Annotated in this window: 51 protein-coding genes and 1 other annotated feature (1 of these 52 running past the window's edge); of the genes, 3 read left to right on the top strand and 48 right to left on the bottom strand. The window is 60.0% G+C overall.

Features of this window, described 5'->3' with window-relative positions:
• The 5 genes from rplC to H7C19_RS30750 all read right to left on the bottom strand — a co-directional run.
• A protein-coding gene (gene rplC / locus H7C19_RS30770) for a 50S ribosomal protein L3 (RefSeq protein WP_185672915.1) crosses the window boundary here: on the bottom strand, positions 1 to 376 show its 5' portion. The gene continues 245 nt to the left of window position 1, outside the view; only the first 376 of its 621 coding nucleotides appear in the window; its start codon is at positions 374 to 376; its stop codon lies off the left edge, out of view.
• Between the two features lie 45 nt (positions 377 to 421).
• Positions 422 to 730, bottom strand: coding sequence for a 30S ribosomal protein S10 (gene rpsJ, locus H7C19_RS30765; RefSeq protein ID WP_027092000.1), 309 nt, complete (start codon positions 728 to 730; stop codon positions 422 to 424).
• Positions 731 to 1,082: 352 nt separating this feature from the next.
• Positions 1,083 to 2,849, bottom strand: coding sequence for an extracellular solute-binding protein (locus H7C19_RS30760; RefSeq protein WP_185672914.1), 1,767 nt, complete (start codon positions 2,847 to 2,849; stop codon positions 1,083 to 1,085).
• 148 nt (positions 2,850 to 2,997) lie between these two features.
• A complete protein-coding gene (locus tag H7C19_RS30755; RefSeq protein WP_185672913.1) occupies positions 2,998 to 3,876 on the bottom strand; it encodes a carbohydrate ABC transporter permease in 879 nt (292 codons plus the stop codon).
• Positions 3,877 to 3,892: 16 nt separating this feature from the next.
• On the bottom strand, positions 3,893 to 4,861 hold the full coding sequence (locus tag H7C19_RS30750; RefSeq protein ID WP_185672912.1) for an ABC transporter permease: 969 nt from the start codon (positions 4,859 to 4,861) through the stop codon (positions 3,893 to 3,895).
• A gap of 184 nt (positions 4,862 to 5,045) precedes the next feature.
• Here H7C19_RS30750 and H7C19_RS30745 point away from each other — a divergent pair, with 184 nt between their 5' ends.
• Positions 5,046 to 6,779: a sensor histidine kinase gene (locus H7C19_RS30745; protein ID WP_185672911.1), complete on the top strand. Its 1,734-nt coding sequence runs from the start codon at positions 5,046 to 5,048 to the stop codon at positions 6,777 to 6,779.
• Between the two features lie 13 nt (positions 6,780 to 6,792).
• The gene (locus H7C19_RS30740) at positions 6,793 to 8,421 is read left to right on the top strand and encodes a response regulator (protein WP_185672910.1); all 1,629 of its coding nucleotides are present in this window, start codon (positions 6,793 to 6,795) and stop codon (positions 8,419 to 8,421) included.
• Positions 8,422 to 8,501: 80 nt separating this feature from the next.
• On the opposite strand, the gene tuf is transcribed toward H7C19_RS30740, so the two are convergent.
• The 27 genes from tuf to H7C19_RS30605 form a co-directional block, all read right to left on the bottom strand.
• Positions 8,502 to 9,692 carry an elongation factor Tu gene (gene tuf, locus H7C19_RS30735; RefSeq protein ID WP_185672909.1) on the bottom strand — a complete coding sequence of 397 codons (1,191 nt, stop codon included), beginning with the start codon at positions 9,690 to 9,692 and terminating at the stop codon, positions 8,502 to 8,504.
• Between the two features lie 107 nt (positions 9,693 to 9,799).
• A complete protein-coding gene (gene fusA, locus H7C19_RS30730) occupies positions 9,800 to 11,875 on the bottom strand; it encodes an elongation factor G (protein ID WP_185672908.1) in 2,076 nt (691 codons plus the stop codon).
• Between the two features lie 36 nt (positions 11,876 to 11,911).
• A complete protein-coding gene (gene rpsG, locus H7C19_RS30725; RefSeq protein WP_185672907.1) occupies positions 11,912 to 12,382 on the bottom strand; it encodes a 30S ribosomal protein S7 in 471 nt (156 codons plus the stop codon).
• Positions 12,383 to 12,450: 68 nt separating this feature from the next.
• Entirely contained in the window at positions 12,451 to 12,870 is a 420-nt protein-coding gene (gene rpsL / locus H7C19_RS30720; protein WP_185672906.1) for a 30S ribosomal protein S12, read from the bottom strand.
• Between the two features lie 157 nt (positions 12,871 to 13,027).
• Positions 13,028 to 13,279 carry a ribosomal L7Ae/L30e/S12e/Gadd45 family protein gene (locus H7C19_RS30715; protein WP_376775463.1) on the bottom strand — a complete coding sequence of 84 codons (252 nt, stop codon included), beginning with the start codon at positions 13,277 to 13,279 and terminating at the stop codon, positions 13,028 to 13,030.
• A gap of 94 nt (positions 13,280 to 13,373) precedes the next feature.
• Entirely contained in the window at positions 13,374 to 14,081 is a 708-nt protein-coding gene (locus tag H7C19_RS30710) for a hypothetical protein (RefSeq protein WP_185672904.1), read from the bottom strand.
• On the bottom strand, positions 14,078 to 14,962 hold the full coding sequence (locus tag H7C19_RS30705) for an ATP-binding cassette domain-containing protein (protein ID WP_185672903.1): 885 nt from the start codon (positions 14,960 to 14,962) through the stop codon (positions 14,078 to 14,080). The genes H7C19_RS30710 and H7C19_RS30705 overlap by 4 nt, the downstream gene beginning before the upstream one ends.
• 581 nt (positions 14,963 to 15,543) lie before the next feature.
• Positions 15,544 to 19,161 carry a DNA-directed RNA polymerase subunit beta' gene (rpoC, locus tag H7C19_RS30700; protein WP_185672902.1) on the bottom strand — a complete coding sequence of 1,206 codons (3,618 nt, stop codon included), beginning with the start codon at positions 19,159 to 19,161 and terminating at the stop codon, positions 15,544 to 15,546.
• A gap of 130 nt (positions 19,162 to 19,291) precedes the next feature.
• The gene (gene rpoB, locus H7C19_RS30695; RefSeq protein WP_185672901.1) at positions 19,292 to 22,840 is read right to left on the bottom strand and encodes a DNA-directed RNA polymerase subunit beta; all 3,549 of its coding nucleotides are present in this window, start codon (positions 22,838 to 22,840) and stop codon (positions 19,292 to 19,294) included.
• A gap of 347 nt (positions 22,841 to 23,187) precedes the next feature.
• Positions 23,188 to 23,793 (bottom strand): class I SAM-dependent methyltransferase, encoded by a 606-nt coding sequence (locus tag H7C19_RS30690; protein ID WP_185672900.1) that lies wholly within the window; start codon positions 23,791 to 23,793, stop codon positions 23,188 to 23,190.
• A gap of 102 nt (positions 23,794 to 23,895) precedes the next feature.
• Positions 23,896 to 24,258: a 50S ribosomal protein L7/L12 gene (rplL, locus tag H7C19_RS30685; RefSeq protein WP_185672899.1), complete on the bottom strand. Its 363-nt coding sequence runs from the start codon at positions 24,256 to 24,258 to the stop codon at positions 23,896 to 23,898.
• A 74-nt stretch (positions 24,259 to 24,332) separates the two neighbouring features.
• Positions 24,333 to 24,836, bottom strand: a complete 504-nt coding sequence (rplJ, locus tag H7C19_RS30680; RefSeq protein ID WP_185672898.1) for a 50S ribosomal protein L10 — start codon at positions 24,834 to 24,836, stop codon at positions 24,333 to 24,335.
• Positions 24,837 to 24,889: 53 nt separating this feature from the next.
• Positions 24,890 to 25,054 (bottom strand) — a sequence feature (ribosomal protein L10 leader region).
• Positions 25,055 to 25,105: 51 nt separating this feature from the next.
• Positions 25,106 to 25,801, bottom strand: a complete 696-nt coding sequence (gene rplA, locus H7C19_RS30675) for a 50S ribosomal protein L1 (protein ID WP_185672897.1) — start codon at positions 25,799 to 25,801, stop codon at positions 25,106 to 25,108.
• A gap of 103 nt (positions 25,802 to 25,904) precedes the next feature.
• Positions 25,905 to 26,330, bottom strand: coding sequence for a 50S ribosomal protein L11 (gene rplK / locus H7C19_RS30670; RefSeq protein WP_185672896.1), 426 nt, complete (start codon positions 26,328 to 26,330; stop codon positions 25,905 to 25,907).
• A gap of 151 nt (positions 26,331 to 26,481) precedes the next feature.
• Positions 26,482 to 27,015 carry a transcription termination/antitermination protein NusG gene (gene nusG, locus H7C19_RS30665; protein ID WP_185672895.1) on the bottom strand — a complete coding sequence of 178 codons (534 nt, stop codon included), beginning with the start codon at positions 27,013 to 27,015 and terminating at the stop codon, positions 26,482 to 26,484.
• Between the two features lie 26 nt (positions 27,016 to 27,041).
• Positions 27,042 to 27,251, bottom strand: coding sequence for a preprotein translocase subunit SecE (gene secE, locus H7C19_RS30660; RefSeq protein ID WP_185672894.1), 210 nt, complete (start codon positions 27,249 to 27,251; stop codon positions 27,042 to 27,044).
• Between the two features lie 20 nt (positions 27,252 to 27,271).
• Positions 27,272 to 27,421 carry a 50S ribosomal protein L33 gene (gene rpmG, locus H7C19_RS30655; RefSeq protein ID WP_185672893.1) on the bottom strand — a complete coding sequence of 50 codons (150 nt, stop codon included), beginning with the start codon at positions 27,419 to 27,421 and terminating at the stop codon, positions 27,272 to 27,274.
• 447 nt (positions 27,422 to 27,868) lie between these two features.
• Positions 27,869 to 28,519: an RNA polymerase sporulation sigma factor SigH gene (sigH, locus tag H7C19_RS30650; RefSeq protein ID WP_185672892.1), complete on the bottom strand. Its 651-nt coding sequence runs from the start codon at positions 28,517 to 28,519 to the stop codon at positions 27,869 to 27,871.
• Between the two features lie 145 nt (positions 28,520 to 28,664).
• On the bottom strand, positions 28,665 to 29,216 hold the full coding sequence (locus H7C19_RS30645; RefSeq protein ID WP_185672891.1) for an NYN domain-containing protein: 552 nt from the start codon (positions 29,214 to 29,216) through the stop codon (positions 28,665 to 28,667).
• Entirely contained in the window at positions 29,203 to 29,976 is a 774-nt protein-coding gene (gene rlmB / locus H7C19_RS30640; protein ID WP_185672953.1) for a 23S rRNA (guanosine(2251)-2'-O)-methyltransferase RlmB, read from the bottom strand. The genes H7C19_RS30645 and rlmB overlap by 14 nt, the downstream gene beginning before the upstream one ends.
• A gap of 429 nt (positions 29,977 to 30,405) precedes the next feature.
• Entirely contained in the window at positions 30,406 to 30,858 is a 453-nt protein-coding gene (locus H7C19_RS30635) for a Mini-ribonuclease 3 (protein ID WP_185672890.1), read from the bottom strand.
• Positions 30,855 to 32,258 carry a cysteine--tRNA ligase gene (cysS, locus tag H7C19_RS30630; protein WP_185672889.1) on the bottom strand — a complete coding sequence of 468 codons (1,404 nt, stop codon included), beginning with the start codon at positions 32,256 to 32,258 and terminating at the stop codon, positions 30,855 to 30,857. The genes H7C19_RS30635 and cysS overlap by 4 nt, the downstream gene beginning before the upstream one ends.
• Positions 32,259 to 32,278: 20 nt before the next feature.
• Positions 32,279 to 32,983, bottom strand: a complete 705-nt coding sequence (cysE, locus tag H7C19_RS30625) for a serine O-acetyltransferase (RefSeq protein WP_185672888.1) — start codon at positions 32,981 to 32,983, stop codon at positions 32,279 to 32,281.
• Between the two features lie 1,164 nt (positions 32,984 to 34,147).
• On the bottom strand, positions 34,148 to 35,632 hold the full coding sequence (gltX, locus tag H7C19_RS30620) for a glutamate--tRNA ligase (protein WP_185672887.1): 1,485 nt from the start codon (positions 35,630 to 35,632) through the stop codon (positions 34,148 to 34,150).
• Between the two features lie 36 nt (positions 35,633 to 35,668).
• A complete protein-coding gene (ispF, locus tag H7C19_RS30615; protein ID WP_185672886.1) occupies positions 35,669 to 36,151 on the bottom strand; it encodes a 2-C-methyl-D-erythritol 2,4-cyclodiphosphate synthase in 483 nt (160 codons plus the stop codon).
• Positions 36,144 to 36,848: a 2-C-methyl-D-erythritol 4-phosphate cytidylyltransferase gene (ispD, locus tag H7C19_RS30610; protein ID WP_185672885.1), complete on the bottom strand. Its 705-nt coding sequence runs from the start codon at positions 36,846 to 36,848 to the stop codon at positions 36,144 to 36,146. The genes ispF and ispD overlap by 8 nt, the downstream gene beginning before the upstream one ends.
• A gap of 85 nt (positions 36,849 to 36,933) precedes the next feature.
• Entirely contained in the window at positions 36,934 to 38,040 is a 1,107-nt protein-coding gene (locus H7C19_RS30605; protein WP_185672884.1) for a PIN/TRAM domain-containing protein, read from the bottom strand.
• 182 nt (positions 38,041 to 38,222) lie between these two features.
• Here H7C19_RS30605 and H7C19_RS30600 point away from each other — a divergent pair, with 182 nt between their 5' ends.
• Positions 38,223 to 38,618 carry a DUF1573 domain-containing protein gene (locus H7C19_RS30600; RefSeq protein WP_185672883.1) on the top strand — a complete coding sequence of 132 codons (396 nt, stop codon included), beginning with the start codon at positions 38,223 to 38,225 and terminating at the stop codon, positions 38,616 to 38,618.
• A 249-nt stretch (positions 38,619 to 38,867) separates the two neighbouring features.
• Here H7C19_RS30600 and pssA read toward each other — a convergent pair whose 3' ends face one another.
• From pssA to H7C19_RS30520, 16 genes are all read right to left on the bottom strand, one after another.
• Positions 38,868 to 39,620, bottom strand: a complete 753-nt coding sequence (gene pssA / locus H7C19_RS30595; protein ID WP_185672882.1) for a CDP-diacylglycerol--serine O-phosphatidyltransferase — start codon at positions 39,618 to 39,620, stop codon at positions 38,868 to 38,870.
• Positions 39,621 to 39,768: 148 nt separating this feature from the next.
• Positions 39,769 to 40,860, bottom strand: coding sequence for a DNA integrity scanning diadenylate cyclase DisA (gene disA / locus H7C19_RS30590; protein WP_185672881.1), 1,092 nt, complete (start codon positions 40,858 to 40,860; stop codon positions 39,769 to 39,771).
• Between the two features lie 17 nt (positions 40,861 to 40,877).
• On the bottom strand, positions 40,878 to 42,245 hold the full coding sequence (radA, locus tag H7C19_RS30585) for a DNA repair protein RadA (protein WP_185672880.1): 1,368 nt from the start codon (positions 42,243 to 42,245) through the stop codon (positions 40,878 to 40,880).
• Between the two features lie 217 nt (positions 42,246 to 42,462).
• Positions 42,463 to 42,699 (bottom strand): hypothetical protein, encoded by a 237-nt coding sequence (locus H7C19_RS30580; RefSeq protein ID WP_185672879.1) that lies wholly within the window; start codon positions 42,697 to 42,699, stop codon positions 42,463 to 42,465.
• A gap of 214 nt (positions 42,700 to 42,913) precedes the next feature.
• Positions 42,914 to 44,062 carry an ABC transporter permease gene (locus tag H7C19_RS30575; RefSeq protein WP_185672878.1) on the bottom strand — a complete coding sequence of 383 codons (1,149 nt, stop codon included), beginning with the start codon at positions 44,060 to 44,062 and terminating at the stop codon, positions 42,914 to 42,916.
• A 1-nt stretch (position 44,063) separates the two neighbouring features.
• Positions 44,064 to 45,188 carry an ABC transporter permease gene (locus tag H7C19_RS30570; protein WP_185672877.1) on the bottom strand — a complete coding sequence of 375 codons (1,125 nt, stop codon included), beginning with the start codon at positions 45,186 to 45,188 and terminating at the stop codon, positions 44,064 to 44,066.
• A gap of 14 nt (positions 45,189 to 45,202) precedes the next feature.
• The gene (locus H7C19_RS30565) at positions 45,203 to 46,141 is read right to left on the bottom strand and encodes an ABC transporter ATP-binding protein (protein ID WP_185672876.1); all 939 of its coding nucleotides are present in this window, start codon (positions 46,139 to 46,141) and stop codon (positions 45,203 to 45,205) included.
• Positions 46,142 to 46,264: 123 nt separating this feature from the next.
• Positions 46,265 to 47,377, bottom strand: coding sequence for a sensor histidine kinase (locus H7C19_RS30560; protein ID WP_185672875.1), 1,113 nt, complete (start codon positions 47,375 to 47,377; stop codon positions 46,265 to 46,267).
• A gap of 12 nt (positions 47,378 to 47,389) precedes the next feature.
• A complete protein-coding gene (locus H7C19_RS30555) occupies positions 47,390 to 48,085 on the bottom strand; it encodes a response regulator transcription factor (RefSeq protein ID WP_185672874.1) in 696 nt (231 codons plus the stop codon).
• A 182-nt stretch (positions 48,086 to 48,267) separates the two neighbouring features.
• Positions 48,268 to 50,715, bottom strand: coding sequence for an ATP-dependent protease ATP-binding subunit ClpC (clpC, locus tag H7C19_RS30550; RefSeq protein ID WP_185672873.1), 2,448 nt, complete (start codon positions 50,713 to 50,715; stop codon positions 48,268 to 48,270).
• Between the two features lie 38 nt (positions 50,716 to 50,753).
• A complete protein-coding gene (locus H7C19_RS30545) occupies positions 50,754 to 51,818 on the bottom strand; it encodes a protein arginine kinase (protein WP_185672872.1) in 1,065 nt (354 codons plus the stop codon).
• Positions 51,819 to 51,836: 18 nt separating this feature from the next.
• Positions 51,837 to 52,349 carry a protein-arginine kinase activator protein McsA gene (mcsA, locus tag H7C19_RS30540; RefSeq protein ID WP_185672871.1) on the bottom strand — a complete coding sequence of 171 codons (513 nt, stop codon included), beginning with the start codon at positions 52,347 to 52,349 and terminating at the stop codon, positions 51,837 to 51,839.
• A gap of 37 nt (positions 52,350 to 52,386) precedes the next feature.
• Entirely contained in the window at positions 52,387 to 52,848 is a 462-nt protein-coding gene (locus H7C19_RS30535) for a CtsR family transcriptional regulator (RefSeq protein ID WP_185672870.1), read from the bottom strand.
• A gap of 211 nt (positions 52,849 to 53,059) precedes the next feature.
• Entirely contained in the window at positions 53,060 to 54,244 is a 1,185-nt protein-coding gene (locus tag H7C19_RS30530) for a GNAT family N-acetyltransferase (protein WP_185672869.1), read from the bottom strand.
• A gap of 132 nt (positions 54,245 to 54,376) precedes the next feature.
• Positions 54,377 to 55,420, bottom strand: a complete 1,044-nt coding sequence (locus H7C19_RS30525; protein WP_185672868.1) for a mannose-1-phosphate guanylyltransferase — start codon at positions 55,418 to 55,420, stop codon at positions 54,377 to 54,379.
• Between the two features lie 282 nt (positions 55,421 to 55,702).
• Complete coding sequence (locus tag H7C19_RS30520; protein WP_185672867.1) at positions 55,703 to 56,926, bottom strand: glycosyltransferase family 4 protein; 1,224 nt, start codon at positions 56,924 to 56,926, stop codon at positions 55,703 to 55,705.
• Positions 56,927 to 57,671 lie beyond the last annotated feature (745 nt).

Genomic DNA, 57,671 nt, shown 5'->3' with positions numbered 1-57,671 from the left:
GGAAGCCCCAACGCTTGATCGCGCCAGCCGTACCCTTACCTTTGGAGATTCCCGTCACGTCAACAAACGTTCCTTCAGCGAATACGTCAACTTTGACTTCCGCGCCGACTTCGAGGTCGGATGCGCCGCTGATTTCGCGAATGAAGCGCTTGGGCGCCGTGTTGGCCTTTTTGGCATGGCCGACTTCCGGCTTGTTCGCGAGTTTCTCGCGTTTATCGGCAAAGCCGAGTTGGATTGCTTCGTATCCGTCGTTGTCTACGTCTTTCTTCTGCAGTACGACGTTCGGAGTAGCCTCGATTACGGTTACCGGCACGACGCTTCCGTCCGCGGCGAACACCTGAGTCATTCCGAGCTTACGTCCCAAGATTCCTGGCATGTTGACACCTCTCTTCTATTCCTTATTCACAGGGGTACTTGCTTATTAAAGCTTGATTTCGATGTCCACGCCGGACGGCAGGTCCAAACGCATCAGCGCATCGACCGTTTGCGGCGTCGGATTGACGATGTCAATCAAGCGCTTGTGCGTGCGCATTTCGAATTGTTCGCGCGAGTCTTTGTACTTGTGAACCGCGCGCAGGATCGTGATGACCTGCTTTTCGGTCGGCAGCGGGATCGGACCCGATACGCCGGCGCCCGTACGCTTAGCCGTTTCTACGATTTTCTCCGCGGATTGATCCAGGATACGGTGATCGTAGGCTTTCAAACGGATACGGATTTTTTGCTTTGCCATAGTGATTCCCTCCTTCATTCGTCCAATTTTGGAATCGGACATACTCCGCGAGAATACCCCGACGGACATCCCTTCTGCCACCCTATGGCAAAGGGGCCGGGTGTGTCGGCAACCTCTCGCATCATCGCACAGTCACAGACCAACATTCACTATTATAGCGATTCGTCTAGGCCAATGCAACAAATTTTTATGATACGGAGCAGGAACTTCGGGAACGCTATTTCCGCGTGGCGAAAAGGCCATTCGAGACAACGTGTTTCTTCCTATTATATAGCGTGCATCCACCGCAACTGCGAGGAAACGCCCGCTTCCGAAGAAGCGGACGTTCCCTTCGCGCTTATAGATACCAAGCCTACTTGCTTGCGTTGGCCTTGTACCAGTCGTTGACTTCCTTCGTGATCTGATCGCCGCCGGACTTCTTCCAGTTGGCCACCATCTTGTCGAATTCGTCCAGGTTCGATTGGCCGTAGATGATCTTGTTGTAGGTCTCGTTCACCAACTTGTTGAGCAGCTCGTTCTTCTGCTTCATCGTATCGGTCAGCGGGCCTTGGAAGTAGTTCTTCATCCGGATGTCCTTCTGATCCAAGACGATCTTCATGGCGTCGATGTTCTCCTTTTTCCGCACGCCCGCCGTCTGCTTCTCATAAGGCGTCTCCGGCGTACCGCCGTTCGCCAGCTTGATCATCGTGTCGGCGTACAGGGCCGGAATGCGGGCGCCCTCGAACGTCAGCGTATAGTAGATCGGTTCGACCAAGTGCGTGCGGTCCGCGTAGTTCGGGAACAGGTCCGGATACTTCTGCGGATCCTTCGTGATCGTCCCGTCCGGCAGCTTCGCCCAGTCGTAGCCTTCGGCGAAGCCGTTCTCGAAGGCGCTGCCCGGCTGCGGGTTCGCCCAGTTCTCGAAGAAGTAGTTGTAATAGCGCAGGATCGCTTCGGGGTTCTTGCTGTCCTTGTTCACCAGGATCCAGCCGTTGACCGAAGGGTTGCCGCTCGGCGCGCCGATCTTGCCGTCCGGACCGGACGGGATCGGGTACGCCTTGTACTTGGCCGTGGGGACGTTGTTCAGCAGATCGCCGAACGGCCAATCCGGCAGCCAGTTCCGGCCGACGATGGCGCCCGCCTGGCCCTTGGTGAACATCTCGGCGCCCGCCACTTCATCCTTCAGCGCGGAATCCTTCGAGATGTAGCCTTTGTCCATCCAGCTCTTCAAGGTAGCGAGCGCTTGCTTAGCGGCCGGGTCGACGGAGCCGTTCGAGAGCGTGCCGTCCGCCCCGCTGTTCCATTGGTTCGGCAGCCCGCCGTACGCGCCGAACACCCAGCTGACGTCGGACATCCAGACGTTGAACCCGTTCTTGAAGCCCATCGCCATCCCGATCGTGTCCTTCTTGTTGTTGCCGTCCGGATCTTTGTTGACGAAGGCATCCATGATCGTCTCCAGATCGGCCAGCGTCTTCGGCGCCTGAAGGCCGAGCTTATCCATCCAGTCCTGCCGCAGCCAGAGCACCATATCGTCGTTGTAGGCGTAGTCGAGGATCGGCAGCGCCATCTTCTTGCTGTTCCGCAGCACCGGCAGCCAGGTATCCGGATTCAGCGCTACGCCTTGTTTGTACGTATCCCCTGCGTACTTGTCGAACAGATCTCCGACTTCCATGAACTGCCCCGAGTCGATCAGCATGTTCAGCGTCTCCGTATCGCCGCGGAAGCTGATGATGTCCGGCATCTTGTCCCCCGAGGAGAGCATGAGGCGCAGCTTTGTCTTATAGGCGTCGTTCGTGTCCGTTACGACCCAATTATACTTCACGTCGATCCCCAGATTGTCATGGACGAACTTGGTCATGACGTTGTTCTCGATCGTCTCGCCCGTCTTGAAGAAGTAGTTCGTTCCGATCCCCTTCACCGTCGTCAGCGTGATCGGCGTCGCATATTTCTGCCCGTCCCAGCCCGTGCCGTCGCCCTTCTCCTCGGACTTGCTGGCCGAGGCGGTAGCCGAAGCGGTGGCCGAAGGACTGCTGGCGCCATCTTTGCCGCCATTCCCCGAATTGCTTCCCGAGCAAGCCGTCAAGCTAACGGCAAGCAGCGTCGTCAACGTTAAGAGCAGACTCTTCTTCCTGTTGCCCATTGTTGTCCCCCCAGATCTGAAATATGAGAACGCTTCACGTTCTGATTTTCACTATAGAATTGTAAATAATTTATTTAAATGCCAATTATTTGTGGTCCGTACCAATTTGTTATCCTCTTAGCCGAACCGGCTTTCGGCCCCATGCCGGCTACTCCTTGATTGCGCCCAGCACGATGCCTTTGACGAAATACTTCTGCAGATAGGGGTAAACGACCAGAACCGGGAGCATCCCGATGAAGATCTGGGCGGCTTTGACCGTCCGCTGGGAGATGTTCTTCAGCTCGTTAATGTCCGGATTGATCTTGTTGAAATCCTGCTGGACGATGATCGTCTGCAGGAATGTAGCGAGCGGATAGTTCCGGTAATTGTTAATATACAACAAGCCGTCGAACCACGCATTCCAATTGCCCACGATCGAGAACAGCGAGAGCGTCGCGATCGCAGGCGTCGCTAGCGGCAGGTACACGAGGGCCAGAATTCGGAAGTGGCCGGCGCCGTCGATGAAGGCGGCCTCCTCCAGCTCTTTGGGCGTATTGCGGAAGAAATTCATGAGCAGGATCATATTGAACACTTGCACCGCCCCGGGCAGGATCAACGCCCAGAGCGTGTCCATCAGGTGAAGGTTGCGGATGAGAATGTAGCTGGGGATGATCCCGCCGTTGAACAGCATCGTGAAGACGAAGAACCACGAATACGCGGTCCGGCTCCGGAAGAACCGGTTGTCCTTGGATAGCGCATAGCCGCCCAGCGTGATGACGAACATCGTGACGAACGTCCCCGCGAACGTGCGGATGATCGCGATGACGAACGCGCGCAGGAAGTTCGCGTTGTTCATCGTCTTGGTGTACGAATCCCAATTGAATCCCTTCGGCCACAGCCCGACCAGATGGGAGTTGGCCGGCGCGCTGGCGCTCAGGCTGACTGCGAGAATGTGGATCATCGGCAGGATGCAGAGCAGCCCGGCGATGGCCAATATCGTATAGTTCGCGACGGTAAAAGCCCGGTATCCCGGCGATCGGAAACCCATTAGCGCTCGCCCCTCCTTAGAAGATCTTATAATCCGCCAGTTTGTAGGCGATTCTGTAGCTTAAGACGATAAGAGCGAAGCCGACGAACGACTTGAACACCCCGACCGCCGTCCCGAAGCTGAATTGCCCGTTCAAGATGCCGGTCCGGTAGACGAACGTATCGATGATATCGCCCTTGTCGTAGACGAGCGCATTGTACAAGTTGAAAATCTGATCGAAGCCGGCGTTCAGAATGTTGCCCAAGGCAAGCGTGCCGACGACGATGACGATCGGCGCGAGCGACGGGATCGTCACGTGGAGCGTCTGCTTCCAGCGGCTGGCGCCATCCACCTCTGCCGCTTCATACAAGGCGGGGTTGACTCCCGCTAGCGCGGCCAGATAGACGATGGTCCCGAAGCCGAACTGCTGCCAGATGTCGCTGACGATGACGGTGAAGCGGAACCAGTTGCCGTCCCCGAGGAACAGGATCGGTTCGATATGGAACCAGCTGACGAGCAGGTTGTTGACGATGCCGTCCGACGCCAGCACGTCGTTCAGGATGCCGCCTAGGAAGACCCAAGAGATGAAGAAAGGCAGGTAGACCAGCGTCTGCACCGTGCGCTTGAAGAGCTGCTTGCGCACTTCGTTCAGAAGCAGCGCGAACGTGAACGGCACGACGATATTGGAGACGATCTTCAGTCCCGCGATGATGACGGTGTTGAAGATGACTTGCTTGCTGTCCGGATATTCGAACATGAACCGGAAGTGCGCCCAGCCGACCCAAGGCGAATGGAAGATCCCTTGGTACGGTTTGAAATCCTGGAACGCGATGACGAGTCCGCCGAGCGGCAAATAACCGAATACGAGCTGCAGCAATACCGCGGGCAGCAGCATCACGTGCAGCGGCCAGGTCCTGCGCAGAAATCCGGACCAGGCGCTTCCTTTCTGCGTTCCCGTACCGCTGGCGACAGCCGGCTCCCCGACCGTTTCTACTTTTGCGCGCATGGCCCCACTTCCCTCTCCGCTTCTCTTTTTGAACCAAGCCGTTTTCGCTTGTTGACAGCGCTTACGCATCATGTATAGTAATTATAGCAATCGGGGATTCGGAGCGTCTGCGCCAATCCCTTTGGAACGATACCCATTTCTTTGTCTCCTTCGAATCCGTCGGACGAAAGGATGTGTTCGGGTCATGAGTCTTCGCGTGAATACGTTCGCCAAGATCTTGTCGCTCATCGTCATCCTGCTCATCCCCATCATTCTCCTCTACTGGTACTCCAACCGGACGAGCATCAACGTCGTGCGGCACGAGGTCGAGAAGTCGATGTACAAGGACCTCAGTTTTTTCGCGGCCAAGCTCGACGAGATGGTCACCCAGTTCTCCAAGTACGGATTGCTCGTCAGCGAGGACATGAACGTACGGACGCTGGAGTTCATCGATACGGCCAACCTCTATGAACAGACCGACGAGAAGCGCCGCGTCGAGGAGAAGCTGCGCCTGCTGAACGTCTCCTCGAACTGGGACACCACCATCAGCGTCTACGCGCCGGAGACCGGCACCTTCGTCTCGACCAATCCGACCCTCGAATACGACGCCGCGAGCGTGACGCGGAACTTCTCGCGGTCGTGGCGCTATACGGAGAACCAATCCGCCTTCTTCAAGAATCAGCCCCGGTTTCTTCGGGCGGTGACGCATCCCTTCGATGCCGAGCTCGGGAACGCCGGTCTGATCGTGGAGATCAGCTTCGGGGCGACGGAGCTGGTGAAGGCGCTCGACAGCTTCAAGGCCGGCGGCAAAGGCGACCCCTTCCTCGTCTCGGCGGATGCGCACAAGATCGAAGCCAGCGACGGCAACGACAAGCTGCAGGAGGAGCTCCTGCCTTCGCTCGATCTGAAGGAGCTCGCCAAGAAGCGGTATATCCGCGTCAAGCTGTCGGAAGGCGAGTACACGGTGAGCTGCGCCTTGATGCCTTCCCTCGGCCTTTACCTCATCGACTACGTGCCGATTCACGAAGTGACCCATCCCATTACGGCGAACAGCTTTCTTTTCTACCTGTCGATCCTGATTCTGCTCTTCGTCAGCATCCCGGCGGCCTACTATCTGTACATTAACGTCCAGCGTCCGATCAAGGAGCTGATCCGGGGCGTACGCAAACTGAAGAAAGGCGAATATCCGAAGCTGAAGGTATTCCATCCGAACAACGAGTTCCACTTCCTGCTCGTGAGCTTCAACGAGATGGCCAGCCAGATCGAGCAGCTGATCCAAAATGTCTACCTCGAGACGATCCGTTCCCGCGACGCGAATCTGAAGCAGCTGCAATCGCAGATCAATCCGCATTTCCTGTACAATTGCTTCACGTTGATCCGCAGCCTGACGCGGCTCGGAGAGAAGGAGTCGGTCATGCAGCTTGCGCTGCATCTGAGCAAGTACTACCGCTACACGACCCGCACCGAACGGCAGACGGCCCCGCTGAGGGACGAATTGGATCTCGTGAACAGCTACTTGACGATTCAGACGATGAACGTGCAGGATCTTCAGTATTCGATCGAGATTCCGCAGGCCATGCTCGAACAAGAGATTCCGCGGCTGATCATTCAGCCCTTGGTGGAGAATGCCGTCGTCCACGGCATCGAACCGCTCGGGATGGGGACGATCCGCGTGGAAGGCGCGCAGGACGACCGCTACAATCGCATTACGGTGACGGACAACGGCGTCGGCATCAGCGAAGAACGACTGGCCGGACTGCTGCAAGAGCTGTCGATGCCATTGACGGAGGATAAAGGATGCGCGTTGTGGAATACCCATCAGCGGATGTACTTGCAATACGGTTCGGAGGCGGGACTGCGGATCGTGCCGCGGCCGGAAGGCGGCGTGACCGCGGAGATCTATTGGCCGAACCGGATCGACAACACGCTGACCGCGTAAAGGAGGGAGTCTAATGCGTCAATTGCTCATCATCGACGACCAATCGATCCTGGCGGACGATCTGGCGGAGATGCTGCCTTGGGGAGAGATCGGGATCGACGTCGTACATAAAGCGTATTCCGGTTCGGAAGCGCTGGACATCCTGAAGGAGCAAGCCGTCGACGTCGTCGTGACGGATATCCGCATGCCCGGCATGTCCGGACTGGAGTTGATCGCGAGGATCCGCAGCAATTGGAAGCATACGAAGTGCATCCTGCTGTCGGGTTATTCGGACTTCGAATATGCAAAGCAGGCGCTGCAGCTCCAGTCCAGCGACTATCTGCTGAAGCCGGCGGCGGACGAGGAATTGATGGGCGCCGTTCGCAAGGCGCTGCAGGAACTCGATCGCGAATGGCTGGAGGTGAGCTCCTTGCAGCGGGCGATGTATACGCTGCGGGAGCAGCAGCCCAAGCTTCGGGAGTATCTGCTGCTGGATCTGATCAACGGCAAGCAGTCGCCCCGGTCCAAGTCGCTTCAGCGACGCATGGAGACGTACGATGTACCGCTTCGCGAGGCGGATGCGTTCCATCTCTTGCTGGTTCGCCTGGATGACGCCGAATCCGGCGAGGACTCGGGCCAAGGCGAGTTGATCGACTATGCGCTCGCGAATATGGCGGAGGAGGTCTTCTCGGACCGGTTTGCCTTCTGGCACGGCAAAGACCAGCACGGCTTCCTCGTCTGTCTGATCGCCGCGCAGAATGGCGAGGCCGGCCTCGACGATGACGGCGGTCCGGACGCATGGATCGAGAGCCGCGCCCTCCGCCTTCAGCATGCGGCCCGCACTTATCTGCGCGTGAGCCTCTCGATTCTCTCGACCCGGTCCGGCGCGTTCCCCGAGGATGCCGCCACGCTATACCCGGCCGCCGTAGCAGGCTTCCGCCGGCTCATCGGCCGTCACCGCGAGCTGTACGTCTCTCTGTCCCGGACGCCGATCCAGCATCCGCCCATTTTGCTCTACGAGCTGTATCGCCCGCCCACCTTGTCCACCCTGCTCGAGATCGGACAGTGGGAGCAGGTGGAGGACAAGCTGCGCCGGATCTTCGAAGAGCTCGAGACGGACGGCCAGGCCTCTTCCGCTCGCATTCAGGAAGCTTACTACGTCATGGCAGCCGCCTGGGCATCCCTCAGCCACAAGAACAAGCAGTCCCTGTTCGATCCGGCCGGCGACGGGGCCATCGCGTTGACGGACGGGCAAGCAGCCGCCTCGATGGAGGAGCTGCGCGCCTGGACGTGGCGCATCCTTCATTACTTTCGGCAGTTGGAGAGCGCGGAAGACAAGGACTCTCGGGCGAATATCATCAAGCAGGTACAATCGTTCATCCAGCGGAACCTGGAGGAGGCGTCCCTGCAGGCGATCGCGGCAAGCGTTTTCCTGAATCCCTCCTATCTGTCGAAGATCTACAAGATGGAGACCGGGGAAGGCATCAGCGATTATGTCTTCCGGGCGCGGATGGAGCGGGCGGCCGCCCTGCTCGCGCAGAGCGCGGAGAAGATCTATGACATCTCCCAATCGCTCGGGTACCAGAAGCCGAGCTACTTCATCCAACTCTTCAAAAAGCATTACGGCCTGACGCCGCAGGAGTACCGGAACAAGCTTGGATAGGGTGCTCTCGGAATCTGATAAAACAATAAAAAGACCGTGCCGGAGAACCGGTACGGTCTTTCGTTTGGCCGAAGGCCGAATTACTTTTGGATGGAAGCAACAGCGCCGGCGCCAACCGTACGGCCGCCTTCACGGATGGAGAAGCGAGTGCCTTCTTCAACCGCGATCGGAGCGATCAGTTGAACGGTAACGGTGATGTTGTCGCCAGGCATAACCATTTCCGTGCCTTCCGGCAGGTTGATGATGCCCGTAACGTCCGTCGTGCGGAAGTAGAACTGCGGACGGTAGCCCGTGAAGAAAGGCTTATGACGGCCGCCTTCTTCTTTGGTCAGGACGTAGATTTGAGCCGTGAATTCCGTGTGCGGCTTAACCGAACCCGGCTTCGCCAGAACTTGTCCACGCTCGATGTCTTTACGGTCGACGCCGCGAAGCAGCGCGCCGATGTTGTCGCCCGCTTGAGCGGAGTCAAGCAGTTTACGGAACATTTCAACGCCCGTAACGACGGATTTGCGCGTTTCTTCATGCAGACCGATGATCTCGATTTCGTCGGAGATCTTGATCGTACCACGCTCTACGCGGCCCGTAGCAACCGTACCGCGGCCCGTGATCGTGAACACGTCTTCGACCGGCATCAGGAACGGCTTGGAGACGTCGCGCTCAGGCGTAGGGATGTAGGTATCCACTTGCTCGAACAGTTCAACGATCTTGTCAGCCCAAGGGCCGTCCGGATTTTGCAGAGCTTCGCGAGCAGCGCCGCGGATGATCGGCGTGTCGTCGCCCGGGAACTCATACTCGTTCAGCAGGTCGCGAACTTCCATCTCAACCAGCTCGAGCAGCTCTTCGTCTTCAACCATGTCGCATTTGTTCAGGAATACGACGATGTAAGGAACGCCTACTTGGCGGGACAGCAGGATGTGCTCGCGCGTTTGCGGCATAGGGCCGTCAGCAGCGGATACAACCAGGATCGCGCCGTCCATTTGAGCAGCGCCGGTGATCATGTTTTTAACATAGTCGGCGTGTCCAGGGCAGTCAACGTGCGCATAGTGACGGTTAGGCGTTTCGTATTCAACGTGAGCCGTGGAGATCGTGATCCCGCGCTCGCGCTCTTCCGGAGCCTTGTCGATTTGGTCGAATGCGACGGCGGCGCCGCCGTATTTTTTGGACAGAACAGTCGTGATGGCAGCCGTCAGCGTCGTTTTGCCGTGGTCGACGTGGCCGATCGTACCGATGTTAACGTGCGGTTTGTTACGTTCGAATTTAGCCTTTGCCATGGATCTTTTCTCCTCCTTGTAAGTAGAACGAGTTTTAATTTATAGGGGGGAAGGGCGGAACGCGGCCGATGAAGACCGGTTCCTAGCCCGTCCGATTGCATAACGGATTAAGCGCCTTTGCTCTTGGAGACGATCTCTTCGGAGATCGACTTCGGCACTTCTTCGTAGTGGGAGAGCTCCATCGAGAAGACCCCACGGCCTTGCGTACCGGAGCGGAGAACGGTCGAGTAGCCGAACATTTCAGCCAGCGGCACTTTGGCACGTACGATCAGCGCCCCGTGACGGGTGTCGCTGCCTTCGATGCGTCCGCGACGGGAGCTGAGCATGCCCATGACATCGCCCATGTACTCTTCCGGAACGGTAACTTCGACTTTCATGATCGGCTCGAGCAGGACCGGAGCGCATTTGTCCTTCGCTGCTTTGAGCGCCATGGAGCCGGCGATCTTAAACGCCATTTCGTTGGAGTCGACGTCATGGTACGAACCGTCGAAGATGGTGGCTTTGATGTCCACGAGCGGGAAGCCCGCGAGGACGCCGTTCTTCATCGACTCTTCGATACCGGCTTGAACCGGCGCGATGTATTCGCGCGGTACGACGCCGCCGACAACCTTGTTCTCGAAGACGAAGCCGGAGCCCGCTTCGAGCGGTTCGAACTCGATCCAGCAGTGGCCGTATTGGCCGCGGCCGCCGGATTGGCGAACGAACTTGCCTTCGACCTTCGCCGCCTGTTTGAACGTCTCGCGGTAAGCGACTTGCGGCTTGCCGACGTTCGTCTCGACTTTGAATTCGCGAAGCATACGGTCGACGAGGATCTCCAGATGAAGCTCGCCCATGCCGGCGATGATCGTCTGGCCCGTCTCTTCGTCCGTGTGCGCGCGGAAGGTAGGATCCTCTTCGGAGAGCTTCTGCAGCGCGATACCCATCTTGTCTTGGTCGGCCTTGGTTTTCGGTTCGACCGCAAGCTGGATAACCGGCTCCGGGAAGTTCATCGATTCGAGGATAACCGGGTTCTTCTCGTCGCACAGCGTGTCGCCCGTCGTCGTGTCTTTGAGACCGACGGCAGCGGCGATGTCGCCGGAGTAGACGACGCTGATCTCTTGACGGCTGTTCGCGTGCATCTGCAGAATCCGGCCGATGCGCTCGCGCTTGTTCTTCGTCGCGTTGACGACGTACGAACCGGAGTTCAGTACGCCGGAGTAAACGCGGAAGAACGTCAGCTTGCCGACGAACGGGTCCGTCGCGATCTTGAACGCAAGCGCCGCGAACGGTTGATCGTCAGCGGATTTGCGCGTCGTTTCCGTGCCGTCTTCGAGCGTTCCCTTGATGTCCGGAACGTCGACCGGGGACGGCAGGTAGTCGACAACCGCGTCCAGCATCGGCTGTACGCCTTTGTTGCGGTACGAGGAACCGCAGACGACCGGGAAGATTTTCACTTCGCAGACGCCTTTGCGGAGAGCTTTCTTGATCTCGGGGATCGTCAGCTCTTCACCCTCAAGATACTTCGCCATCAGGTCGTCGTCAAGCTCGGCAACCTTCTCGACCAGTTCCATGCGCAGCTCTTCCGCTTGGGCGGCGAGATCCGCAGGAATCTCAACCTTCTTCGGCTCTTTGCCCAGATCGTCTTCGTACACATAAGCGACCCGCTCAACCAGGTCGATCATGCCCAGGAAGCCGTTCTCGGCGCCGATCGGCAGTTGGATCGCGACGGCATTGGCTTGCAGACGCAAACGCATGTCGTTGACAACGTTCAGGAAGTCTGCGCCGATGATGTCCATTTTGTTGACGTAAGCGATACGCGGAACGCCGTAACGGTCGGCTTGACGCCATACCGTCTCGGATTGTGGTTCCACGCCTTCTTTGGCGCTGAATACGCCGACAGCCCCGTCCAATACGCGCAGGGAGCGCTCGACCTCAACCGTAAAGTCAACGTGACCCGGAGTGTCGATAATATTGATGCGGTGACCTTTCCATTGCGCGGTCGTCGCGGCAGACGTGATCGTGATGCCGCGCTCTTGTTCTTGTTCCATCCAGTCCATCGTAGCGGCGCCTTCGTGCACTTCGCCGATCTTATGAACACGGCCGGTGTAGAACAGAATCCGTTCAGTGGTCGTCGTCTTGCCTGCATCAATATGCGCCATGATGCCGATGTTGCGCGTATTTTGCAAGGAGAACTCCCTAGCCATGCATTTGTCTCCTTTCGTTTCCGTAACTCCGCGGGATTACCAGCGGTAGTGGGCGAACGCTTTGTTGGCTTCCGCCATTTTGTGCGTGTCTTCGCGTTTCTTGACGGCAGCTCCCGTGTTGTTGGAAGCGTCCAGGATCTCGGCTGCAAGGCGCTCTTCCATCGTCTTCTCGCCGCGGTTGCGGGAGTAGTTGACGAGCCAACGCAGGCCAAGGGACGTACGACGCTCCGGCTTCACTTCGATCGGAACTTGGTAGTTGGCACCACCTACACGACGCGCTTTAACTTCGAGCACCGGCATGATGTTCTTGATCGCCGCTTCGAATACTTCCATCGGGTCCTTGCCGGAACGCTCTTGAATCAGGTTGAACGCATTGTACAACAGTTGTTGCGCAACGCCTTTCTTCCCGTCGATCATGATGCGGTTCACGAGGCGAGTAACCAGCTTGCTATTGTATACCGGATCCGGGAGAACGTCCCGTTTCGCGACTGGTCCTTTACGAGGCATCGAAATTCCTCCTTTCTCATTCTTGTTGAGCTAGGCCGCGCCTATACCTAGGCGGACGCATAAATCTCTTATTTTTTCACCTTCGCGCGCTTCGTGCCGTACTTGGAACGAGCTTGCTTCCGGTTGTTCACGCCTGCAGTATCGAGCGCGCCGCGCACGATGTGGTAACGGACACCCGGAAGGTCCTTTACCCGTCCGCCGCGGATCAATACGACGCTGTGCTCTTGCAGGTTGTGACCGATACCCGGAATGTACGCCGTTACCTCGACTTTGTTCGTCAGACGCACACGGGCGTACTTACGAAGTGCAGAGTTCGGTTTTTTCGGCGTCATCGTGCCTACACGAGTGCAAACACCGCGTTTTTGCGGGGCGCTCAGATCGGTCTCGACGCGTTTCAAAGCGTTGAAGCCCTTCTGCAGAGCAGGGGATTTCGATTTGACCACTTTGGGTTCGCGACCTTTACGTACGAGTTGGTTAATTGTTGGCATGTTGCCACCCCCTTCCCATGAGTTCGAAATGCATGAAATAACGGCAACCGGTCCCCGCGGCGCGAAGCCCACAGATCCAGGCGGTTCATTTTGAGAAATGCGAAAGGGTCTGACCGTTCCTCTCCTCAAAGAAAAGGGAACAGCTAGAACCCGGATTCTATTCCTCTACAACCACGGCCATCGCCGTACCTACATCAATGCCGCATGCCTTGCCCAATTCGCGCATCGTCTCGACGGGCGTTACCGCCACGCCGTGCTGCTGGCACAATTGAGTGATGCGGCCGATCAGGCGCGAATCTGCATCTTGCGCGACATAGACGACAGCGGCTTTGCCTTGCTCCACCATCTTGGTCGTCTGCTTGGTGCCTACTCTAACGCCGCCCTCTTGCAAACGTCCTATGAAGTCCACGGACATCCACCTCCGGCAGCATAAAATCCAGCACGTCGGGCACACACTAGGATATATTATCACCTGGGCGAAGGACTGTCAAGAATCCCGGCGGCTAGAATTGCTTGCGCGACATGAGCCTGACGAACAGCGCCATCAAGAGGATCGCATAGAGCGCGGCGACCGCCAGGGACAAGGCGATGCCCCAGCCGCCGACCGTCTCGCTGCGGATGAGCGCGTCCATCACGCGGAAGGCCGGCGGCAGCAGCCAGGCCGCCGGAGCGACGGCGTCCGGCAGCGCATTCGCCAGCCCCTTGCCGGCGACCGAGAGTATCACGACAATCGCAAGTCCGGCTAGCGCGAACGGCCTGCCCGGCACGCTCTTCTCCGTGAAAAAGGCGGCGCAGCCGATGCCCAGCAGCACAAGAACTCCATGGGCGAGCAAGGCGGCCCCGAGCTCTAGCAGCGAGGGCGACCGGTCGAACTTGCGCAGCAGCGCGGGATAGAGCGTCGCGAACAGCCCGAGCGCGCTCCCGAAGCCGCTCAGCAGCAGCAGCTTGGCGACATAGTAGGCTGTCAAGCTTCGCGCGTGCAGCACCGTCACGCGCTGCTGGGCGATCGGTTCGGCGTCCATGAAGCCGAAAGTCAGCCAGGCGGAGACGATGAACAGCAGCGTCGAAGAGAAGGCATAACTCTCCATAATCGGGTTGGGCACATTGCTGTAGACGAACCCGATCGCGACGACGAAGGCTAGCAGCGGAGGCAGGTAGCGATAGGATCGGCTGTAAGAGACCAGCATATAGCGGATCAGCGGCAAGATCATCCGTCCGTCTCCCCTTCCCCGGCCTGGACGGACAGAATCGCGGCACCTGCCGCCAGCAGCGCGGTAAGGAGCGCATCGCTGCGGTCGCTCCGCACCCAATAAGACATCCTTCCGCCTTCTTCCGGCCGGGTCCGCAAGACGCCGTCCCACTCGGCGAACGCCGTCGGCCCCGCGCCTTCGGGCAGCTCGCATTGCACCAGCCGCCATCGCGGCCGTTCGTCGGACGCCGGGCGTCCTCCCCGCTCGTCCCGCACGATCCTGCCTTCCGCGATCGCAAGGCGCCGGTCCGCGATGTCGTCGCGCCACACCGGCTCGTGGCTGGCCAGCACGATCGTCGTCCCCTGCGACTTCAGCTCCGCCAGCACCCGTTCGCATTCTTGCTTGGCTTCCCGGTCCAATCCGCCGAGCGGCTCGTCCAGCAGCAGGAGGTCCGGCCCGTGCAGCATCGCCTGCAGCAGATTGATCTTCTGCAGCATTCCCTTGGAATAATCGTGCATGCGAAGCCGATCGATCCCGCCGGGCAGCCGCATGCGGGCCAAGAGCCGCTCGATCCGCTCCTGCCGGCCGGCCGCCTCCATCCCGCCGATGGCGGCCATATGCCCGAGGTATTCCCTGGCCGTCAGCTTCAGTTTGGGCAGATGATCCGGCGCATAGCCGACGGCGAACCGCCGCTCGCCGGGCTGCCGGACGCGGCGGCTGCCCGACGTCAGCGCCGTCAGTCCGCCGAGCGCGCGCAGCAAGGTGCTCTTGCCTGAACCGTTCGCGCCGGTCAGCACGACCGTCTCGCCCGGCAGCAGCGCCAGCGACACCTCGCGCAATACTTTTCTCCCGCTATAGGTCTTGGTTGCATCCGTTAAGGTCACTAATGGTTCAGCCGTCATCGATTAAGCTCCCTAATGAGATATCCAGCCATTACCTATTTAATTACGGCACGCGTGTAGAAAAGTTGCTGCTTCCCCGGTTCTCCACAGCCGCATTCCGCCTCCGGCCGCAACTCGGCCCCGGCTATGCGAACTCTCCACAGCCGCACCGCTCGCGCATCCATATGAACTTCTCCACGCACAAGCTTATCAACCGTTTTGTCCCCGGTTATCCCCTTGTTGTGCGCATCTTGTGCATGAGACGGCCGATTGCGCACGCGCTGGCGAGTTGTCAACAATCCCTCGCGGCAGATTCGGCGAATCCCGTTGTGGATACCGTCCGTTCCGCCTCCTATCCACATGTGCATAGCTGTCTCCATCCGGCTGCGCCTTATCCCCTTGTGGAGAGGATCACCGGCCCGAACGACGGTGGAGGCGCGCTCGACTTAGCGGCAGCACGCGGGAGAGAGAGGGAGGAACCAGCTGCCGGCAGCGACGTTTGGCGGACTAGCCGGCGATTGACCGCATGAGGAGATTCCGGCCAAAAGTCAACAAAAAAGGCGGTCCCGGAGGACCGCCTTCGATCGATAGAGGTTGCTATATTACTCGACGGTCACAGCTTCCAGGTCGGCTGCTTCGTCTTCGGGCTCTTCAAGCGGATTCACGACGCGGATGTTGCGGTAGCGCGACATCCCCGTGCCCGCCGGGATGAGCTTCCCGATAATAACGTTCTCCTTGAGGCCGAGCAGGCGGTCGACTTTGCCCTTGATGGCGGCGTCGGTCAACACGCGGGTCGTCTCTTGGAAGGACGCCGCCGACAGGAAGGAGTCGGTCTCCAGCGAGGCTTTCGTGATCCCCAGCAGCACCGGACGGGCGACGGCGGGCTCGTTGCCGGCAAAGATCGCTTCGCGGTTGGCTGCTTCGTATTCGTGCACATCGACGAACGATCCCGGCAGCAGCGTCGTATCGCCCGGATCGACGATCCGGATCTTGCGAAGCATCTGCTTGATCATCACTTCGACGTGTTTGTCGTTGATTTCTACGCCTTGGTTCCGGTAGACGCGCTGAACTTCTTGCAGGATATAGTTCTGCACGCCGCGGACGCCCTTGATGCGCAGCATTTCCTTCGGGTCGATCGAGCCGTCGGTCAGTTCGTCGCCGGCTTCGATGTGCAGCCCTTCGTAGACGCGGATGCGGGAGCCGTAGCTGACGGCGTATACCTTGGTCTCGGCATCGCCTTGCACTTCGATCTCGCGGCGGTCCTTCGTCTCGCGGATTTCCTTGACGACGCCGTCGATCTCGGTGATGACCGCTTGACCTTTCGGGTTCCGGGCTTCGAAGAGCTCCTGGATCCGCGGAAGACCTTGCGTGATATCGTCTCCGGCAACGCCGCCGGTATGGAACGTACGCATCGTCAGCTGGGTACCCGGCTCGCCGATCGATTGGGCGGCGATGATGCCGACCGCTTCGCCGATTTCGACTTTCTTGCCGGTTGCCAGGTTGCGGCCGTAGCACATCTTGCACACGCCGTGACGGGCGCGGCAGCTGAGGACGGAACGGATCTGGATCCGCTCGATGCCGGCTTTGATCAATTCTTCGGCCTTGAGCGTGTCGATCAGATCGTTGCGGCCCACGATGATCTCGTTCGTCTGCGGATGGCGAACCGTCTCGTACGCATAACGGCCCTCGATCCGGTCGAACAGATCCTCGATGACTTCCTTGCCGTCTTCGATCCGACTGACGATGATCCCCTTGTCGGTGCCGCAGTCTTCCTCGCGGACGATGACGTCTTGGGCGACGTCAACGAGACGACGGGTCAGGTAGCCCGAGTCGGCGGTACGAAGCGCCGTATCGGCCAGACCTTTCCGCGCGCCGTGCGTGGAGATAAAGTACTCCAAGACCGTGAGGCCTTCGCGGAAGTTCGATTTGATCGGCAACTCGAAGATCCGTCCCGACGGCGTCGCCATCAGGCCCCGCATCCCGCCGAGCTGCGTGATCTGCGATTTGTTGCCCCGCGCTTTGGAGTCGACCATGAGCATGATGGAGTTGTAGCGGTCCATCGACTTCATGAGGACTTCGGTGATCTCGTCCTTCGTCTTCGACCAGATGTCGATGACGCGGTCGTAACGCTCTTCGTCCGTGATCAAGCCGCGGCGATACTGCGTCGAGATGACCTTGACGCTCTCGTCGGACTTCTTCAGGATATCGACCTTCTCTTGCGGCACGGTAACGTCCGAGACCGCAACGGTGATCCCTGCGCGCGTCGAGTAGGTGAACCCGAGCTGCTTGATATCGTCAAGGATGACCGACGTCTTCATCGTGTGATAGATGCGGAAGCACTCGCCGATGAGATGGCCGAGGTACTCCTTGCCTACCGCGCCGGGCGTCGGGATCTCTTGCATGATCTTGTCGAGGTCTGCGCCCTTGTCGTAGATGAAGTACTTCTCCGGCGTTCCCTTCAAGAGGTTGTCTTTGGTCGCCTCGTTGATATACGGGAACGTATCCGGGAAGATCTCGTTGAAGATGATCTTGCCGATCGTCGTCACGAGCAGCGCGCCTTGCTGCTTCTCCGTGAACGTCTTCTTGTTCAGCGCCTTCACCGGAATGACGACGCGCGCATGAAGATCGGCCGCGCCGCGCTGGTACGCGGACACCGCTTCGTTCACTTCGGACAGGCGCATGCCTGCGCCGTGCGCATCCTTGTTGTCCATCGTCAGGTAGTAGCAGCCGAGGACCATATCCTGAGACGGCGTGACGACCGGCTTGCCGTCCTTCGGGTTCAGGATGTTGCCCGATGCCAGCATGAGCAGACGGGCTTCCGCTTGGGCTTCGGCGGACAGCGGCACGTGGACGGCCATCTGGTCGCCGTCGAAGTCGGCGTTGTACGCCGTACAGACGAGCGGGTGAAGCTTGATGGCGCGGCCCTCGACCAGGATCGGCTCGAACGCTTGGATGCCGAGACGGTGAAGCGTCGGCGCGCGGTTCAGCAGCACCGGATGCTCCTTGATGACTTCTTCGAGCACGTCCCATACTTCCGGGCTGACGCGTTCGACTTTGCGCTTCGCGCTCTTGATGTTATGCGCTTGGCCCTTGAGGACCAGTTCCTTCATGACGAACGGCTTGAACAGCTCGAGCGCCATTTCCTTCGGCAGACCGCATTGATACATCTTCAGGCTTGGCCCGACGACGATAACGGAACGTCCGGAGTAGTCGACGCGCTTGCCGAGCAAGTTCTGACGGAAGCGGCCTTGCTTCCCTTTGAGCATGTGGCTCAGGGACTTGAGCGGACGGTTGCCGGGACCCGTGACCGGGCGGCCGCGGCGGCCGTTGTCGATCAGAGCGTCGACGGCTTCTTGCAGCATCCGCTTCTCGTTCTGCACGATGATGTCCGGCGCGCCGAGATCAAGCAGACGCTTGAGGCGGTTGTTCCGATTGATGACGCGGCGGTACAGATCGTTCAAGTCGGAGGTCGCGAAGCGGCCGCCGTCCAGTTGGACCATCGGGCGCAGTTCCGGCGGGATGACCGGCAGCACGTCGAGGATCATCCAATCCGGCAGGTTGCCGGAGTTGCGGAACGATTCGACGACTTCCAGACGCTTGATCGCGCGGTTGCGGCGCTGGCCTTGGGCCGTGCGCAGCTCTTCCTTAAGCATTTCCAGCTCGCGGTCGAGGTCGATGTCTTGGAGCAGTTTCTTCACGGCTTCCGCGCCCATGCCGGCTTGGAATGCATAGCCGTACTTCTCGCGGTAGCTGCGGTATTCCTTCTCGGAGAGCAGCTGCTTCTTCTCGAGCGGCGTATCGCCCGGATCCGTCACCACGTAGGACGCGAAGTAGATGATCTCTTCGAGCGAACGCGGAGACATGTCGAGCGCGAGACCCATCCGGCTCGGAATGCCTTTGAAGTACCAGATATGGGAGACGGGCGCTGCCAGTTCGATATGGCCCATCCGTTCGCGGCGCACTTTCGCGCGGGTTACTTCGACGCCGCAGCGATCGCACACGACGCCTTTGTAGCGAACGCGTTTATATTTGCCGCAATGGCATTCCCAGTCCTTGGTCGGCCCGAAAATTTTCTCGCAGAACAAGCCTTCTTTCTCCGGCTTCAGCGTGCGATAGTTGATCGTCTCAGGCTTCTTGACTTCGCCTCTCGACCAGGAACGGATCTTATCCGGGGAAGCCAATCCGATCTTCATAAACTCGAAATTGTTAACGTCTAACAAGGAGCAAGCCCTCCTTCATCGTTGCTGCGGATTTCGTTACGGGACGACGACGGCCTCCATGAACCGCACCTCCGCCGACGCGCGGCAAGCTGCTAGGTTAGCAGCTTGCCTGCGGGCGGATTATCGCACTTTACTCGACGCCGACTTCGGAGCCTTCCAGGTTCAAGTTCAACTTGTCGCCTGCGGTATCGTCCTCGTCGTCGATTTCTTTCATTTCGATCTCTTGCTCGTCGCCCGACAGAATCTTCACGTCCATGCCAAGGCTCTGCAATTCCTTGATCAGAACCTTGAACGATTCCGGCACGCCCGGTTCGGGCACGTTCTCGCCTTTGACGATCGATTCGTACGTCTTCACGCGGCCGACGACATCGTCGGACTTGACGGTGAGGATTTCTTGCAAGGTATAAGCGGCGCCGTAGGCTTCCAGCGCCCACACTTCCATCTCCCCGAAGCGCTGGCCGCCGAACTGGGCTTTACCGCCCAACGGCTGCTGCGTAACGAGCGAGTACGGACCGGTGGAACGCGCATGGATCTTGTCGTCGACCATGTGCGCGAGTTTGATCATGTACATGACGCCGACCGTGACTTCGCGCTCGAACGGTTCGCCCGTGCGGCCGTCGAACAGTCTCGTCTTGCCGTTGCGCTGCATGCCGGCTTCTTCCATCGTGTCGAAGACGTCGTTCTCGCGCGCGCCGTCGAATACCGGCGTAGCCGCGCGAATGCCGAGGTAGCGGCAAGCCATGCCCAAGTGAACCTCGAGCACCTGTCCGATGTTCATCCGGGAAGGTACGCCCAGCGGGTTCAGCACGACTTGAACCGGCGTGCCGTCCGGCAGGAACGGCATGTCTTCTTCCGGCAGGATGCGGGCGATAACCCCTTTGTTGCCGTGGCGTCCGGCCATCTTGTCGCCTTCGGAGATCTTCCGCTTCTGCGCGATGTAGACGCGGACGAGCTGGTTCACGCCCGGCGGCAGTTCGTCGCCGTTCTCGCGGGTGAACACCTTCACGTCGACGACGATGCCGTCGGTACCGTGCGGTACGCGCAGCGAGGTGTCGCGCACTTCGCGCGCCTTCTCGCCGAAGATCGCGTGCAGCAGCCGCTCTTCCGCCGTCAGTTCCGTTACGCCCTTCGGCGTAACCTTGCCGACCAGGATGTCGCCTGCGCCGATCTCCGCGCCGACGCGGATGATGCCGCGCTCGTCGAGGTTGCGGAGCGCGTCTTCGCCGACGTTCGGGATGTCGCGCGTGATTTCTTCCGGTCCGAGCTTCGTATCGCGCGCTTCGGACTCGTATTCTTCGATATGAATCGAGGTGTAGACGTCTTCCCGCACCAATTTCTCGGAGAGGAGGATCGCATCCTCGTAGTTGTAGCCTTCCCAGGTCATGAACGCGACGACGACGTTGCGTCCGAGCGCCAGTTCGCCGGCATCCGTGGACGGGCCGTCGGCGAGGATGTCGCCCTTCTTCACGATCTCGCCTTTGCGGCAGATCGGCCGCTGGTTGATGCAAGTCCCTTGGTTGGACCGCATGAACTTCTGCAGCTTGTACTTGACCACGTCGCCCTTGACTTCCTTGCCGTCGATCGTCTCGATGCGGCGCAGCCAAATCTCGTTGGCGGAGACGCGCTCGATGACGCCGTCGTACTTGGAGACGATGCAGACGCCGGAGTCCTTGGCCGACTTGTGCTCCATGCCGGTGCCGACGAGCGGCGCATCCGGGACGAGCAGCGGAACGGCCTGACGTTGCATGTTCGAACCCATGAGCGCGCGGTTGGAGTCGTCGTTCTCGAGGAACGGGATCATCGCGGTTGCGACGGATACGACTTGCTTCGGCGAGACGTCCATGTAGTCGACGCGATCGTTCGATACCGTCAGGATGTTGTCGGAATGCGACTTGTTGTAGCGGACGATGACCGTCTCTTCGGCGAACTTGCCGCCTTCGGTCAGCAATGCGTTCGCCTGGGCGATGATGTAGTTGTCTTCCTCATCGGCCGTCATATAGACGATCTCTTCGGTGACGATGCCCGTGCTGTGATCCACCTTGCGGTAAGGCGCCTCGATAAAGCCGTACTCGTTGATCCGCGCGAACGTGGACAGCGAGTTGATCAGACCGATGTTCGGTCCTTCAGGCGTCTCGATCGGGCACATCCGGCCGTAGTGGGACGGATGGACGTCGCGGACTTCGAAGCCGGCGCGCTCCCGCGTCAGACCGCCCGGTCCGAGAGCGGAGAGACGACGCTTGTGCGTCAATTCCGCAAGCGGGTTCGTCTGGTCCATAAACTGCGACAGCTGGGAAGATCCGAAGAACTCCTTGATCGCCGCGATGACCGGACGGATATTGATGAGCGCCTGCGGCGTAATGGCGTTCTGGTCTTGAATCGACATCCGTTCGCGCACGACGCGCTCCATCCGGGACAAGCCGATCCGGAATTGGTTCTGGAGCAATTCGCCGACCGAACGCAGACGACGGTTGCCGAGATGGTCGATGTCGTCCGTGCTGCCGATGCCGTGCAGCAGGTTGATGAAGTAGTTGATCGAGGAGATAATATCCGCAGGCGTGATGTGCTTCACCGCTTTGTCGATGATGCCGTTGGCGATGACCTTCACCACTTTGCCTTCCTCGACCGGCGAATAGACGCTCACGCTCTGCAGCGGGATGTCTTCCGCTTCGTTGACGCCGCCGGTGACGCGGAAGTTCTTGAAGCCGACGTTCTTCTCCAGCATCGGCAGGATGTGATCCAGCAGGCGGCGGTCGATGACTTGGCCGGTCTCCGCGATGATCTCGCCCGTCGAAGGATCGACGAGAGGCTCCGCGAGCCGTTGGTTGAAGAGACGGTTCTTGATATGAAGCTTCTTGTTGATCTTGTAGCGGCCGACGTTGGCCAGATCGTAGCGCTTCGGATCGAAGAAACGGGCGATCAAGAGGCTGCGCGCGTTCTCCAGCGTAGGCGGTTCGCCCGGACGGAGACGCTCGTAGATCTCGATGAGCGCTTTCTCGGTGGAGTCGGTGTTGTCCTTCTCCAGCGTGTTGCGGATAAACTCGTCGTGTCCGAGCAGGTCCAGAATCTCCGCGTCGGTGCCGAAGCCCAGAGAACGGAGCAATACCGTAACCGGGATCTTCCGGGTGCGATCGATCCGTACATAGATAATATCTTTGGCGTCCGTCTCGAGCTCGAGCCACGCGCCGCGGTTCGGAATGACGGTAGCGGTATAAGTCTTCTTCCCGTTTTTGTCCACTTTCGTGCTGTAGTAGACGCTCGGCGAGCGGACCAATTGGCTGACGATAACGCGTTCCGCGCCGTTGATAATGAAAGTGCCGGTCTCCGTCATGAGCGGGAAGTCGCCCATGAACACTTCTTGCTCCTTCACTTCTCCGGTCTCTTTGTTGAGCAGCCGGACTTTGACGCGAAGCGGCGCAGCATACGTGACGTCCCGTTCCTTGGAATCGTCGACGGAATACTTGGGCTCTCCCAGGCTATAATCTACAAACTCCAGCACTAGGTTGCCTGTGAAGTCCTGAATAGGCGAAATGTCCTGAAAAATCTCCCGCAAGCCGTCGTCCAGGAACTTCTGGTACGATTGCTGCTGGATTTCGATCAGGTTCGGAATGTCCAACACCTCGTGGATGCGGGCGTAACTGCGTCGCGTGCGGCGACCATACTGAACAAGATGTCCTGCCAACTTAACCTCACCCCTTCAGTCTACTTCAAAGCAATGAAAGCGAGAGCGAGATCCTCTCTCCAGCACTAGCAGAGGCAGCCGTCCCGCGGGTAAACATCCTAAGAGCGGCTCGGGCCGAACGGGCAGGAGATGGCGCCGGAACACAAATAAAGAAAAGCCCTTATGCGCCGTTTGGCGGCACAATGGCAATACATCCGGTCCATTTACCCAAAACAAACCCATTATACGCCGGAAGGCGTATATTTATACCCGCTAAAGATTTAGGGCTTGACATTTTAGTCCGCTAAAGACAATAAGCCCATCTTAATACTGACATTTTTCAATGATATCACATCTGTAAAATCAAGTCAAACCAATTTTGCGCGATAGATCCGATATCCTTTATCTTTGCCGATCTCTTCCACGGCGTCCTCGCCGAAAAGCTCTTCAAGCTTGGCTCTTGCGCTAGGCGCGCCTTGCTTGTTCTGAATGACGATCCAGAGGGAACCGCCCGGCTTGAGATGCTCCTTCGCCTCGGCCAAGATCCGGTGCACGACGGCTTTGCCCGCGCGGATCGGCGGATTGGACAAGATCACGTCAAAACGTTGGCCTTCGACAGCTTCATACAGGTCGCTGGTCTGCACGGTCACGTTGCCGATCCCGTTCAGCGCGGCATTCTCGCGGCTGAGCGCGGCGGCCCGCTCGTTGATATCCAGCATGGTGACATGTCCTTGCGGCGCAAGGCGGGCTGCGGTCAATCCGATCGGTCCGTAGCCGCATCCGACATCCAGAATCGCGGCGGCCGGCGGAATCTCCATCATGCCGATGAGCACGCGGCTGCCGTAGTCCACCCCGTCCCGCGAGAACACGCCCGAATCGGAGGTGAATTGGAACCGGAACCCGCGAAGTTCGGCCGCGATCGTCCGCTTGTCGCTGCGGACCGTCGGTCGTTCCGTATAGTAGTGGTCGGCCATATCCGTTCCTCCATCCTTTTCAATATGATTCCGAACGATGAACGAACCCCTCGAAGAATCGCTTCTTCAAGGGGTTCGTCTATGATCGAAGCGGGAATGGGATTACTTAACTTCGACTTTAGCGCCTGCTTCTTCAAGCTTCGCTTTAACGGCGTCAGCTTCTTCTTTAGCCACTTTTTCTTTGATGGCTTTAGGAGCGTTGTCAACGACGTCTTTCGCTTCTTTCAGGCCGAGACCCGTGATTTCGCGAACGACTTTGATAACGTTGATCTTGGATGCGCCAGCATCAAGAAGGACAACGTCGAATTCGGTTTGCTCAGCGACTTCGGCAGCGCCGCCGCCAGCGACGACGGCAACAGGAGCTGCTGCGGTTACGCCGAATTCTTCTTCGATTGCTTTAACCAGATCGTTCAGTTCCAGGACGCTCATGCCTTTGATGGCTTCCAAGATTTGCTCTTTGCTCATGGTAGTACCTCCATTAATTTGGAATTATAGGTTGTTGGTCTTGCGACGTACGAGTACGCGATCAGGCGATTGCCTTACGCGCTTGCTTCGTTCTTCTCGGCGACCGCTTTGACAGCGAGCGCGAAGTTGCGGACCGGAGCTTGAAGGACGCTGAGCAACATGGACAGCAAGCCTTCGCGGGAAGGCAGGTCAGCCAGTGCTTTGACTTGCGCTTCGTCGATGAAACGACCTTCGACGACGCCGCCTTTCAGCTTCAACGCATCGTTCTTCTTCGAGAAGTTGTTCAGGATCTTCGCGGCAGCGACAACGTCGGTTTGGCTGAACGCTACAGCCGTCGGTCCCGTCAGAACGGAGTCGAGTTCGCTCAGTTCCACGTTAGCGGCAGCGCGGCTGACGAGCGAGTTTTTCAGCACTTGGAACTCGATGCCGGCTTCGCGAAGCTGCTTCCGAAGCTCGGTCACTTGAGCCACGTTCAAACCGCGGTAGTCGGCGATCACCGTGCTCGCGCTCTCGCGCAGCTTCGTTGCGATCACGTTCACCTCTTGTTGCTTCGCTTCGATGATTTTCGCATTTGCCATTTTGTACACCTCCTGATTCTTGATTCAACCGCATCCGGATCGCCTGTCTGCGAGGGCATAAAAAGAAATGCCCCCGCAGACTCGCGGAGGCATGACGTGATCATCTATCGGCCGAAACGCGCTGGAACAGCGACGCACCATTCGAATATATGCACACACCTCGGTAGGAAATTAAGCCTCGCGGCACCTACGGTCTACGGTATCGATATTCAACTTTGAAAGAGTACCATGTTCGGCCAAGCCTGTCAACGCGCAGAATGTTCCTGCGATTATTGACGGTAAGAAGCGACGTTCAGGCGAGCGCCCGGTCCCATCGTCGAAGAGATCGAGATGTTCTTCAGGTAGATGCCTTTGGCTGCCGCCGGCTTCGCGCGGTTCAGCGCGTCGATCAGAGCTTTCAAGTTGTCGTTCAGCTTGTCAGCGTCGAACGATACTTTGCCGATCGGAGCATGAATTTGTCCGGCTTTGTCCAGACGGTATTCGATCTTACCGGCTTTGATCTCTTGCACGGCTTTGGTAACGTCGTTCGTTACCGTGCCGGCTTTCGGGTTAGGCATGAGGCCCTTACCGCCGAGAATCCGACCGAGCTTACCTACTTCGCTCATCATGTCCGGCGTTGCGACGCAGACGTCGAACTCGAACCAACCCTGTTGGATTTTGTTGATGAGGTCCGTATCGCCAACGTAGTCCGCGCCAGCGGCTTCCGCTTCCTTGAGCTTGTCGCCCTTGGCGAATACGAGAACGCGCTTCGTCTTACCCGTGCCGTGAGGCAGGACGACGACGCCGCGAACGTTTTGGTCTTGCTTTCTCGGATCGACGCCGAGACGGACAGCGACTTCGACGGATTCGTCGAACTTCGCCGTGGCCGCTTTCTTCACGAGCTCGATCGCTTCGAGCGATTCGTAGGTCGCTTCGCGGTCGATCAGCTTAACGGCTTCTGCGTATTTCTTGCCGTGCTTTGCCATGTTGTTCTCCTCCTTGTGTGGTTTTAACGGAAGTCTCCTCCCACAAGCGCATCCGCCAATCGCTTGGCGGAGACGCGACCCGCCTGTCCGAAGACGGACGGAATTAGTCTTCGATCACGACGCCCATGCTGCGGGCGGTGCCTTCGACCATGCGCATAGCCGCTTCTACGGAAGCCGCGTTGAGATCTTGCATTTTCTGCTCGGCGATCTCGCGTACTTTAGCCCGTTTGACGGTTGCGACTTTCTTCTTGTTCGGCTCGCCGGATCCCTTCGGGATACCGGCAGCGACGCGCAGCAATACAGCTGCAGGCGGCGTCTTCGTCTCGAACGTAAAGGAACGGTCCTCGAATACGGTGATGACGACCGGAATGATCAGGCCGGCTTGGTCAGCCGTACGCGCGTTGAACTCTTTACAGAAAGCCATGATGTTGACGCCTGCTTGACCCAGCGCTGGACCGATCGGCGGTGCCGGGTTCGCTTTGCCGGCCGGGACTTGCAGTTTAACCAGCTTAATGACTTTTTTTGCCATGATGCACACCTCCTTGACCAAAATGCGGTAAGACGGAACCTTCGTTCCTCCCGCTCTTGCCACTTTAGAAACCCCAGCGGCCGCATGCGGCGCGCCGTTGACTCATGCAGGTCCGGCTATGTACCGAAGCCTAAATGAACCGCAAGATAAATTATATCTTTTCCACTTGAGTGTAATCCAACTCGAGCGGGGTTTCCCTGCCGAACATGTTGACGTGCACTTTCAGCTTGCTCTTGTCGTGCAAGATCTCTTCGACCGACCCGACAAAATTGGCGAAAGGCCCGACTTTGACGCGAACGTTCTCTTTGAGCTCGAAATCGATGACCGGCTTCGGCTCTTCCATGCCCATGTGGCGCAAAATCTGCTCCACTTCGTCGGGCAGCAAGGCCGTCGGCTTCGATCCGGACCCCGTGGAACCGACAAACCCGGTAACGCCGGGCGTGTTGCGCACCACGTACCAAGAATCGTCCGTTTGGATCATCTCGACGAGCACGTAGCCGGGATACACCTTGCGCATCACCGTCTTCTTCTTGCCGTCTTTGTTGACGATCTCTTCTTCCATCGGGACGAGGACGCGGAAGATCTTGTCCTGCATACCCATTGATTCCACGCGCTTCTCCAGGTTGGTTTTCACCTTGTTCTCATACCCGGAGTACGTGTGTACGACATACCATCTTTTCTCCATGGGAAAAGCCACCTTTGGTTCCCGCGTTAAATGACGAAGTCGACAAGCCGCGAAATGACAACGTCCAGTACCCAGAAGTAGATCGTGACCAGTACGACAGTCACGATAACGACGATCGTGTAGCTGGTCAGTTCCTTCCGCTTCGGCCAACGGACTTTCTTCAATTCCGCCCAACTATCGGCAAAGAACGAGAAAAAGGACCCAAAGCTCTGTTTCATTTTGGCCAGGAAAGTCACGTTCCAAAACCTCCTAGAGCTTAGCGCGTTTCGCGATGAGGCGTATGCTCATTGCAGAACTTGCAGAACTTTTTCAGTTCGATGCGATCGGAGTGCGTCCGCTTGTTCTTCGTCGTCGCGTAATTCCGTTGCTTGCAGCTCGTGCAAGCGAGGGTGATGATTACCCGCATCTGTTACACCTCCCGGGCTGTGCTGACTCAAACAAAAAAAAAGAAATTGAACCCGGGTCCTACCGGCCTCTCCGTCTTACGACAACGAAACCTGGCGTATCACTCGAGATTCAGGGCCTGCGCATACAACTCCACCTTAAGGTTACTAAAATAATTTATCACAGCGCCCATACGATGTCAACGAAAAGGTTCTAACGACGAAAATGGGAGAAACGTGTTGCCTGGCCGCAGAGCTCCTTCCTAGTTTCCCAGTTTCCCGGCCCTTTTAAACCGTTTCGCTAGAAATATAGTTGGACGTCCCCCCGATCGGCGGCCTCGTACGGCGCAAATGCGCCGCGAATCGAGGACGTTCCGCGGCGGGCGGACGGGATAAACCCGGCCGAAGCGTCAAAAAAAGCAGCCCGCCCCCCGGCCGCTGCCCTTCCGATTGCTATGTATCTGATTCTGTCAGTTCACGATATCCCGAACTTCCAGGTAGCGTTCGAGCTTCCGCTTCACCCGCTGCAGCGCGTTGTCGATCGACTTCACGTGCCGGTCGAGGTCGACGGCGATCTCTTGATAAGAACGTCCGTCCAGGTACAGCATCAATACCTTGCGTTCGAGATCGCTGAGGATCTCGGACATCTTGTCCTCCAGGCCGAAGAACTCTTCCTGGTTGATGATCATCTCTTCCGGATCGCATACGCGGGAGCCGCAGATGACGTCCAGCAGCGTGCGGTCGGAGTCTTCGTCGTAAATCGGCTTGTCCAACGAGACGTAGGAGTTCAGAGGGATATGCTTCTGGCGGGTCGCCGTCTTGATCGCCGTGATGATCTGCCGCGTAATGCAGAGCTCTGCGAACGCCTTGAACGAGGCCAGCTTGTCCCCCTTGAAGTCGCGGATGGACTTGTACAGTCCGATCATGCCTTCTTGGACGATATCCTCGCGTTCGGCGCCGATCAGGAAGTAGGACCTAGCCTTCGCCCGAACGAAGTTCCGGTACTTATTGATCAGATACTCTAGGGCTTCGGCATCGCCTAAGCGGACCGATTCTACGATGTCCTCGTCGGTCTTGAAGTCGTATTCGTGCGTTGCTAGTTCGTTAAGGTCGACGCTCACGAATCATCCCCCCGGCCTTCAAGGCGTATTGGGACCCCGGCTGGAATCTACCAAACTACTACCAATATACTTGAAGAATCCCATAGCGTCAACCAATTTAGGCCGAAACGGCGCGGATTTGAGGGCTTCGGCGGTGGAAAAAATGTCACTCTTCCCCATCTGGCCCCTCCGTATCCCGCCTCCCTCTCCTCCACTGCTCCAGCACGCGCTGCACGTCGCCGCTCAGCACGCCCCCCAGCGGGTTGCGCTTGGGCGGCGGCTCGCGGCGAATGGCGCGCGCGATCTCGCGCCCGCTCTCCTCGACGGCCAGCCGCAGCTCGCGCGCGGAGAGGCGCAGCGCGCCGCGCCCGAACGTCACGCGCTGCTCGACCTGATCCGAGGTGGCCACGTACAGGTGATGCCGCACCGACTTCAGCTCGCCGACCAGCCGCTCGATGCATTCGTCGGCCGATTCCTTCTCGCGCGTATAGACGATGCTAAGCCGATGCTGCTTGTATTTAGCGCCGATCCCGGGCACCCGGAACGCGTCGAAGACGACGATGACGCGAAGTCCCGCGTAACTCTGATAGTCGGCCAGGATGTCGAGCAGCCGGTCGCGCGCGTCCTCCAGCTTGTTCAGCTTCAGGCGCGCGAGCTCCGGCCAGTCCCCGATCATGTTGTAGCCGTCTACGATAAGCGTGTCCTCACGGCGAAGCATGACCGTCTCCCGGGACTTCGGACCCGTCGCGCTTGGCCTTGGCCTGCCGCTGGCGCACGGCTTCGTACAGGATGACGCCCGCGGCGACCGACGCGTTGAGGGAGTTCAGCTTGCCGAACATCGGCAGGGAGATCAGGAAGTCGCACTTCTCGCGGACGAGGCGGGACAGGCCCTTGCCTTCGCTGCCGATGACGATGGCGATCGGTCCGGTCAGGTTCGACGCGTAGACGTCTTCGGTCGCCGCGGCGTCGGCGCCCGCGATCCAGACGCCGGCTTCCTTCAGCCGGTCGATCGTCTGCGCGAGGTTCGAGACGCGCGCAACCGGCACATGCTCGACTGCGCCGGCGCTCGTCTTGGCGACGACGGCGGTGAGGCTCGCGCTGCGGCGTTTCGGCACGATGACGCCGTGCGCGCCGGTGCAGTCGACGGAGCGCAGGATAGACCCGAGGTTGTGCGGGTCCTCCACTTCGTCGAGCAGCACGAGGAGCGGCGCTTCGCCGCGTTCCGCGGCGCGGGCGAGCAGCTCTTCGGGCTCGGCGTAGGACACCGCCGCCGCCTGGGCGACGACGCCTTGATGCTGAACGTCCGGAACCAGGCTGTCCAGCTTCCGCTTGTCCGCGAATTGCACGACGACGCCCCGTTCCTTCGCTTCTTCCAGGATCGGCTGAACCAGATGCTTCTGGGCCTGGTTCGAGAGCCAGATCTTGTTCACCGCGCGGCCGGCCTTCAGCGCTTCGAGCACCGGATGCTTCCCGGCCAGGTACTGCTCTCCGCCCTCTTCGCCGTCGTCCGCCTCGTCGGCGAGCTGCGCCTGCGGCGCTTGCGGCCGCTTGGCCGCCTCTCCGCCGTATCGGCGGTCGTCTCTCGGCGGGTAAGCGGAGCCGCTCCCGCCCCGTCCCGTGGGACGGGCAGCATGCTCGCCTCGTCCGGCGGGACGGGCAGCATGCTCGTTCCGTCCGGCAGGACGCGCGGCGTGCTCGTTCCGTCCGGCGGGACGCGCGGCATACTCGCCTTCCTCCCGGCGCGGCTGCGGCTGTCTGGCTTTGCCGCCCGCGAATCCGCCCTCCGCCCTGCCGGCGCCTCCGGCGGGACGTTTGCCCTGCGGCGTCCGATCCTCGTTCCCGGCATTCCGGGTTCTATTGTTGCGATTGTTCATGTTGATTTCTCATCCTTTCACCCGAAATTCCGTTCAGATCGGCTCCTGCCGGGTCTCGTCCTCGAAGGCGAGGCCGATCAGCCGCTCCAGGCGCTCCCGCTCCCCGCGATAGTACAAATAGCCCACCAGGCATTCCAAACCGGTCGCGTGGCGGTAATCGCCGGGATCCGCGTTCTTCGGCGGCTGGCCGGACTTCGCGTTCCGGCCGCGCTTCGCGATATCCGCTTCCTCCTCGGTCAGCAGCGGCTGCCACCGCGCGAGAAGCCGCGCCTGCGCCGCCGCGGAGACGTACCGCGTCGCGGCTCGGTGCAGCTCGTGCGGCTTGCGCGTCAGGCCGGCGACCAGCCGCTGCCGGACGTACACCTCGAAGACCGCGTCGCCGACATAGGCCAGCACGACCGGCGACAGCAGATGGACCGGCGTGCCGGACGGCAGCTCCGGCGCGATGACGGGCAACTGCGGCGGCCGTTGCTCCGCTCCCGTCATTTGCGCCGCCAACGGATGCCCTGCGGCGTGTCTTCCAGTAGGATGCCCTGCGCCGCCAGCAAGTCCCGGATCTCGTCCGCGCGCGCGAAGTCGCGGCGCTTGCGCGCCTCCGTCCGCTCGGCGATAAGCCCGTCGACTTCATCGTCCAGCAGTCCCGCCTCGGCTTCCGGCGGCAGCAGCCCGAGAACGTCGTCGAACGACGCGAACAGGCAGAGATAGGCGTTCAGATCTTCCGCAGAAGCCACTTCGCGCTGCAGATAGGCGTTCGCTTCGGACACCGCCTGGAACCAGACCGTAATGGCGTCGGCGGTGTTGAAGTCGTCGTTCATCTTCGCCCGGAACTCTTCCTGCAGCGCGGAGAGCCGCACGGCGAGATCCGGATCTCCGGTTACGCGGTCCGAGACGGACGCGAGCCGGTGCTTCAGATTGTCGCGGCAGTTGGCGAGGCGCTGCACGCTGTTCTCGCCTTGGCGGATCGTCTCGTCGCTGAAATTGATCGGGCTGCGGTAGTGCGCCGTCAGCATGACGTAGCGGATCGACTGCGCGCTCGCCCGCTGCAACAGCTCCCGGGGATTGACCACGTTGCCGAGCGACTTGGACATCTTCTCGTTGTCGAGGTTGACGAAGCCGTTGTGCATCCAGTAACGCGCTAGCGGTTGTCCCGTCAGCGCCTCGGACTGGGCGATCTCGCACTCGTGGTGCGGGAACTGCAGGTCGTGGCCGCCGCCGTGGATGTCGAGCGTCTCGCCGGCATACTTCAGCGCCATCGCCGAGCATTCGATGTGCCAGCCCGGACGGCCGTCGCCCCATGGGCTCGGCCAGCTGATCTCGCCCGGCTTCGCCGCCTTCCAGAGGACGAAGTCCTGCGGCGCTTCCTTGCGCTCGTCGACTTCGATGCGGATGCCGTACTGCAGCTCGGCGAGGTTCTTGTGCGAGAGCTTGCCGTACGCCGGGAACTTGCTCGTCCGGTAGTAGACGTCTCCGCCGTTCTCGTAAGCGACGCCCTTGTCGACCAGTTCCTGAATGAAGCGAATGATCTCCGGCATCGATTCCGTGACGCGCGGGTTCAGACTCGCCGGGCGGGCGCCGAGCGCTTCGCGGTCTTCGTTGAACGCCTGAATGAACGTCTCCGCGAGCTCCGGCACCGTAATGCCGAGTTCGTTGGCCTTGCGGATCATTTTGTCGTCGACGTCGGTGAAGTTCACGATATAATTCACGTCGTAGCCGATCGACTCCAGGTAACGGCGCACCACGTCGAAGAAAATGACGGGCCGCGCGTTGCCGATATGAATATAGCCGTAAACGGTCGGGCCGCAGACGTACATGTTGACCCGGTCGGGATGGAGCGGCACGAACGGCTCCGCCTGTCTGGTAAGGCTGTTATAAATGCGCAAAGTCATGGGATCCATGCACTCCTCTTCTATTCTTGGGTGGCAGCGCCCACGGGTTCGGGCTCCGGCTCCGGGGACTCGGACTCCCGAGACGCGGACTTCAGCCGCTCTATCTCGGCCTTCAGCTCGTTGATCTCCTTCTGCATCTGGCGGAACGTCTCGATCACCGGGTCCGGCAAGTTGGTATGATCCAGCCGGTCGCTGACGCGTTCGCCGTTGCGCTTGACGATCCGTCCCGGGATACCGACGACGGTGCTGTCCGCCGGCACCTCGCGCAGGACGACCGAGTTCGCGCCGATGTTCGCGTTGTCCCCGACCGTGAACGAGCCGAGCACTTTGGCGCCGGAGGCGATGACGACGCGGTTGCCGATGGTCGGATGCCGCTTGCCCTTCTCCTTGCCGGTGCCGCCGAGCGTTACGCCTTGGTAGATGACCACCTCGTCGCCGATCTCGCACGTCTCGCCGATGACGACGCCCATGCCGTGGTCGATGAACAGCTTGCGGCCGATCCGCGCGCCGGGATGGATCTCGATGCCGGTGAAGAATCGGCTCACCTGCGAGATCACCCGCGCGACGGAGAACCATCGTCGCTTGTAGAAGCCGTGGGCGATGCGATGCGCCCAGATGGCGTGCAGCCCCGAATACGTGAACACGACCTCGAAGCGGCTGCGTGCCGCCGGATCGTTCTCGAACACCGCTTCGATATCGGAACGAACCGTCTCCCAGAAGCCCATGTTCAACTCCTCCTTCTTCCGTTACCTTCGCCTGAAGCGCCCCGGACGATGCAGCCCCCGGCGGCGTCCGGGTTGCCGGTCCGCATCTGAGCCAGATCAGTCCGAGATAACCGTACAATCGGGTTATCTACCCGCCTACGCACGCTTTCTCGACCGAGATAACCGTACAATCGGGTTATCGGCCCGCCTACGCACGCTTTCTCGACCGAGATAACCGTACAATCGGGTTATCGGCCCGCCTATGCACGCTTTCTCGACCGAGATAACCGCACAATCGGGTTATCTACCCGCATTCTCACGCTTTCCCGACCGAGATGACCGTACCATCGGGTTATCGGCCCGCCTACGCACGCTTTTTCGACCGAGATAACCGTACCATCGGGTTATCGGCCCGCGGCCTGCTTCGGTCTGGAAAAACAAAAAAGCCCCTGCAGCTGTCGCTGCAGAGGCGTCATCATACGCGGTCCCACTCTGCTTGGAACTTCGACGGCGGCATGCAGGCATGCGGCGGTCGCGGTCCAACTCGATGGCTCGATAACGGGTACCACCCGGCAACGCCTAACGTCACTCCCGCGCTGCCGTCATCTAGCCCGTCGACCGGTTCGACCCTTCTCGGACGTCTCCCCGTCAAGCAAGCATGAAGATAGGCTGCGCCGGCCGTTCGCTCGGCGATGCGGCTCCCAGGCGCATTTCCCTTCCGTCGGATACGAGACTGCTTCCACCCAAGGCAGTCCTCTCTGGCCGATCCCTACCGGAACGTACTCTCCTGTTCGTCGCTGTTACAGCAAGTATAGCCGAACGCCCCCGAAGTGACAAGGGCCAAGCGCGGCGCCACGTCCGACCGCCAACTCGCCTGCACTGCCGTCTCGGCCAACCACCTCTGTACACGATGGCGGTCCGTCCGACCGTCAGCCCAGCTTCGCGGCGGCTTCGGCCAGCCGCTTCAGCACGCGGCCATGCCACGTCCGACCGCCGACTCGCCTGCACTGCCGTCTCGGCCAACCACCTCTATACATGATGGCGGCACGTCCAACCGTCAGCCCAGCTTCGCGGCGGCTTCGGCCAGCCGCTTCAGCACGCGGCCATGCCACGTCCGACCGCCAACTCGCCTGCACTGCCGTCTCGGCCAACCACCTCTGTACACGATGGCGGTCCGTCCGACCGTCAGCCCAGCTTCGCGGCGGCTTCGGCCAGCCGCTTCAGCACGCGGTCGCGGCCGAGCAGCCAGATGCAGCCGTTCAGATCCGGTCCGTGCATCTGGCCCGTCAACGCCACGCGGATCGGCATGAACAGCCCTTTGCCCTTGGCGCCGGTCTCGGTCTGCACGGCCTTGATCAGCGCCTTCATGTTGTCGACGGCGAAGCCTTCCTCGCCCGCCGCTTCGATCTGGCGCGCGAACGCGGCCAGCACCGCCGGGACGCTCTCCTCGGCGAGCACGGCGCGCGCTTCGTCGTCTAGCTCCAGCTCCTCGCGGAAGAAAAGATCGGACAGCGGCACGATCTCCGCGCCGTAGCGCAGATGCTCGCGGAACAGCGTCACGAGCGTCACGGCCCAGGCCAGCTCGGCCTCGTTCGGCTTCTGCGGCAGACGGCCCGCCTGCTTCAGGTGCGGCAGCGTCAGCTCCATCACCCGCTCCGCCGAGGCGGACTTCAGGTAGTGCTGGTTCAGCCAGTTCAACTTCACGGTATCGAAGACCGCGGGGCTCTTGGACAGCCGATCGGCGTCGAAGATCCCGATCAGCTGCTCGCGGGTGAAGATCTCTTCCTCGCCTTCCGGCGACCAGCCGAGCAGCGCGATGAAGTTCAGCAGCGCCTCCGGCAGATAACCGAGCTTATCGTATTGTTCGATGAATTGCACGATCGATTCGTCGCGCTTGGACAGCTTCTTGCGGCTCTCGTTCACGATCAGCGTCATATGCCCGAAGACGGGCGGCTCCCAGCCGAACGCTTCGTAGATCATCAACTGGCGGGGCGTGTTGGTGATATGGTCCTCGCCGCGCAGCACGTGGGAGATCGCCATCAGGTGGTCGTCGACCGCTACGGCGTAGTTATACGTCGGGATGCCGTCTTTCTTCACGATGACGAAGTCTCCGAATTCCTCCGAGCGGAACGAGATCTCGCCTTTCACCAGATCCTCGAACGCATAGTTCCGGTCCTGCGGCACGGCGAAGCGGACGCTCGGCACGCGCCCCTCGGCCGCGAATTGCGCTTCCTGTTCCGGCGTCAGATGCCTGCAACGGCCCGAATAACGCGGCGTCTCGCCTCTCGCGGTCTGCTCCTCGCGCTCGCGCTCCAGCTCCTCTTCGGTGCAGTAGCAGCGATAGGCGAGGCCGCGGTCCAGCAGTTCCTGCGTGTGCTTGTCGTAGATCGCGATCCGCTCGGTCTGCCGGTAAGGGCCGTAGTCGCCGTTGATGTCGATGCTCTCGTCCCAATCGACGCCGAGCCACTTCAGATAGGTCAGCTGGCTCTCCTCGCCGCCCGCGATGTTGCGCTTCACGTCGGTATCCTCGATGCGAATGACGAAGTCTCCCCCGTGGTGGCGGGCGAACAAATAGTTGAAGATGGCGGTACGCGCGTTGCCGATATGAAGATGCCCCGTCGGGCTCGGCGCGTAGCGGACGCGAACCTTGCCGGTGGTCGTTTGGCTCATGGGTTTCGTTCCTCCTGTCTCACTTGTCGCGACAAATCATAGCACATCTCGAACGAGGCAAACAATCGCCTGCGCGGCGATCCCTTCGCCCCGGCCGGTGAACCCGAGCTTCTCCGAAGTCGTCGCCTTTACGTTCACCTGCGTAGCCTCCGCTTCCAGCGCGCGGGCGATCACCTCGACCATCGCGGGAATATGCGGCGCCATCTTCGGCGCCTGCGCGATGATCGTGGCGTCGGCATTGCCGAGCTTGTAGCCGCGCTCCTTGACGAGCGCCCATACACGCTCCAGCAGCTTCACGCTGTCGGCATCCTTGAAGGCGGGGTCCGTGTCCGGAAAATGCTTGCCGATATCCCCGAGCGCGAGCGCCCCGAGCACGGCGTCGCTGATCGCATGAAGCAGCACGTCGGCGTCCGAGTGGCCGAGCAGTCCTTTGTCGTACGGAATCTTGACGCCCCCGATGATGCAGTCGCGCCCTTCCGTCAGTTGGTGCACGTCGAATCCTTGCCCTACTCTAATCAATGAAGCTCCGCTCCTCCTGCCGGCGCCGGGACAGCAGCAATTCCGCGATCGGCAAGTCCTCCGGCGTCGTGATCTTGATATTCAGATAATCTCCTTCGACGATGGCGACCTTGCGGCCCAGCCGTTCCAGCAGCATCGCGTCGTCCGTCGCGGCGGCGCCTTCGTCCTTCGCCCGCCGATGCGCCTCCATCAGGTCGGCGCGGGCGAACGCCTGGGGCGTCTGCACGGCCCACAGCGTCCGGCGCTCGGGCGTAGACGCGATCATGCCGTCTCCGTCCGCGATCTTGATCGTGTCCTTCACCGGCACGGCCAGCGCGGACGCCCCGTGGCGCTCGGCCGACCGGCAGCAAGCCTCGATCTGCGCGGGCGTGACCAGCGGGCGCGCCGCGTCATGGACGAGCGCGCCGTCCGTCGCCAGCGCCGCGAGGCCCGCGCAGACGCTGTCTTGGCGCTCCGCCCCGCCGGGCACGATCGCGGCGACCTTGCCCGCGTTCGCTTCGCGGACCGCTTCCCGGGCCCGCGCTTCCTCGCCCGGCGCCACGACGACGACGATCTCCGTCACCGCGGCGCACCGTTCAAAAGCCTCGAGCGTGCGGGCCAGCACGGACCGGCCCGCCAGCGGCAGGAATACTTTGTTCTCCGCCGCGCCCATCCGGGATCCCCGGCCGGCCGCGACGACCACCGCTCCCCACTTCATCGCCATGCCTCGCTTTCGGATACATAGAAAGAGGGCGGGACCAATAGAAGCGAGTCCCGCCCGTATTTCTTATCATCATACCCTCTTACTGCGCTTTTTCCAATAGCTTCGGCTTCGCGAATATCATCCGGCCGGCCGAAGTCTGCAAGACGCTGGTGACCAGCACTTCCATCGTCGTGCCGATATAGTCGCGGCCGCCCTCGACGACGATCATCGTGCCGTCATCCAGATAGGCGACGCCTTGCCCGTGCTCCTTGCCGTCCTTGATGACCTGCACGACGATCTCTTCGCCCGGCAGGACGACCGGCTTCACCGCGTTCGCCAGGTCGTTGATGTTCAGCACGGACACGCCTTGCAGCTCGCATACCTTGTTCAGGTTGAAGTCGTTGGTGACGACTTTGCCCTGCATCGCCTTCGCCAGCTTCACGAGCCGGCTGTCGACTTCCCCGCTCTCGTCGCTCGCGTCCTCGTAGATCAGCACTTTCACGTCGAGCTCCTTCTGAATCTTGTTCAAGATATCGAGCCCGCGGCGTCCGCGGTTGCGCTTGAGCAGATCGGACGAATCCGCGATATGCTGCAGCTCCTCCAGCACGAACTCGGGGATGACGAGCGTCCCCTCGATGAAGCCGGTCTTGCAGATGTCGGCGATGCGGCCGTCGATGATGACGCTGGTGTCCAAAATCTTGTGTTCTTCGTATCGGGGGCCTTCGTCTCGCTTGGTCTCGCCCTTGTGGCGCGATTGGGACCAGAGGGCCAGCTCGTCCTGCTTGCGGACGCCGATGTGCAGGCCCGCGTAAGCGAAGATCAGGGCCGTCAGCGCCGCGATGACGCCGCCGATCCGGGGCAGTTCGGCCAGATAAGGCTTTAGCAGCGCGGCGAAGACCAGGCCGCAGCCCCCGCCCAGCAAGCCGGTCGCAAGCAGCGAGACGGGCATGCCGGACAGCCGGTCGATGCCCCGTTGCAGCGCGGCCGACAGCGGTCCCGCGAGGCTCGTCGCGAGCATGAAGCCGAGCACGGCGCCGATGACGGCGGTATAAGTACTGCCGAATCCCGCTCCGGCGCCCGCGCTCGAAGCGCCCAGCACCGGATTCATCCATGAGGCCCCGCCGCCGAGCCGCCACGAAGACCAACCTTGCCCGAGCAAGAGGCCGATCAAGAGGCCGGCTAGCTGGATTACGCGTCTCATCATCATAAGTATCACTCCTGAGGAATCCATATTTTGTTACTAGTATGGTCCAAATTTCCCCAGGCTAATCGCCTATCCGACCCGGATTCTGAAAGGAATCTAATGCGACTTCCTTTTGTATTGCCGGACGCCTTGTTCTATAATGAGTCTTAAGAACGCCAATCTTCAGGTAAACCGAGGTGGAACGGATGAGCGCACCAACGCTGCAGGAGTTCCAGCGGCAGGTATCGGAACTCTTGCTCCGTCACCGCAGCCTGCTGGATGTCATGACCAAGTACAGTCAATCGAACGCTTCGGTCAACCGGGCTGTGTCCAAGTCGATCACCGAATGCGGATGCATCGAGCTGAATGCGAAGCAACAGGGATTCTCGGAAGAGATGGAACTCGACCAAGCGAACCGCCAGTCGAAGTCCCATATGGCCGGCCAATTGTGCGAGCATTGCAGCGATATCGTCCGCTCGGAGATGGGCAAGAATCTATTCTATCTGTCGGCCTACTGCAACCTGCTGGATATTGACCTCGAAGAAGTGGTCGCGAAGGAATCGGATAAGTGCAGTACCCTGGGCTGGTTCAACCTAACTTAGTTCCCGGAAGCGCGTTAAGCATGCAAATCGCAACCCCCTGAATCCTTCTCCCGGGAAGGATTCAGGGGGTTATTTGCTTGCGTACCGGGCGATTATGGCCACCCTCTTCGATCGCCCTACCCGCCGCCGCAAAACACGCCATCCCTCTTACAAGGGACAGGCGTCGGTTCATGCACCCGTTCTATCGCTACCGCTCGTGCCGCCGCCACAGAAAAACGCCAGCCCCTCTGACAAAGGACTGGCGTCGGTTCAAGCGCTATGCTCGGAATGCGAATTGTCTTCCTCGGTATTGCGCCGCTTTTTCTTCCGCTGGCGGGCGCGCCGGCCGGGGATGAGGCGTTCAACGTTTTTTTTTAAGCCCCAGAGCGCGTAGAAGAGCAGCATCAACAGGATAAACTTGGGGATCGCCCGCGGGAACATAAACGCGAGCGTCACGGCCGCCGCGACGACCAGAGGCACCGCCCAGACCGCCGCCTTAGGCAATCCTAGCTTTTTGAAGTTCGGATATTTCAAGCTGCTCACCATCAAGAAGGACAAAGCCAGCGTGCTGATCAGCAGCAGGGATACGCGCAGATCGTTATGGAACAAGGCAAGCGTGGCCAGCACGCCGCCGGCCGCCGGAATCGGAAGCCCGATGAAATAGCCGGGTACGCCTTCGATCACGTTGAACCGGGCTAGACGCAGCGCGCCGCAGATCGGGAAGATCGCGGTGATGATCCAGGCCAGCGCCGGGCTCACGTTCGTGAAGGCCGCTTGGTACATAATAAAAGCAGGAGCCACGCCGAAGGAAATGACGTCGGACAACGAATCCAGTTCCTTGCCGAATTCGCTCTGCGCGTTCAGCGCGCGCGCCACTCTGCCGTCCACGCCATCCAACAGCATCGCGATGATCACCAGCAAGGCGGCGCCGTCGGCCCTGTCGTTAAACGCCATAATGATGGAGAGTACGCCCAGGAACAGGTTGCCCACTGTGAACAAGCTTGGTATGGACTTTGTGATCATCGATTCCACCTCGGCTTTACTATGCCCAATCCGCCCGTATGTAACAGCCGGTCTAACCGGCGGGACGTGGACAAGTCTTAAATGGCATGCCGTCGCCGGAAAAAATTAGGCACTCTCCCCGAAAACGACAACCCCCATTGTAGTCTCCCTATATCTGTCTGTCAATAAACACCTGCTCTTGAATGCGTTTCAAGCCCTCTTTGATCGTGCGCGCGCGCACTTCGCCGATACCGTCCACCTCGTCGAGCTCCTCGATCGAAGCCAGGACGATGTGCGGCAGCGCGCCGAACCGTTCGACCAGGTTGTGGATGATGATGCTCGGCAGGCGCGGGATCTTGCTCAGCATCCGGTAGCCGCGCGGCAGGAAGCCGTCTTCGGCGACCGAGTTGAGCGAGGCGTACCCGAGAACGCGGATCAAATGGGCCGTGTCAAGCAGTTCTTCCGACGTCAGCTTCTTTAACAAGTTCTGAATCTCCCGGATCCGGTCGTCGTTCGCGTCGCGGGCATAGTCTTTGAGCAGCAGGCGCGCCTCTTCCTCGGCGGAGCCGACCAGCTCCTCCATCTGCATGCTGATCAGGCGGCCTTCGTTGCCCAGCTCCAGCACGTAGCGGTTGATCTCCATCTTGATGCGGAGCACCATCTCGGCGCGTTGGATGACATAGGCGACCTCGTGCATCGTCACGAGCTCCTCGAATTCCAGCGCGGACAGGTTGGTCAGCGCCTGCGTGTAGACCGCCCGGTATTTCTCCAGCGTCTGGATCGCCTGGTTGGCCTTCGTCAGGATGACGCCCATGTCCTTGAGCGAGTAGCGCAGATGGCCCTGGTACAGCGTGATGATATTCCGGCGCTGAGAGATGGAGACGACCAGCTTGCCCGTCTGCTTGGCCACCCGCTCCGCCGTCCGGTGCCGGATCCCCGTCTCGATCGAAGGGATCGAGGAATCCGGAATGAGCTGCGTATTGGCGTACAGAATCCGCTTCGCGTCCTCGCTCAGGATGATCGCTCCGTCCATCTTGGCGAGCTCGTACAGGTAGTTCGGACTGAAATCGCAATTGATGGAGAAGCCGCCGTCCACGACCTCCATCACTTCGGGACTGTATCCCACCACGATCAGCGCGCCCGTCTTCGCGCGCAGCACGTTCTCGAGCCCGTCGCGGAAAGGCATGCCCGGAGCCACCATCTGGAGCAGCTGGTTCATCGTCTCTTGCGGGTGGTTCTCTTTCTCTTTGGTTTCTTTCATGTTTGTTCCGACACCCCCTATTCCAGTGCAGCTTTCAAGGCTTCCGCGACCGACTTCACGGGAACCAATTCAATACCGGCCGGCGGCTGCCAGCCTTTGATGCTGGCCTCCGGCAGGATGACTCGCTTGAAGCCAAGCTTGAGCGCTTCCTTCACGCGCTGCTCCGCGCGGGAGACGGCGCGAACCTCGCCGGTCAGGCCGACTTCGCCGAACACGGCGTCGAACGGGCGCGTAGGCAGGTCGCGGAAGCTCGAAGCCAGGCTGACCGCCGCCGCCAGATCGGCCGCGGGCTCGTCAAGCTTGACCCCTCCCGCCACGTTGACGTACGCATCTTGGTTCTGCATGAACATGCCCATCCGCTTCTCCAGCACCGCGATCACGAGCGTGATCCGATGGTGGTCCACCCCGGACGACATCCGCCTGGGCGAAGGGAAGTTCGTGGGCGCTACGAGCGCCTGCAGCTCGACGAGCACCGGCCGCGTCCCCTCCATGCTGGCGACGACGGTCGAGCCCGCTACGCCCAGCGGGCGCTCGGACAGGAACAGCTCGGAGGGATTGGTCACCTCGCGGAGGCCGTCCTCCGACATGTCGAAGATTCCGATCTCGTTCGTGGAACCGAAGCGATTCTTCACCGCGCGCAGCAGCCGGTAGGAATGATGGCGCTCGCCTTCGAAATACAGCACGCAGTCGACCATATGCTCGAGGAGCCTGGGACCTGCAATCGCGCCTTCCTTCGTGACGTGGCCGACGAGCACGGTGGCCACGCCGTTGCCTTTGGAGATGCGCATGAACTGCGCCGTGCATTCGCGCACTTGCGCGACGCTGCCCGGCGCGGACGGCACATCGGGCCGGTACACCGTCTGGATCGAATCGATGACCAGAAAGTCCGGCCGCACCTGCGCGATCGCCTCTTCGACGAGATCGAGATTCGTCTCGCACAGGACGTATAGATGCTCGCTCAGCGCGCCTAGCCGGTCGGCCCGAAGCTTCGTCTGGCGAACGGATTCTTCTCCGGATACATATAGCACCTTCAGTCCCTGCGCGGTCAGCGCGTGCGACGTCTGCAAGAGCAGCGTCGACTTGCCGATGCCCGGATCCCCGCCGACGAGCAGCAGCGAGCCGGGTACGAGTCCGCCGCCCAGCACCCGGTTGAGTTCGCCGAGTCCGGTCGGAATCCGGGGCTCGCGGCCACTTTCTATGTGTATGATGGATTGCGCTTTTTCTTTCGTCCGGGTGAGCTCCGTACGTCCCACCGGCGCCTTCACGACGGTCTCGGCTTCCTCCACCATCGTGTTCCAGGCGTGGCAGCCCGGGCACTTGCCCATCCACTTGGGCGACTCCGTGCCGCACTCCGAACAGACGAACTTGATCTTTAGCTTGGCCATGAACGACCCCTTGTGAAGCGGTATTACCAAAATTGTACCATAGTTCGGGACTCCGGTTAAACCCCGTTACCCGAATTCGGCTTCCGCAAACCGTAGCCGGGTGCGCGGGCGGCCGGAAACCCCGCCGCGTCCGCGCGGCCCTCCCCCGCAAAAAAAGGCCGCTCCCCACGGAAGCGGCCTACTTCGGAGCTGCCTATGCTTCACTCCCTTCACTCGCTTATCTCCACCACCACCAGATCAATCCGGCGATCGCCGCGAGGAGCAGGATCCAGCCTGCCATGTACAAGAGCAGGAGGAGGACCTTGAAGAGCAACACCAGCAGCAGCGCGACCCCCACTGCAGCTAGCGCCCAGGACAGCCAGCCAAACGGCCTCCGTCGGTACGGCGCATAGCGATAGGGACGGCTGCGGTGCGGCAGATTTCTGTATAAGCGTCTGATCCGATTCCCATTCACAACGATTCCCCCTACTCGCGCGACGGCAAAAACCCTCCGCCGCCGTCCTCCCGCGGGGCGGGACGAACGGCACGGAGAGTCTGACCGCAGTCACAGCTGCTAATAGGGTATGGCCCGGCTGCCCGGAAGGTGAACGCCCCTCCCGCCGGCGAAGGGCGGCTCGCGGCTCCGGCCGCTCCGCCCTGAGGATCGGCTGCTTCGCCCGCGTCGGGATTTAGACGAACAGCCGCGTGTCGTTGTTCCGCCCGAAGCGGTAGATCGCGATCAGCGCGAATGCGGCGGCGAACGCGAGCAGGATCGCTAGGTTCAAGTACAGGCTCCCGAACGCCTCGCCGTGCTGCAGCTTGTTAACCGTATCGAGCAGCCAGTGCTGAGGGAGGAAGTTCGAGATCCGCTTCACGGCGTCCGGCATGATGTCCATCGGGAAGTAGCAGCCGGCGAGCAGGCAGGTCGGCGTGACGATCAGATTGGACAGCGCGCCGGCCGAAGCGGTCGTCTTCGCGAAGGCGACGATGAGCAGCGAGAGGCTGATCGCGGCGAGGCCGAACAGGAGCAGCACGGTGATCAATTCGCCGGTCGGGATGCCGGAGTCGATGTGGAAGACGTTCTTCATAAAGAACAGCGTCGCCACGATCTGGATCACGATGACGAACAGGTTCACCAGCACATTGGACAAGACGTACGTTCTGGCCGAGACCGGCGAGGAAAGGAGCCGCAGGAAAGTGCGGTTTTCTTTCTCCTTCAGGATCAGCTCGGTCAAGTTCACCGACGAGAACATCATGAACGCGATAAGGAAGCCGAGCGACTGGTAAGTCATGTCTTTGACGTGGGAGGTGTCTTCGAGCGTCTCCGCGCTTACCTTGAAGCTGCTCTGGCGGTAGGCTTCATAAAGCCGATCGAAGGCAGCCTTGTCGCCTTGGACCGATTGGGCGATCGAGGCGACGTTCCCCAGGTAGTCGTTCAGCATGGCTTTGACGTACGCGGTTACCGACGCGCCCTTGACCGACAGCACCTGAACGTCCGCGGGCCGGCCCGCTCCGAGGCTCTCCCCGAAGCCCGCACCGAAGCGGATGCCGGTGTCGAGCTTGCCGGCCGCGATGTCGCTGCGCAGCGTCTCGTCGTCCATCAGCGTGATTTTGACCTGATCCAGTCCTTGAATGAACTGGATCGCGTCTTGCGTCAACGCTTGATCGCCGTCCGCGTTCACGATCCCGACGCGCAAGGGCTGCCCGTTGAAGCTGCCGTAGAGGAGCATGGAGACCAGCACGCCGATCAGCGGAAGACCGATGAACACGAGCCAACTCGATTTTTTGCGGAACGTCGACCGCAGCGTCTTGCGTACCAGCCATAGAATCTCGTTCATATTAGAGCGCCTCCCGTCTGCGCATGGAGATGATCGCGATCGCCAGGAAGGCGACGGCTATTGCCAGGTTCAAGCCGATGGCGGGCAGCGCCGCGCCGAGTTCGTTCGAGTAGATGATTTTGTTGATGGCCACGTTGGCCCAGCGAAGCGGAGAGAGGTTGGTGACCGCGCCCATAAAGTTATCCGCGTCTCCGATCGGGAAGTAGGCGCCGCCGAGGAACGAGGCCAGCTGCGTGAAGATCATGACGATCGAGCGCGCCGTTTCGCCCTTGAAGAAGTAGCTGAGGCCGAGTCCCAGCGAGACGGCGAGCAGCACCTCGCTTAGCAGCACGAGGAACACCATGCCGAAGTGATCGCCCCAATCGGCTTTGAACACGTACTTGCTGAACAAGACGACCGCCAGGACGCAGATCAGATTCGAGAAGAGGCAGCCGATAATTTTGCCGGCGAAAATCTCGCTCTTGGAGACGGGAGCCGCCGAGAGACGGATGGCCGTATTGCGGGACCGCTCTCCCCGGATTAGGGAACTCGCCGACATGGCCGCGTACAGCGCGATCATCGTCGTCATCGCGATCGCGTAGTAATCGATGGAGCCGGGCGACTTATCCGCCTGGAGCGCCGTCTCCTTGACGATGTCGTGCGGCGCGCTCGCGTTCGCGAGTACCGCCTGAGCCGCCGCGGGGTCCGTCTTCATCGCCGAAGCCGCCAAGTTGTACCGCTGCGCGAACGCCGTTAGCATCCCCTGCACGATGTTGTCTTCGATCGTGCTCTTCGTGCTGCCGTAGAAGCGAATGCCTTCATTTCCAAGCTCCACATAGGCGACGTAGTTGTCGCTCTTCACTTCCTCCTGACCGTTCATCCCCTCGCCGAGCGGCGTGAAATGAACGTTCCCCTGTCCGACCGTCTTGACGAAGCCGTCCCAGTAGCCGCCGAGCGCCGGGCTCGCTCCCGTATCTTTGTACAGCACCTTCATCTCGCCAAGCTCGACGTTGCCGCTGAACGCATTGGACAGCGCCATCCCCAGGATAAGAATAAGGACGATCGGGAAGGCCAGCATGAACACAAACGTCCGTTTGTCGCGCAGCGCCTGTTTGATCTCCTTAAGTGCGATAATTAACGTTTTCACGGGTGATCCCCTCCTTAGTCCCTCAGGTTCCGGCCGGTCAAGGTCAAGAATACGGTCTCGAGGTTCGGCGCCTGCTCTTCGACCGAACGGATCTCCGCGCGATCGCGGATGAGCTGCTGAATGATTTGGTTCAGGTTGTTGACCTCGGCCTTGGAGTTGATCATGACCATCTGGTCTTCGATCCGGACGGTAGCGACGCCCGGAATTTGCTTGAGCGATTCGACTTTGATCTCGTCCTCCGATTTGATACCGATCCAGATGTCCTTCGTGTCGGTGATGATCGCCTTCAGCTGCTCTTTGGTACCTTCGGCGATGATCTTCCCGTGGTCCACGATCGCGATGCGGGTGCAGATCTCCTCGACTTCTTCCATGTAGTGGCTCGTATAGATGATCGTGCAGCCCATGTCGTTCAGCTTCCGTACGGAGTTCAGGATGTAGTTCCGCGATTGCGGGTCGATGCCGACGGTCGGTTCGTCCATGATGATCAGCTTCGGCCGGTGCGCGATGGCGCAAGCGATGTTCAGTCTCCGCTTCATCCCGCCGGAGAAGTTCTTCGGGTACGCCTTGTGCTTGTCGCCGAGTCCGACGAATTCCAGCGCCTCTACCGTCCGCTCCTTGAGCTGCTCCCCCCGCAAGCCGTACAGGCCGGCGAAGAAACTCACGTTCTCGTAGGCGGTCATGTCTTCGTAGATGGCCAGATCCTGAGGGACGACGCCGATGTTCGACTTGGCGAACTTGGCGTTCTTCGCGATGTTCTTGCCGAGGAGATCGATCTCGCCCTTCGTGCTGCGCAGCAAGGAGGAGATCATGTTGATCGTCGTGCTCTTGCCGGCGCCGTTCGCCCCCAGGAACCCGAAGATCTCTCCCTCGCGCACCGCCAGCGACATATTGTCGACTGCGATAAAGTCGCCGAACTTCTTGGTTAAGTTGCGAATCTCGAGTACGTTGCTCATCGCGTTTCACTCCCGCTTCGTATTGGCTTATGAACTCATTCTAAGAAAAAAGATGAACCTATGTCAGTGCATAAGTTCATCCTTTGCATATGAGAAATATCATATTTGCCTTCATGAGATTGTTCACTTCGGGCTGCCGTAGGGCAGGAGCGTCGTCACGCTGAAGCCTCTCGCGCCGTCGACGATGACGGTGCCGCCGGCCGAAGCCGCCCGCTCCTCCATGCCGACGATGCCGATGCCCTTGACGATCTTGGGCGCGCCGCGGCCGTTGTCGGCGACGAGCGCCTTGATGACGGTGTTGAGCACTTTGACCTCGAAGTGGATCTCCGTCGCCTGCCCGTACTTGAGCGTATTCGTAGCCGCCTCCGTCGCGTTCTGCTGGATAATCTTCCATTGAATCGGCGTGATGACATCCAAGTTCCCTTCGTAGGTCAGCTTTGCGTCGATGGCGTGCTTGGCCGACAGCTCGTCGACGAACAGCCGGAGGCGGTTGATGCCGAGCTCCTCGGATCGCGGCTTCATGTTCTTCAGCGTCAATCGGATGCGCTCCAGCCCTTCCTTGGAGATCGCGATCGCGTTCTGGAGCAGCTCCGACGCTTTGTCGCGGTCGGACGCCATCAGCCGCTTGGACGCCTCCATCTGGATGAGAGCGCCGGCCATCGCGTGCCCGACCTCGTCGTGGATCCGCTGGGAGAGGCGGTTGCGCTCCTCCAGCTTGATCGTATATTCGGATTGCCGGATGTATTCGTTGTTCTCGTTCAGCGCCCGGCTCAGCCGCTGCAGGTCGTCCCGCATGGCCTCCCGCTCGTCCTCGTAAGCCTTCAGCTTGTCCATGTGCACGCGGTTGCCCGCATAGAGGAGGTAGCTGAGGAAGGCCGCCAGGACGTAGATGGGCAGCATCGCCTGCGGCACGAACAAGGCCGGCACCGCCATGGTCAGGAGCGCGTATCGCCGCCGCCTGACGTGCAGAGACACGAACTCGTAGATGTTGACGGGCAACAGCACGATGAACAGCGGGTCCAAGCGAACGGCGCAGTACACGACGCACGCCGCCGACAAAAAGATCATGAGCTGCTTTGGATGCTTGCGCTTGAAGAGCGGAATCGCCATGTTCAGGCTGAGGTAACTTAAGTAGGCCAACGTAAGCCAAGCCGTGTTGTCGGAGGCCCCTAAGTAGAGGACCGCGATGATGTAGAACAACAGTCCCGCCTTGTTCCCGATCGTCCAGAAATCCATGGATCGTACTCCTTAGTCTTCCTGCAGTTTCACTTCGCCCGTCAAATAGTAGATCGCGATCTGCGTGCGATGCTCGAGCCCGGTCTTGTTCAGCACGGAGGTGATGTAGTTGGCGATCGTCCCCTCCGAGATGAACAGCTTCTTCGAGATCTCCTTGTTGGACAGCCCCTTCGCGATGAGCGCCATGATGTCGAGCTCCCGGTCGGTGAATAGGCTCCGGTCGATCTTGCCCCGCTCCGGGACCGGGACGGCCTGCACGGGGGCGGCGTTCCCGGATGGGATCGCGGCGCCTGCGATCAGCGTCGAGCGGAGCTTGTCGAGCACGACGTCCTGCAGGACGCGTTGATCGTGGTACACGCTCTTGATCGCGTCGCGGATGCGTTCGGGATCGTTGTTCTTCAGCAGGTACCCGCGCGCCCCCGCCTTCACCGCTTCGAGGATGAATTCGTCGTCGTCGAACGTCGTGAGGATGAGCGGCTTCACCGCGGTGCGCTCCGAGATCTGCCGGGTCGCCTCCACGCCGTTCATATTCGGCATCCGCACGTCCAGGAGCGCGACGTCGGCCTCATGGTTCAGGCAGAAGTCGACGGCCTGCACGCCGTCCTCCACCGTGCCTACGACCTCGAACTCGTCGAAGCTGCCCAGGATGATCTTCATGCCTTCCCGGATAAAGGAGTTATCGTCTGCGATAAGGACTTTGATCTTCAAATGAATAGGCCTCCCGTTCATGCGATCCCGATAACGGCTTTTGCGGCCTATTATCGCACGGGAAGCCCGGCAGCACAATATAGACCGCTTCCGAACAAGCTGTCCGGGGCGTTCGGCGGTCAGAAACGCAAAAAACCGTCCGACCCCGGGGGATCGGACGGCTCTGCATCCACTTCGCGCGATTATGGGTTATGCGGGACCGCTTCGCCTTGCGGCTCCACCACGAGGGTGCCGTCCTTCTCGTCGATGACGAGCGTGTCGCCCTTGCTGATCTTGCCCAGCAGCAGATCTTCGGACAGCCGGTCCTCGATATGCTTCTGGATCGCGCGGCGCAGCGGACGCGCGCCGTACTGCGGATCGTAGCCCTCCTTGGCGAGGAACGCCTTGGCGGACTCGGTCAGATCGAACTTCACGTCGTGTTCGAGCAGGCGCTTGCGCAGCTCGTCGGCCATCAGCGTCACGATGCGGGCGATGTGCACTTCCTCGAGCGGATGGAAGACGATCATCTCGTCGATCCGGTTCAGGAATTCCGGACGGAACGACTTCTTGAGCTCCGCCAGCACCTTCTCCTTCATGACGTTGTAGTCGCGTCCCGCATCCTGCGCGGCCGTGAAGCCGAGCGTCGAGTTGCGCTTGATCTGATCGGCGCCGACGTTCGACGTCATGATGATCAGCGTGTTGCGGAAGTCGACGGTGCGGCCCTTGGAGTCGGTCAGACGGCCGTCTTCCAGCACTTGCAGCAGCACGTTGAACACTTCGGGATGCGCCTTCTCGATCTCGTCGAGCAGGACGACCGAGTAAGGCTTGCGGCGCACCTTCTCCGTCAGCTGGCCGCCCTCGTCGTAGCCGACGTATCCGGGAGGCGCCCCGACGAGGCGGGACGTGGAGTGCTTCTCCATGTACTCCGACATGTCGATGCGGATGACGGCGTTCTCGTCGCCGAACATCGCCTCGGCCAGCGCGCGGGCGAGCTCCGTCTTGCCGACGCCCGTCGGGCCGAGGAAGATGAACGAACCGATCGGACGCTTCGGATCCTTGAGTCCGGCGCGGGAGCGGCGGACGGCGCGGGAGACCGCCACGACGGCTTCGTCTTGGCCGATGACCCGGTCGTGCAGAATCTCCTCCATCTTAAGGAGACGCTCGGTCTCTTCCTCCGCCAGCTTGACGACAGGAATGCCGGTCCAGCTCGCGACGACTTGGGCGATGTCCTCCGGCGTCACTTCGGAGTCGGTGCGGCCTTGCTTTTCTTTCCATTGGTTCTTCGTCATATCGAGCTCTTCGCGAATCTTCTGCTCGGTATCGCGAAGGGCCGCCGCTTTCTCGAACTCTTGGCTCTGCACCGCCGCGTCCTTCTCCTTGCGGATGTCTTCGAGGCGGGATTCGAGCTCCTTGAGATTCGGCGGTACCGTGTACGACCGCAAGCGGACTTTGGAGCTCGCTTCGTCGATCAGGTCGATCGCTTTGTCCGGCAGGAAGCGGTCGGTAATGTAGCGGTCCGACAGCTTCACGGCAGCTTCGATCGCCTCGTCGGTGATCTTCACGCGGTGATGCGCTTCATAGCGGTCGCGCAAGCCGTGGAGGATCTGAATCGCTTCGTCCGGCGACGGCTGATCGACGGTGATCGGCTGGAAGCGGCGCTCGAGCGCGGCGTCCTTCTCGATGTACTTGCGGTATTCGTCCAGCGTGGTCGCGCCGATGCACTGCAGTTCGCCGCGCGCGAGCGCCGGCTTCAGAATATTGGAGGCGTCGATGGCGCCTTCCGCGCCGCCCGCGCCGATGAGCGTATGCAGCTCGTCGATGAACAGAATGACGTTGCCCGCTTGGCGAATCTCGTCCATGATCTTCTTCAAGCGGTCCTCGAACTCCCCGCGGTACTTCGTGCCGGCGACGACGGAGCCCATGTCGAGCGTCATGACGCGCTTGTCGCGCAGCGTCTCCGGAATCTCGTTGTTCACGATCTTCTGCGCCAGTCCCTCCGCGATCGCCGTCTTGCCGACGCCGGGTTCGCCGATGAGGACCGGGTTGTTCTTCGTGCGGCGGGAGAGCACTTGGATGACGCGCTCGATCTCGTTCGACCGGCCGATGACCGGATCGATGTTCCCGTCGCGGGCGCTGGCGGTCAAGTCGCGGGCCAGCCCGTCAAGGGTAGGCGTGCTGACGTTGTTCGAAGGCCCGTGGTTCTGCGAGACGCTCTCGCTGCTTCCGAGGAGCTGCAGCACTTGCTGCCGCGCCTTGTTCAGGCTGATGCCCAGGTTGTTCAGCACGCGGGCCGCGACGCCTTCTCCTTCGCGGATGAGCCCGAGCAGGATATGCTCCGTGCCCACGTACGTATGACCGAGTTTGCGCGCTTCGTCCATCGACAGCTCGATGACCTTTTTCGCGCGAGGCGTGTAGGCAATATTGGTCGGCTGCTCTTGGCCGCGACCGATCAGCGATTCGACTTCGTCCTGGATCTTCTCCAGGCCGAGCCCCAGGGCGATGAGCGCCTTGGCGGCAATGCTCTCCCCTTCGCGGATGAGACCGAGAAGGATATGCTCCGTACCGATGTTATTGTGTCCCAGGCGCACCGCTTCTTCCTGAGCCAAAGCCAGAACCTTCTGTGCGCGTTCGGTGAATCTTCCGAACATCATGAGACAACACCTCCTCTATAAAGTTAAGAATAGATGATTTAGGCGCGCGTTTCCAGTCTCGAGCGAATCATTTCCGCCCGGGCCATGTCCCGCCGCTCCGGTTCGAGCGATTCCCCGTAGGTCATCTGGAGGAAGCCGGGCTGCGTCGAGACGAGCAGCTCGTTCAGCGTCTCGGGATCGACCGTCGGCAGCAGGCCCAGATGGACCCCGAGCCGCACGTCCGACAGCCGCTGCGACGCTTCCTTCGAATCGATGATGACGGCGTGGGACAGGATGCCGAAGGACCGCTTGACGCGGTCTTCGATCCGCGGCCTGGATTCGGCCATCAGCTTCGCGCGGGCGGCCTTCTCGTGCTCGATCATCTGGCGCGCGACGGCGTGCAGATTGTCGATGATCTCCGTCTCCGACTGGCCGAGCGTGATCTGGTTGGACACCTGGAACAGGTTGCCCGTCGCTTCGCTGCCCTCGCCGTACAGGCCGCGGACCGCGAGCCCGACTTGCGTGACGGCGGAGAGGATCCGGCTGATCTGCCCGGTCAGGACGAGCGCGGGCAGGTGCATCATCACCGAGGCCCGGATTCCCGTTCCGACGTTGGTCGGACAGCTCGTGAGGAAGCCGTATTTCTCGTCGAACGCGTAATCGACGCCCTCCTCGAAGATGTCGTCGATCTTGCTGGCCCAGTCCCACAGCTCGCGAAGCTGAAAGCCCGGCCGCAGGCATTGGATGCGCAGATGGTCTTCCTCGTTGATCATGATGCTGATGTCCTCGTTCTGTCCGAGGATGAGCGCGCCGTTGCGGGAGTCGTTCGCGAGCGCCGGGCTGATGAGGTGCTTCTCCACCAGCACCAGCTTCGCGAGCTCCGTCAACTCGGAGAGCCGGAGCTCCTCCAGCGGTCCGAGACCGTTCAGCCGTCCGCTCTCCGCGACGCCGAGCAGCTGCTCCATCGCTTCGTGGGACTGGGTCGGCGTGGCCAGCATCGGGAACGGATAGCTGCGCAGGTTGCGGGCGATCCGGATGCGGCTGCTGAGCACGACGTCGCGGTCGGGACCTTCGCTGCGCATCCACGGACTTAACGCCTGTTCGGAAAAATTACGTTTGGTCATGGGAACCGCCTCCCCTCCTTACCCGTTGCTGATTTCTTTCTCCAGATCCCGGATGCGGTCGCGAAGCTGGGCGGCGGTCTCGAAGTCCTCCCGCTCGATGCGTCCCTGCATCTCCCGCTTCAGCCGGTCGATCTCTCGCTTCGTCTTGACCCGGCCGCCCGCGCGCTTGGGCACTTTGCCGACGTGCACCGTATTACCATGTACCCGCTTCAGCAGAGGGTCAAGCCGCTCGGCGAAGTGCTTGTAGCAGTGGCTGCAGCCGAACCGGCCGAGCTTGCTGAACTGCGAATACGTCATGCCGCACATCTCGCAGCGGTGCGTCTGCGCCTTCGTTCCCGCGGCGCCGGACGGCTCGAAGTCCATCAATCCCGAGAGCAGGTTATGAATGGAGAATCCGCTGGGCGTCCCGGGGATGAGCTCCCCCTTCTCCCGCGCGCACGATTCGCAGATGTGCAGCTCGGCCTTCTCCCCGTTCACGATCTTCGTGAAGTGGAGCGTAGCCGGCCGCTTGCCGCATTCCTGACATTGCATGGGCATTGCCTCCTTCCGGCAGTCGCGCAGTCGCTTCTTATCGGGCCAGCAGCGTCAACAGCATGGCCTTCACCAGCTTGGCGCGAATCTCGTCCCGCAGCGGCAGCTTGAGCGCCAGCGCCTCCCGCGAGACGGCGGCCTTGATGAGCCGCGCTTCCCGCAAGGTCAAGAATCTCGACTCGGCCAGCTGATAGATCAAGCCCTCCGCCGCGGTCTGGTCGATCTGGTCTCCGACCGTCTGGTGGATATGGTGCTGCACCGCTTCGAGCGACGGCAGGTCGACGCGCTGGATGCGGATGTACCCGCCGCCGCCGCGCTTGCTCTCTACGTAATACCCTTTTTCGAGGGTGAAGCGCGTGCCGATGACGTAATTGATCTGCGACGGGACGCAGGAGAACTTCTCGGCCAGATCGCTCCGCTGGATCTCGACCGCGCCCTCGGAGCTGTTCTGCAGGATTTGCTTCAAGTAATGCTCGATCAAATCCGATATGTTGCGCATGCTGAGCCCCCTTTCCCGGAGAATGGCTCGGTCGGTCAGGCCGTCCGCGGCAAGGATCTGCGGCGAACGGGCGCTGACTCTGACTTTGACTTTCTTTGACTATAATCACATTATACGCACTTTTGGCTTGTTTGCCAAGTGCCGCCCCATTCTCCAGCAAAAAAGCCGGGTACGTGCTGTTTCTAGTATGGGGGCGGCACCAGGGGTTTATTCAGAAGAAGTCCAGCAAATGCGTCGTCCGGACGGGAATTCGGCGCGTCAGCAAGCCGACGGCGCGCTCGGATCCGGTCAGCCTGCCGATGCGTGCCAGCCATTCGGGCCGGCGGTCGCCCAGCAGCATCGCGGTCAGCGTCTGAATGTCGCAGACGACGTCGGCTTCCGTCGCCTCCCCTGCCGTCCCGGCGGCAAGCGGCGTCATCCGCGCCTCGCCGCCCGGCGCGAAGACGACTTCGAAGGTCCCGTCATTCCACGACGCATGGGCATCTGCGAGCCGCAGGGTCAGCCGCTCCTCGCCGGGACCGCCATGGAACGGATACTGGCCAACGAACGCGGGCGCGTCGACGATCCGCGACATGAAGTAAGCCTTCAGCTCCTGCTTGATGCGGGGCTCCGGCAGCAGGAAGGGCAGCTCGTCGTCGACGGGCATCGTAACGGTCATCTTGTCGATCATCGAGTCGTGATTCAGGACGAAGTTCCAGAGTCCGCGCCGGGCGGCGTCGCTCAGCTCCACCCATTCGTGCACGGTCATGATCCGGTCCTCGATGCTATAGCATATGTAGCCTTCGGCTTCACCGCTTCCGTTGCGGTACAACGCGACCAGGCCGGGCTTGTTCCAACGCCGGTCGGCCCACCACGCTTCCTCGCGGACCAGCGTCCCCGTATACCGGGACGCGAACCGCGCGTACACCGGATCGATCAGCGCCGTATCCTTCTGCACCCGCTCTACGGTTCCTTCGGTTTCCTCCCGCTTCGGGAAGTGGCTCTTCTCGATCTCGTACTGCTTGCGGGACACCGTCATCTCCCAGCCGTACTTGCGGTAGAACGGGAAGGAGAACGGCGCCAGCATGCTGATCGTCTGTCTCTGCTCGCGCATCACGCCGAGCGAATGGGCGAGCAGCCGGGACACGCACCCGTGCCTTCTGGCCTCCGGCCAGGTCGCCACGCCGGCGACCCCGCCCATCTTCATCTTCCGTCCCTGCACCCAGGCCTCGAAGGGCAGCAGGGACAGCCCGGACAGAAGACGTCCCGCCTCGTCGAAGGCTCCCCAGCTCTCCTCGGGGCGGAACTTCTTCCTCTCCGACTCCAGCCGCTCCGGCGGCATCTTGTATTGGAACGCGAATTCGGACAAGGCGATACGCTCGTCAAAGTGTTCGGGGGACAATTGCCGTATGATCATCGCGGAAGACCTTCTTTCCTTTTTCCTCCATCATACCCGATCGGGACGGCTCTGCGCACGTCTGCCCTCTCCATATCCAAAGCTGCACGGCTATCCGGTCGTTTGCCAAGACAGAGCGCGGTTTTTTTCCTTTCATTCATCCGCTAATGCGGGTGCCTCTTCTTCGCTTTCAAGCTGCTGAACGATTTGTTTCAAGAGCGGTTCCTTCGATTTGTGACACACAAGCAGACCTTCGGCGGTCGATACGATGATTAGATCCCGGACGCCGATCACGACCGTTCTCGTTTGATCCCCGACGATGATATTGTCCGCCGATGCGACCGCGCGAACCGTTCCTTGCACGATATTGCCGTGCGCGTCCTTGTTCAGGACCCGCTCCAGCGAGGTCCATCGGCCCATATCGTCCCATTCGAAGTCGACGGGAATCGTATAGACGCGCTTCGCCTTCTCCAGAATGGCGTAGTCGACCGAGATCTTGGGCAGTTCCGCGTACACGGCCTCCCATTCCTCGCCCGCGCCGGCCAATCGGCTCCACATCCCAGGCTGATGCGCCTGCATCTCGGCCGCGATGGTAGACGGCCTCCATGCGAAGATCCCGCAATTCCAGTACGTGTTCGGCGTATGGATGAGCGCCTCCGCCCGGTCCGCGTCCGGCTTTTCGATGAAGCGCGCGACCCGATATGCGCTGCCCAGCCGATCGTTCGCATCGGCCTGCATATAGCCGTAGTTCGTCTCCGGCCGATTCGGCACGACGCCAAGCGTCACGATCGAACGGCCGACTCCGGCGATCGCTTCGGCTTCTTCCAGGGCGCTCGCCAGAGCCCCGGTATCGGGAATGTGCTGATCCGAAGGGATCATGATCAGTACGTCGTCGTCCTTTTTCCGCAGGAAGTGCAGCGCCGAAAGCGCCACGCAAGGTCCTGTATCTCGCTGCACCGGCTCCGTAATGATTCGGTCGGGGTCCAATTCGGGCAGCTGCTCGCGCACGAGCCCCACGTAGGCGGCTGCCGTCGCTACGTACAGCCGAGGCGGCGCCACGAATCGGGCCAATCGCCGATAGGTGAGCTGCAGCATCGTCTCCTCCGCAGTTAGCGCCAGGAACTGCTTCGGCTTCCCGCCCGCGCTGTGCGGCCACAGACGATGCCCTTTGCCGCCGGCCATAATGACGATGTTCATCTCTCTTCTCCTCCCGGGAGGCCCTGTGCCGCCATGGCAGCATTCGCGCCCCGCAGTCCGATCCCGGCCGATCGTCGCCAGCCGCCGTTGTATGGATCATTGTATGGACCGCTTTACCGTATGGCATGGACGATCGACCCCACCAGACGAAAATGAAGCCGATATCCGTGAAACAGATCGGCTGGCCTATGGTCCTATTGCTCCGAATCTTCTTTATTAAACTCGAGATTAGGCACCCTTATTGAATTCGTATCCAGCGTTTCATGGAAGCCGACAGTCGCTTTATAAACTACGGCCCTGTCTTCTTTTTTCGATCGCGGTTTTGTAAACCTTGAGCAAATTATCCGTCATCGCATTCATGGACCAATTCTTCATGCCCCACTTATGCGCATTCATGCCCAGCTTCGTGCGGTACTCTTCGTCTGCCAGCAATTTGTCTAATCCACGGGTTAGCGCGTCTATGTCCCCTACAGGATAAAGAAGACCTGTTACGTCGTGCTCAACCATCTCCGGTAACCCCCCTACTTTGCTGACAACAGTCGCCTTCCCTGCGATTTGGGCTTCGATTAACGACACAGACTGATTTTCCGTCAGACTCGGCAGTACAAATATATCGGCCAAACGCAGCAGTGCCGGGATGTCATCCCTTTTTCCCATGAACTGAACTTCTCTCTCCAAACCTAACGTTTTACTTTGGTTCAAAAGCTCCTCCTTTTTCGCCCCGTCACCCACAATCCAACAAACCCAATCTTTACGTTTTGCCTTTAATTTACCGAGAGCGGCCAAAAGATGATGGATGCCTTTTAGTTCTACCAACCGTCCCGTAAAAATAATGACCTTTTTATCGGAAGGGTGCTCGACGTCGGCCTTCTCCTTCATTCGTTTAGAAAAATTGTCAACATCAAAACCGTAGGGAAACACTTTCAACTGTTCGTCGGGCACTTTAAATTCATCGGTTAAAATTCGCTTTAGCCATTGATTTGCCACATGGGTGATTTCGGCTACGGTAGCACCCGTATGTTCGATCGCATTGTAGTAAGTATGGGCTATATAATTGGTCGGGTGCTTAATATTTCGAATTTCATGAGCGACGCAGCCATGCAAAGTGGCTACAAGCGCTGTGCTCCGCTGGCGGACCCTCGCCATGGCTGTGGTAGAAATGACATCCTGCGTATGAATGATATCGTAGTCGCTTATATTGAAGTACGCCGCAGCGAGCTCAAACATATGTCTCTGGAATTCTGCGTATTGGACGAGCGGATTCGCATGGAAAACAGGATCGGAGGTTAAATTCAGCTTGGCTTTCAGCAGCGGAAGCAGCTTATCTTTGGATATCTTTCGGTTTGGCTCGATCATCTGAATAAATGAATTCGTGCTATCGTCCCCGTTTCCGAGAAGATCCACTTCATGCCCCAGCGTTTCCAGCCTATTTCTAAGCTGAAGCATAAAAGGCCATACCCCCCCTATGTGCGGGACTGGCCAATAAGTGGCAAGCAATATTTTCATGAGGTGTCTCTTCCTTTCTAAACCTAATTGTCGCCGCGCTTTTAGCATATTAATTGAGCATGAGACAAGTTCGGGCGAAAACTAGTGTTATTAAGCCTTATCATTCTGTGAATATCTGACTGGCCCCGATCCAATCATTGAGGTTGGGGATTTTTTCTACGACAGCATGTCGTCCAACGAGGGATCGACCGGCATGCCCGTCTGTGACTGGCGCGCATCTTCGTCTTCTACTGACGGTCTAGGCAGCAGCTGAGGATTTAGAGGGAAATCGATATTGGTGTGGCTCTCCGTTCAACTACTTGCATTTGTACATCTAATTTACCTCGAATCAAAGGTTTGTCGGTATTTTAAACGTACAACTTATTTGGCGGAAATCCCGTCCAAACGCAAAAAAACGGCCGATTTAGTTGTATATTTGCAACTAAATGGCCGTTAAGCGGTCTATTGGACGAAATAAGATGTACGATTGCAACTTATTTACCTTTCGGCGGTCTAAGAAGCACGATTGCAGCTTCGCTTATTGGCTCGACTGCGGACCGTGGGTCGGGCTCGCCGTTTCCGGACAACAAAAAAAGGGCTTGCGCCCTGAAAACCGGATGCGAAACGAAGCTAGAAACATCTTTGCCTGTGGTATGCTGCGGCTTGAGCCTTTACCTTCACCCTAACAGGTGTTGGTTGTAGGATAAGCCCTCGACCGATTAGTACTCGTCAGCTACACACATTACTGTGCTTACACCCCGAGCCT

The sequence above is a fragment of the Cohnella nanjingensis genome, assembly GCF_014212125.1.
GTDB classification, from domain to species: Bacteria; Bacillota; Bacilli; order Paenibacillales; family Paenibacillaceae; genus Cohnella; species Cohnella nanjingensis.
The sequence above is the reverse complement of the archived record's forward strand: the minus strand, read 5'-3'. Positions and strand labels throughout refer to the sequence as shown.

Coding starts and splice junctions, on each gene's coding strand:
- rpsJ (WP_027092000.1), bottom strand. CDS start 730: ATGGCAAAGCAAAAAATCCGTATCCGTTTGAAAGCCTACGATCACCGT.
- H7C19_RS30760 (WP_185672914.1), bottom strand. CDS start 2,849: ATGGGCAACAGGAAGAAGAGTCTGCTCTTAACGTTGACGACGCTGCTT.
- H7C19_RS30755 (WP_185672913.1), bottom strand. CDS start 3,876: ATGGGTTTCCGATCGCCGGGATACCGGGCTTTTACCGTCGCGAACTAT.
- H7C19_RS30750 (WP_185672912.1), bottom strand. CDS start 4,861: ATGCGCGCAAAAGTAGAAACGGTCGGGGAGCCGGCTGTCGCCAGCGGT.
- H7C19_RS30745 (WP_185672911.1), top strand. CDS start 5,046: ATGAGTCTTCGCGTGAATACGTTCGCCAAGATCTTGTCGCTCATCGTC.
- H7C19_RS30740 (WP_185672910.1), top strand. CDS start 6,793: ATGCGTCAATTGCTCATCATCGACGACCAATCGATCCTGGCGGACGAT.
- tuf (WP_185672909.1), bottom strand. CDS start 9,692: ATGGCAAAGGCTAAATTCGAACGTAACAAACCGCACGTTAACATCGGT.
- fusA (WP_185672908.1), bottom strand. CDS start 11,875: ATGGCTAGGGAGTTCTCCTTGCAAAATACGCGCAACATCGGCATCATG.
- rpsG (WP_185672907.1), bottom strand. CDS start 12,382: ATGCCTCGTAAAGGACCAGTCGCGAAACGGGACGTTCTCCCGGATCCG.
- rpsL (WP_185672906.1), bottom strand. CDS start 12,870: ATGCCAACAATTAACCAACTCGTACGTAAAGGTCGCGAACCCAAAGTG.
- H7C19_RS30710 (WP_185672904.1), bottom strand. CDS start 14,081: ATGATCTTGCCGCTGATCCGCTATATGCTGGTCTCTTACAGCCGATCC.
- H7C19_RS30705 (WP_185672903.1), bottom strand. CDS start 14,962: ATGACGGCTGAACCATTAGTGACCTTAACGGATGCAACCAAGACCTAT.
- H7C19_RS30690 (WP_185672900.1), bottom strand. CDS start 23,793: ATGGCCGACCACTACTATACGGAACGACCGACGGTCCGCAGCGACAAG.
- rplL (WP_185672899.1), bottom strand. CDS start 24,258: ATGAGCAAAGAGCAAATCTTGGAAGCCATCAAAGGCATGAGCGTCCTG.
- rplJ (WP_185672898.1), bottom strand. CDS start 24,836: ATGGCAAATGCGAAAATCATCGAAGCGAAGCAACAAGAGGTGAACGTG.
- rplA (WP_185672897.1), bottom strand. CDS start 25,801: ATGGCAAAGCACGGCAAGAAATACGCAGAAGCCGTTAAGCTGATCGAC.
- rplK (WP_185672896.1), bottom strand. CDS start 26,330: ATGGCAAAAAAAGTCATTAAGCTGGTTAAACTGCAAGTCCCGGCCGGC.
- nusG (WP_185672895.1), bottom strand. CDS start 27,015: ATGGAGAAAAGATGGTATGTCGTACACACGTACTCCGGGTATGAGAAC.
- rpmG (WP_185672893.1), bottom strand. CDS start 27,421: ATGCGGGTAATCATCACCCTCGCTTGCACGAGCTGCAAGCAACGGAAT.
- H7C19_RS30645 (WP_185672891.1), bottom strand. CDS start 29,216: ATGCTTCGCCGTGAGGACACGCTTATCGTAGACGGCTACAACATGATC.
- H7C19_RS30635 (WP_185672890.1), bottom strand. CDS start 30,858: ATGACGGGAGCGGAGCAACGGCCGCCGCAGTTGCCCGTCATCGCGCCG.
- cysS (WP_185672889.1), bottom strand. CDS start 32,258: ATGACTTTGCGCATTTATAACAGCCTTACCAGACAGGCGGAGCCGTTC.
- cysE (WP_185672888.1), bottom strand. CDS start 32,983: ATGGGCTTCTGGGAGACGGTTCGTTCCGATATCGAAGCGGTGTTCGAG.
- gltX (WP_185672887.1), bottom strand. CDS start 35,632: ATGAGCCAAACGACCACCGGCAAGGTTCGCGTCCGCTACGCGCCGAGC.
- ispD (WP_185672885.1), bottom strand. CDS start 36,848: ATGAAGTGGGGAGCGGTGGTCGTCGCGGCCGGCCGGGGATCCCGGATG.
- H7C19_RS30605 (WP_185672884.1), bottom strand. CDS start 38,040: ATGATGATGAGACGCGTAATCCAGCTAGCCGGCCTCTTGATCGGCCTC.
- H7C19_RS30600 (WP_185672883.1), top strand. CDS start 38,223: ATGAGCGCACCAACGCTGCAGGAGTTCCAGCGGCAGGTATCGGAACTC.
- pssA (WP_185672882.1), bottom strand. CDS start 39,620: ATGATCACAAAGTCCATACCAAGCTTGTTCACAGTGGGCAACCTGTTC.
- disA (WP_185672881.1), bottom strand. CDS start 40,860: ATGAAAGAAACCAAAGAGAAAGAGAACCACCCGCAAGAGACGATGAAC.
- radA (WP_185672880.1), bottom strand. CDS start 42,245: ATGGCCAAGCTAAAGATCAAGTTCGTCTGTTCGGAGTGCGGCACGGAG.
- H7C19_RS30575 (WP_185672878.1), bottom strand. CDS start 44,062: ATGAACGAGATTCTATGGCTGGTACGCAAGACGCTGCGGTCGACGTTC.
- H7C19_RS30565 (WP_185672876.1), bottom strand. CDS start 46,141: ATGAGCAACGTACTCGAGATTCGCAACTTAACCAAGAAGTTCGGCGAC.
- H7C19_RS30560 (WP_185672875.1), bottom strand. CDS start 47,377: ATGGATTTCTGGACGATCGGGAACAAGGCGGGACTGTTGTTCTACATC.
- clpC (WP_185672873.1), bottom strand. CDS start 50,715: ATGATGTTCGGAAGATTCACCGAACGCGCACAGAAGGTTCTGGCTTTG.
- H7C19_RS30545 (WP_185672872.1), bottom strand. CDS start 51,818: ATGACCAAACGTAATTTTTCCGAACAGGCGTTAAGTCCGTGGATGCGC.
- mcsA (WP_185672871.1), bottom strand. CDS start 52,349: ATGCAATGTCAGGAATGCGGCAAGCGGCCGGCTACGCTCCACTTCACG.
- H7C19_RS30535 (WP_185672870.1), bottom strand. CDS start 52,848: ATGCGCAACATATCGGATTTGATCGAGCATTACTTGAAGCAAATCCTG.
- H7C19_RS30530 (WP_185672869.1), bottom strand. CDS start 54,244: ATGATCATACGGCAATTGTCCCCCGAACACTTTGACGAGCGTATCGCC.
- H7C19_RS30525 (WP_185672868.1), bottom strand. CDS start 55,420: ATGAACATCGTCATTATGGCCGGCGGCAAAGGGCATCGTCTGTGGCCG.
- H7C19_RS30520 (WP_185672867.1), bottom strand. CDS start 56,926: ATGAAAATATTGCTTGCCACTTATTGGCCAGTCCCGCACATAGGGGGG.